This window comes from Neobacillus niacini (assembly GCF_000759675.1).
Taxonomy (GTDB): Bacteria; Bacillota; Bacilli; order Bacillales; family Cytobacillaceae; genus Neobacillus; species Neobacillus niacini_A.
Map to the genome: position 1 here is coordinate 136,725 of NZ_BAWM01000045.1, position 57,671 is coordinate 194,395.

Below are 57,671 nucleotides of genomic sequence, written 5' to 3' on the forward strand. Positions count from 1 at the left end.
CTTAAAAATTCAATTGCAGCCTCTCGATCCATTTTTGAAGTTGTTCCAACAACGATAAAAGGAATTTCCTCTTCATATGAAGTAGAACCTGTCCCCTAAAATAAATGTCATATAACATAGGTAATTCTTCTTTCATTTGTAATTCCATAATAACAAATCGGCTCAATTCAACCACTCCTTTTACCTTTATTATGAGGCTAGTAAATTAAGGTGGCTGGGAAAGTTATGAACTTAATATGAATTATCTGCATCTGCTGTATTTTCGAGAAGGGATTCCATTTATCCCCTAATTTAAAAATGGATGGGTTCTGATTCATTTATTCTTTTTAAAAAAGGCTTATACCCGAAACTATCCCGATATTACCACCCAGTGTCGTGCTGCTATGCATGTTACAATATTTCAACATTTTTATTAATTTTACTACTTGAACAGCAAAAAACTGCCATATCGTAAGGTGTTCTGTTTGAAGTACAAAACTTGCTGAGGAAATAACAAATTAAATCCTACACAAAAAGGCACCTTAATTAAGGATCCCTTGTTTTCATTTTACTTTCAATTGAACATCAATTTCGGACCATCCGGAAACTTGGTCTTCTTCGAACGTGACCCTAGACAGCCCATATCCCCACCTATTGCCGGTAATGGAAGTTGGAGTCCCCATCACATTGACGACATCCTGCTTTCTGTCGCCGATTCTAAAAGCAGAAGCATTCTCATCTGTTTTGGGGATTACCACCTTTAATTTGGTATCAATCTCACTCCATCCAGATACCAATCCGTCGGTAAACGTAATTCTGGAGAGACCGTATCCCCATCTGTCCCCGCTGATTGAAGTGGGGACACCTTGAATCAGCTTAACATCTTCTTCGGAAGAACCCAGTGTAAAAAATCCGGTAGACACTTGAACCGGGGTTGACTCCGTTTCTTGCGAATAAGGATTGATTGTGACCTGCTGATTGGAGTAGTTGGCTAATTCCTCGTTACCAGTGTCACTCATAAAAGTGACATATATCTCTTTGCCTGGCGTATATAGTGTGCTTTCTGTTACGGCTACCTCCAATCCTCTTCCGATTTGAGAGACCATAGAATTCTTCGTTGATTCATCTACAAGTTGCCATCCGTCTTTGGGAACTTTAACATTGACTTCTATCGTGTCGCCTTGCTGGGCATAGCTGATGTCAAGAACACCGCCGTTTGAGTCATGAATGACCTTGTCGAATAAGTTTTGAAGTTCTGTCAGACTGAATTTCGTTTGGTGTGAGACGGGTTTCTCTTTCTCTTTTACATCTGATGCCGTGAGTGCTGCTTGTTTCACTTCTTTTTTTTCATCATTCGGCATGTTTTGAATGATGTTTGCAGTTGAGGCTATGACCGCTAGGAACACCGAAACAATCATAATTACTAATCTTTTTGACTTGATCTTTTTGCTGATTAGATAACCAATCAATACAAACACAACGAGATTAACCATGCAGTCTATTAACAATCCTAAAACTTCCACTCCCATATAAACCCCACCTTCTACCCATTTTCTAAATTATAGCAGAAATGGAAGAATTGCTTTCCATTTCTATAGAAAAGGGCATATAAAAACATTTAAGGAGCTACCTTACTTTACGCAATTAAAACTTTTATGTAAAATACCTGCCCTTTCTTTAACAGCTTCTTGAACAAGTCGAGTAGAAGGGAGCCTTTCTACCTTCTTTCGTTCAAGCACTCGTTCAATTTTGTCCATTCAGTTTATTTATCCTTCTTCAGTTAAGAACAAACCCGTAGAATTGTTTTAGTAATATCATCAAAAATCATTTAGAGTCTCACTTCTCATTTTTAATTCCATGTACAAAGAATAAATAACAAATTAATCAACAATAATAACGTTGTTGTTAGTTTTAATCTAAAATCGTGGAGGTCATTTTAATGAGGGTAAGGATTAGAATAGATAGCTTTGATATTCAAGATACTAGATCCCGCCATGAGGATACGGATTTTGTCCAAATTTATGGATACCCATTCGGTGGTGAACCGATAAAGTCAGAAATAAAACCAATGGGAGACTTAAATAACGGTCATTATGACATTGATCGTCTCTTTATTGACATGGAGGTTCCAGAAGGACAAAATCTAGTCTTTAGTTATGCAATAGTAAATAGTGGCAATCATAAACCTAATGAAAAACTGGAACCCTTTTTTACCAGATTGAAGGAAGAAGCTGAAAAAAGAGATTCCATGGGAGAAGATCATCATGAAGGACGAGGATTAGGTGATCTAGCTTGGGGTGCATTATTATTGGGTTTAGGTGAATTATATGATTGGGCAACTAGAGACTGTGACGGTCCTGTTGCTGGAGACTATATCATTGTAAATCCTAATACACTCAAAGAATGGATGAACGCTGGTCAACATAGTGAAAGTAAACATTTCTTTACAAAAACACAATGTAATGACTCTAATTATGATGTTAAATGGACCGTTCAAAAAATATAGCTAATCATAAAAACATAAATTAATGTGCAAAACATGTATTTTCTCAAAAATGGTCTTACTAAGTAATTTAGATATTGGCAAATTGAGGTCCTACCAACTGAACGGGGAAAATATTCTATTGAATGAAGAAAGCCGATTTTTTTCCTCCGTTAAGAAACAATCGGCTTTTTATTGGATAAGTGGACGGAGCAAATGTAAACTTGATACCTTCTTCTTTCTTTTCGGAAGTTGCTAAACTTTGGTCTTTCTAACTTAGTTCCAGTAAATTTTTCCTCGATTATATTATCGCAGCCTTCTACTTTTAATCTTTCAATTTGTACTTCCAAATCCTGACCTAAAGTACTAACGCGGCAGTATCCATATTTCATTTTACATAACCTCACTCATGAATATTAGTTATGACACTGTTTGATGTATTGATGTTATTACATCTATTTTCCAATGTCACATCTTTTAAGTTATGATACCGTTTGTTTAATCCAAATAAAAAAGCCTATTCCATATAATTAGTCGGCGTTACATTTTATTCAACTATAGTTAATTGTTTTTTCTTTTTTCCTTAGCCTGCTACATAGCGCATATCAGCATGTTTAACCAAGGTGTATGAAAACTTTTTAGCATTTTTAGAATATGCAATTCCGAAATGTTGTGTTTAAAAAAAACAGCCACTTTGAAAGGAAACAAAGTGACTTTACAACAATACATAATACTTCGATTTAAATTAATTTAAATAAACTCTGGATTAATGATTAATCTCTAAAATTCAGTGCTATCTTAAATTCAAGTCTTAATAATTTTCTAGTTCCTCTTCTAAGTCTGATAATAATCTATCAGGATCTATTACAACTGAATCGTTATTATACCAAAAAACCGCTATTTTTATACCATCATTTTTTATTCCAGGAATCCATTTATTTATAAAATCGTCCAAGTCAATTTTTTTTGGTTTATAACCCCTCCAATATTCTTCAGTACATAAATCTGCAAATTCACTTTTAGGCCAAAACGGGACTAATTTGTTTCCTTCGGAATCTTCTGTCATTGCCCAACCACCATCAAATAATCCCCATATTTCTTCAAAGTCTGCAACCTTTTTTATAAAGTATCCATACCTTTTTGGTGCAGGGAGTTTAATTACTGCATTAATTTCATTATTCATATGATTTCTACCCCTTCTTAGTATCCATGATATTTATGTTGAACTCTATGGCTTCTAATAGTTTGTAAATCAGTATATTTATAACTATATCCCTTCTTTGCTTCATAGCCATATCTATGTCTCAAATGATATCCCTTAGGTACTCTAATGTTTTTTCTTTTGTTTCGCTTTATTTCATTTATATCTCGTTTTATTTCACCCCTAAGGCTTCTTGATACCTTAGGATCATTAGCTAGCTCCCTCAGTCTAGCTTGCTTACCCGATCTACCCGTATTTTTTTTGACTTTTTTAGCAACTTTATAGACTTTATAAACTTTTTTATACCCTTTATATAATTTATATCCTCTATAAGCAGCAATTCCACCATAAATTACTAAGTGTGCGAAGTTACCATCTGCATCAACAAACATAACCGGATTATTATCAGCATAAGCATAGCCATTTTGGGTGATTGGATTTTCTTTATCTCCTAAAACACGATCTAAAGTGAGGAATCTTCCGATTTCCGGGTTGTAGTAACGCTGTTGCAGATAATAAAGCTTAGTCTCCAGGTCATAACGATAACCTGCATAACGAAACGGAACGTTGGATGCAAATGTACCTGTTTCTTTTACAATATTCCCCCATGAATCATATTCAAATCTTGCTACAACTATCCCAGCCTCATCGGTTACAGAAGTAATATCTCCTCTTACATTCACATGAAACGTATACGTCTTGCCGTCTTTTGTCATCGTTAATGGACGATTAGCATTATCATATACATAAGATGCAATGATCGTTCCAGCATGGTCCGTCTCTAATACAACATTATCATTTTCGTCGTATGTATAGTAGACTGTTGTAGTTCCTGTTGTTTTGCTGACGCGAAGACCTTCAGAGTTATATTGGTATTTTCCTAATGAAGTCGTTCCTTCCTTTACTTCAATCAAACGGTCATCGGCATCATAGATGAAGGTTCTCTTTCCATCACTGGTCATGTTACCAGATTTATCATGTGTCACAGCCATGCCGTTTATTGACGATAGCTGATTAGCGGCATCATACGTATATGTGTCTGTAGTGACTGTGGTCCCTTTTGTAACTTTCTTTGTTAAGCGATTTCCTACAGCATCATACGTAAATTCTAAAATATCCCCGTTTGGACGTACTTCCTTTGTCAGCTGTTCACTTTTATCAAAGATGAATTGAGCTGTTCCACTGCTCGTTTTTTCCGAAACCCGATTCCCTTTAGCATCGTACGTGTAATCAAAGGATTCGATTGAAGTCCCCTGTTTATCGGTTGTCAGTAGACGGGTAATCTGTCCGGCTCCATCATAATTATAAAGTGAGAAGATGCCATTTTTATTCTTAATACCAGCAACCTGGTCACTTTCTGTAAACGTAAAAGTAATCTCCGTGTTCCCACTTGTAATGCTAGTAGTCTGGTTGTTTTTATCCACAGACCGGTTAACAGCAATATTGGATGTACCCGATGAAAACGTACTCGTAAGAAGATTTCCATTTTTGTCATATGTGTATAAATTCTTTTTGCCTGTTGAATCGCTCTTCACCGTCAATTTATCATCGGCATCGTATACAAACGTCGTGGTAACTCCTGTAAGAAGGTCTTTTTCTGTCAACAGATTGCCGTTAGCATCATACGTAAACTCGAAACGCCTCACTCCGTTGTGTAAAGTGGCAGTTTTTCGGTCAACGTTGTTATAGGTATTTTCGATTACGCTTCCGTTTGGTGAAATGATTTTCGTTTCATTGCCGACCAGGTCGTACTCATATAAGATACTATGGCCAAGTGCGTCAGTAAATGAAGTTATATTATTTCTTTCATTATAAGTTGATACAGATTTTTTACCATTTGCATTAATGGTCTCTGTATGATTACCAGCCTTATCATATTCGTAAGTTGTTATTCTTCTATACTCATCCAGAACCTTAGTAAGATTGTCGTTTGAATCATACTCATAATTCCATGTATCTCCTTCAACCGTTTCTCCGGTTACATTTCCTAAAGTATCATAGGATTTCCATACTGTTTTTCCGTTTGGATCAGTACTATTGATTACATAGTTACCAAGAGAGTCATATTCTGATTTTGTCCTAATAGAACCAGCTTGCGCTTTAGCTGCGTCAAACCAAGCAGTTCCAGTCTGGTCTTTGTATTGATAGTAAACTGTCAATGACTTAAAGTCTTTCGTGGCTGCAAATCTAAGGGAAACATGCTGCCAGTCATGTGATTTACTCTTATCAAAATCACCGTTTACCCATTGAATGGTACCATCTGTGTGATTAATGGCAATATTCATCTGATAAGGACCGGCAGAAGTTGTCGGTGCGTCAACTTTTGAAAAGCCGGATACGGTAATTTCCTGCCCCGCTGTTCCATTGACTTTTAATTCCTGGCGGATAAATTTATCGACTCCACGTTGTCCTGTTAATTTAATAGATTTTCCGCCCGCATAAGCTGTTGTAGAATCAATCCCGTCGGAAGAAGTTAGGGTACCAGGTAAGTACCAGCCGTCAGGTACTCCATTACTATCAGCATCCAATTCAAAATTGCTGTTTTCGATTAAGTTAAAGGCCCCATAGTATTCTTCTTCAATTTGCAAACCGTCAAAGAAATAATCCCCTGTACCTGCATTCACGTACGCTTTTAGGGTCATAAATGTGGTGTCGCTTGGAAGGTCCCCCGGGTTGATGACAAAGTGCATTCTTTCTACACCCGTTGTCCCTTTCAACATGGCACTACTAATCGTTTGGGTCATCTGGCCGCTTGAATTGCCGCCTGTAATGACAAGCTTTGCATTCGAATTTGCATTAGTGGTTTTAATGTACCCACTTACTACATATTTCTTTTGTGGATTATAGGAAATCCGGTCACTTTCCACCGCAACTGCAGTTGACGGGTTAGAAATTTTGATCTGTTTTGAACCTAATTTGGCATTTTGTACAGCAGCACCACTTGTGTCATATGTGAAGGTGGCAGTACCAACCTTTTTCCAGTTATCTGGCCAATTATCGTTGTTCCCATCATTCTCAAAACTTCCGTTCAATAAGAAACTTTCTCCGATGCTAACGGAAGTCGTTTCTTCGGTTGCATTTCCGTTTGCATCATATTTCGTAGCAGAAGATTTGGTGGCTGCATCAGTAGATGTGACATTATTGTTTTTGGTGTCATACTCCTCGGTTGAAACGTTCCCTTTTGCATCTGTAAATTCAACCGGATTGTTGTTCTCATCATATTTTATTTTTTCTTGTTCATTTAATGTATTGGTAAAGCCTGTTACATTTCCGTTTTCATCATACGTATAGTTATACGCTGCAGTACTCCCGTTTTTTATCGTATTTTCATCTTTTTCTTGAATGAGGTTATTTTTATCATCATAGTTATAGGTCCTCGTATAATTTAAACCGCCAACATCCGATATAACCTTTGTTACATTCCCATAGGCATTATGGGTGTACTCCGTTTTTACTCCTCTAGCATCGGTCATTGTGGAAATGCCGGTTGAAGTATCATAGACCATCGTATAATAATCAGTTTGTAAAGTCCCCTGGACTGTAACTGGCTGTTCGTGTTTTACCAGACGTTTATCAGCATTGTAACTCATAAACATCTGTTTGCCTTTTTCATCTGTATACGAGGTCATTTGGTGTACGGTGTCATAACCATAAGCTGTACTTTGAGTTATTACCCTATTAGAATCAGTTTTCGAAAATCCCGTTAGGTTTTCATTTGCATCGTAAGTATATTTGTATTCACGATTTGCAAGATCCACAATAGAGTTTACTTTTCCGTTAGTTCCATAACCAATTGTTATTTTACGCCCTGAAGGATCAGTTACAGATGTAAGTTGACTTCCTGTATAGGTGTAGGTTGTTTTGTTATTGTTTGAATCCGTTTCCGAAACTAATTTACCAGTGGTATCAAATGTTACATAAGATTGGTCTTTATCAATTAATTTGAACGTACCATTTGCATTTTTCTCGAGCTGAAGATAGACACCGCCCGGAGAATCATATCCACCTGAAGAATTCTTTGAGAAATAGTGCTGGGTGCCATCTTCATCTCTGTATAAAACTAGATCATCAGATGCAAAAGTCAACTTCTGATCAAGGTTGGAACTCCAACCATAGCCGAACATGCCTGATTCTGTTGACCGACTGTTGTATGTCCTGTTGACTGTTAATGGCAATCCGCGACCGTCAATGGTAAAATCGATTTCCTGATTAAAAAAATTACCATTATATGTATTAACATTTGACTCAGCTGAAGTCCAAAAACTTTCAACTCCAATCGGTTCAATCGTATAATTAACGGTTAATTTGGGCTTTTTTAACGGGTCTGCGGAATAGTCACTTGACCAGAACATTTTCCGGTTTATATTTTCATCGGTGTTTTTCAGCATAAAACCGTAGTTGGCTTTTTTCCCTATGTACCAGTCCTTTACAAGGTTGGTGATGAAAAACGTATAGTCCCCATCTGTTGTTACATTCAGACTTGAGACTTGGGCATCAATCGTTGGCTGATTGTTCCACATAACGGTAGTCGTATCCCATGATTTTGAAATTGGGAAAACCCCTACCCCAGCGGTGTGATTGTATCCGTTGGTATTGGAATGGGAACTTAGCCTGAAATTGGCGGATGTAATTTTTGCTCCGCTTAACAAGTTCTTTAAATTAAATCTCATCAATGTCCGGGTTGTACCATAATACACTTGTTTTCCCGTATATATGGATGGGTCAAGCCAGTAATTACTGTTTGGATAGGTAGAGGAAATCATGTTATCCTCGGTTGTTGCATCGTGAATGATCACACTTGGGTCAACAATCACCGGGAACTTCCGATCAGGAGAGTTGATCCATTCTTGAGCGAAGGTTACATCGATATACGTTTTCCCTTTCTCGACGCGAAGTTTCATGGTCATGTCGTGAGATACACTTTCAACGGAGTCATACATGAAAGGTTTCGTTAACGTGTAAAACGTATCCCCTTCATTATCCTGAAAAAGAATTTCACCGTTTTGTCCTTCTTTAGCTTCAAGTCCTTTCATATTGACTTCATACGTAAATTGATTTTGTTCCGGTTTACTATGAAGGACGAGCTCTTCTTTTACTGCGTTATTGTCAACAAAAAAACGCAAATCGATATTTGGAAAAACTCCTGGATAAGTCACACTGTTTTTCTCGACTTCTCCAGTTACCCGATTTGCACCGGCCAATCCAAATTCAAGCTGCTTTTCTTTCCACTTTAATCGGATTGTTCGATTGTCCTTATTTTTTTTCGCGAATTTCACACTATATTTATTTGCTTTGTTCTCAAGGGACAGATCGGCATCATCTGTTTCCGGCTTCCCGTTGACAACCGTGTTGTCAATGTTTTCCCATTTTTTATCCTTTTTATAGTGAATTGGTTCTGTGTATTCTTCCAGGACGTATTCCCGTGTTTTAGAATCGAGGTATGTTTTTGACTTCTCGGTTCTTAAACCGGTTAATTCTTTTAACTCATTTACATTCTTAACAGTCTCTTTCGTTTCTGCTGCTAATGTGTTTCCTTGTAATGGGGGTATGAGAGACAACAGCAGCATAAAAATGATTGACCAAACAATAGATTTATAGAGTTGATTTTTCTTTTTTCCCGGACTCATACATGTTCCTCCAATTAATTTAGGGTTAAAGTGCTTACTTTTCCGGCTTCGATGGTGACATTATAAGACTTGTTATTTACGCTTGGTTGGTCGAATTATAATATTGATAGAGACTGAGTTTAGCTGAATGAACAACCGCACCTTTTGGAAGTTCAGGCAACTTAAACTTCAGATAGGAACGTGTGGTACCAAATGTTTGATGCTTTCCAACAACAAGATACTGGCTAGTAGAATAGTTTGACACTGGATTTTGATTGCTGACAAATGTATCCTCTACATCACTTGAGGTACTTTCCCATGTTAAAAGATTTGAGGAAGTAGCTGCTTTACCTTGTAACGGATTAAAGAAAGAAAGTTCAAACATCGAAGCAAATAAAAATAAATAGCACATAAACCAAAAATACCCTTTTTTTCATACTTTTTCCCTCTTTTCTAAATTATTCTAGTAAACTTCGACAAGAACGATTATAAAATGCTGTCACAAAAAGTGGAATAGGTATAAGTTCCCGTAAAACTTGGTAAAATGAGTGGAAATATCCATTTTTTATTATTTTTTTAAAAAATTAGATTGATTAAAAGCGATACAATAGGATTAACTAAAAAATACTTAACTTCTAGTTTTTTAGAAGAGTAATAAGGTTATTTGTAATAAATAACTTGAGATTAACAAGAAGGGATTTGGGGATAATTTACTGATGAAAACCTTTAAGTTTATATTGGAACTCCACTACAATACGCAGAAATTTAATGAAAAAAGTAAATCCTTAATTCTGGAGAAATTCGGGGAATGCCATTAAGTATCAAATGAAGCCTTTACTTGGAAAATTTATATTGGCAGATCTGGATAAGACCACCTATAAACGCATGTACATTAATGAGCTTTTAAAAAAATACGAACCTAGTACGGTCCGCTTATTTCACCGGTTATTCAAAGTAGCTGTTAATGCTGCAGTGGATAGTGAAATTATCCCACGAAAAATTGATTTACAAAGATTACCATTCAAACTAATGAAGAGGTTAATAGTAATTTTCTTACGGCTGAGGAACTCTAAACATTTCTTGCAGCAGCCAAACAATTAGAGAATATTACAAATTACACCATTTCCTTGCTTCTAGCTTATACAGGTGTACTGAAAGGTGAGGCATTGTGATTAATGAGCAGTAATACCTTTATGGTATCAGCCATTTCAATTACAGTGGAACCAATTGTAATTGCTACAAAAAAATGGAGAGAAATACAATCATTATGACTGTACTCCTCTCTATGAATCACTATGATTAATTAAGCACTTGAAACAGATGGGTCTACAAAACCAAAGGTAATCTTATTGTTAAATCCACCCTGCAATTCCTTTTTCTCAACAAATGCTCCATTCGTTTTAGCGATGTATTCAGAGGCTTTTAATCGATCCTTCATGTCAGCATTTTCATCCCTCAAGAGTTCCGTCCAAAACCGCTTTGTTTCCGTAATATCCGCAATAACTTCCACTTCCAATTGTTCATTCCGCTCCTTAATATATTCCAGGACCTTAGCATTTCTTAGCAGGCGGCTGGCGTTTACTTCAGCAGCATTTCCTTCGGCTTCGTACCCTGCCTTCAAATAACTGGCCGTTGCATTTCCTGTTTCTATATAATAGTCAGCGAATTTCTTTTGCTTAATATTTAGTTGAATCAATTGAATCACCAACCTTTTTCGTATCAACGAACAGAACGTTTGTTCTATTTTAATTATAACAGATAATCAATCTTTTGATGCTAATTTTCGCCTTTTATATTTTAGGCGCCTGTTATAGGCATTTTCACAATGACTTCTATCCTTGTTTGGATAAGGTGGGCAATAATCCTGATTTCCATGAGTAACTGCAAAAATGTTGCCGCAACGGTCATTTTTACAGTGCTTATATTCCGTATCATTTAATAATGCTTCCCGCAGTTGCCACCATGCCAAATCGATTAAAGATGAAAAAAGTATTGACGGATAGCATTTACCATCCTTTATTTGGAGCCGATCTTGTTTAAAGGGTAATTCATCATTAACTATGTTCACAAGGTCAAGATATTCATGTTCTGTAATGTTTTCTTCAGCTAATTTATTAAGGTAATCCACTGCTATTTTCATTCTAAAAATTCCAGTTACCATATCTTGATTTATAAAATCCTTTTTAAAATCAGTCACCACAATATTTGTATGCCCTTTGGTGAAAGCATCTTCATTAAGCCTCTTAAAAAAATAAAGCCGCTCACTTACCCCTAAAAGTCCGAAGTGTTTAGAAAATTTCAAAAGGCTTTTTTTTGATTCAGAGGAACGTATTCGATGTAACAAAATTTCTTCAAACTCACCTTTTTCATTAGTAATTCTTCCAATTTCTTCATCTATTTTTATCTTTGCTATCTCTAAATATAAATGTTGAGGATATGTGTTGGGATTGAATATACGGTAATTTTCAGTTGTTGCCTTAATACTTACCTCTGGATTTCCCCAAATATCATCACTTCCTAAGATAATTTCATAGTTTTCATAAACAAAAAATTCATTAGAATAAAACGGCATTTGGTTCTTAAAGTCCGGTTTCGTTTTATAGTTTTCATCTTCTATTGATGGAATTACATTATTCACAAGCAGCGCCTCATTACTAAATTATTTTTGTACCACCTAATTCTATACATAATAAAATATACACTATTCACAAGAATTAATACAATAACCTTGTAAGTAATCTTACTACTATTACTAAAGATAAGGTGGTGAAGGAAAATGTTAAACAGAAATCAGGACATAAAAAAGGCAAAAATAAATGTTCCCGATTGGGCAGTAGCAGAAAAATTGGGGATCTCTGAAAATAGCTTTTACCGTTGGATTCGCAAGGAAATTCCAGATAAAAAGAAAGCAATGATTATGCAGGCAATCCGGGAAGTACAAAAAGAGATTGAAAGTGATATTAAATAAAAAAATTTGGAGGAAAATGTATGAAATTAATTATTAAAACTTTGGATGATAGGGAAACGGAAGTTGCTAAAAGCACAAGAGATTTCCTTCAGGAAATCAACTATAACACTATAATCCTTGTCCCAAACGGTGTGAAAAGAATCTTTATATTTGAAGAAAAAACTGGCAATTATAGCATCTGCTCTTGGAGTGACAACGAAGAGTTAGACGTAGCCCAAGGATTTTTACACCTGGATTACGCGAGAATGTATGCAACTGCGGTTATGAAAGAAGCGGGTTTAACTGAAAACGAGATTCAAATAACTTCCGAGAATATGTATAAATCGATGCTACAAAAGAAGTAAACCAAACTATTAATAAACTAAACTAAATAAAAATACCCAGGACCTCCTGGCGGCGATGTCTCCTGTCCGTTATCCAAGGAGGCACTCGACCATGCTGTGGGTGATCTTATAAGCACCTTAGACCAAGTGTTTGTGGTATGGAGTGAGGACGGGTTAGATGCCCATTTGAAATATTACTTCAACAGTAAGTGATTAAGCAGGGCTCAATAAAAAGTCAAAACGAATTTAATTTTAATTAAGGAGACGGTTATATGGTTATTAGATCATTGTCGGAAGTAACAACAGATTTGGCAAAGAGAGCAAGAGATTTACTAGAGGAAACAGGAGTTGGACCTGTAATTTTAGCCCCCTTTGGAGCTCAAAAGATTAATATTTTTGAAGATGAGGAAACAAACCTATTTACTGTCTGCACAATGGACGAAAATAAAAAAGAGTTAGATGTTGTTAAAGGAATCTACAAATTAGAATATTGCTGGATTTATGCAATAGCAATTGCTGATGCAGTTGGCTTGTCAGAAGAGGACATCGAATATACTCAAAAGATTGTCAAAAATGAGAATGGGGGATTTCGATAGCTAATGTAAGGGTGGAAATTGACCATAAAGGTTGCTATACGTAATTGTAAAAAAGAAAGTCATCCAATTTAATAGACCATGTTAGGACTTTCCTAACCGGCGATGTCTCCTGTCCGTTAGCCAAGGAGGCAGTCCACAGACATGTGGCAAATTGATTACTTGATTAAGGAGGGATATCTGTGATATTAAATCCTTAAATTTTTTAGACTCCAAAATAAGGAATTCACAATGAAGGCAATCAATGAGCCTTAAAAGTAAATGATTTAGGAAGTGACCATTATGACCTTTTCTACAAATGATAAAGACACTAGCTATTTAGTAGTCGAAGAAATAAAAAGACTACTAAAAATTGAAGATGTCCTGAATCAGTATGGGGGATTAAATTTAAAAATAAATCGGCGACTTAACGGTAAATCCTATGATATTAAGTGCCCCTTTCATTCCGATCGAAGCCCTTCATTTAGTATTTGGCCTAAGACGGAAACCTGGAAGTGTTGGGCAGGCTGCGGGAGTGGGAATGTAATAAATCTTGTAAGTAAATTTCTTTCCATTTCATACAAAGAAGCAAAACTCAAACTGCAAAAACAGCTAGGAATAAAAAATAAATGGACGGCAGTTGATTACAACCTATGGCAAAACGACAGAAAGCGCCTTCAAGGCTTTGAAGAAACAAAAAATCAGATTAGATTGGAACTACTACACTATAGGTATTTATTTAATCAAGCAATGAAACAGGTAGTTTCCTTCGAGGATTTGGATAAGCTCGTTGAGGTGTATCACTTCAAGCCTTTGATTGATAAATATCTGGAAGAAATAGATTCAAATGATTTCGAAATACAAGTTGCTACTGTAAAGCACCTGAAACCATTATTTCTTGAGGTGAATATTTAATGAATGATAATCGTGTTGAGATAATTAAGGAAGTTTTTTCAGAGGAAGAACTCTCGGAACTAAAAACAAAAGGGGAGCAGCAACCCCACATTACTGCTCTAACCAAATCATTGTATGAAACTATTATAACCCAATATCGTGAGAATTTAAAGAACACCAATTACACAGTTAATAATGGACACCTTTGTTTTAAGAAGTCTGCAGATGAGTATGTCCCTCTTTGCAACTTCATTCCTTTTATTACAAGGGAAACGGTCGAAGATGATGGTGTTGACCGAAAATTGATGTACCACGTCAGTGGTGTAATGGCCCAGCAAGAAAGCATATTCCCGGAAATTTACCTTCCCGCGGAAAATTTCCCCTCAATGAATTGGGTCCAATCATCATGGGGGCTAAGAGCAAATATTGAGCCAGGTTTCTCCGTAAAAGATAAAATTCGCCATGCAGCACAATCGATTTCTATTGATTGTTCAAGAGACAATATTTTTACTCACATAGGATGGAGAAAAGTGTACGGTGAATGGATTTATCTCCATGCTGGCGGAGCAATTGGGAAGGAAAACATAACCGTTAAATTAGAAAGTAATCAACTTGAAAAATATCAATTACCAGCTGATGAGGTAGTAGATTTAAAAAAGGCAGCACTTGCAAGTCTTGAACTATTAAAGACTGTTGAATTAGAGGTAACCCTACCCTTGATTGCAATGGTGGGCCTTGCCCCTCTCTGTGAGCCGCTTAGAAAAGCTGGGATTGAGCCTGCATTTGTTCTTTGGTTATCAGGGCCTAGCGGCTCGAAGAAATCCTCTTTGGCGGCGTGTTTTCAATCCCATTTTGGCGCATTCAGTAGTGGGAAAGACCTTCCCGCCAGTTTTAGGGATACAATGAATGCCATTGAAAAAAAGGCATTTTTGACTAAAGATACCCTTTTGGTGGTTGACGACTATCATCCTACCTATTCCTCACAGGAAAGTAAGAGGATGGAACAAATTGCGCAACAAATCCTTCGAGGTTATGGTGATCGTGTTGGTAGATCAAGGATGAAAGCAGATACATCTTTACACAAATCGTATCCTCCTCGTGGAATTTGTTTAATTACTGGGGAAGATACACCGAAGGCTGGAATAAGCACAACGGCAAGGTTTTTGGAAATTGAGCTTACGTCCGAATCTATTAATCTTGAAAGATTAAAGACATCTCAGGAAAAAAATAGCTATTACAGCTATGCTTTTAAAGGGTATATTCAGTGGTTATTACCTCAAATGGAACAATTACCAGCCATGCTAAAAGGAATATTCAATGAGCATAGAAGTCGTTTCTTAAATATAAATACACATGGCCGTGTCACAGAAACAATTTCCTGGTTATTAGTAGGATTAGAGATGTTACTTTCGTTTTATGTCCATGTCCAAGCTATTGATAAAGAGCAAAAGGAAAAAACTTTGGCACTTGCGCTTGAGAAATTAGGAAAAATAGCAAAAAAACATGCTCTAAATTTGAATTCCCATGACCCAGCTATGTTATTTACAGAAGGTCTTCGTGATTTGATTAATACAAAGTCTGTAACCATAATTGATATCAAGGATGACCCATATAGTGATGACAGGCATTTTATCGGATGGGAAGACCATGAATTTTACTACCTTGTTCTCGGAAATGTAATGAAGGAAATTAACCTATATTTTCAAGGTCAAGGGTTAAGGTTTCCTATTACAAAGTATATGCTCTCAAAGATGCTAGCTGAGCGGCAGATGATTGAGGTAGATCGCTCTGAAAATGAAGTTCGTAATATCGTTAGGGCCTATGTCGGCAAACGTCAAAAGCAAACAAGAGTCATGAAGCTAAAAAAATCTGCTCTTTTATAAATAATTTCAGGGTCATGTAGGTCACCAAGACCTATGTGACCTGAAAAAAATTATACAAACAAACATGAACAAAGTTTAGAGCAAAAAATTACAACCATTTATTGATTTCGAGTAAATGGACGAGTGAAACTGTATTTCCAAAGGAGGGTATTAGTTTGATTTCAGAACGCATATTTAATGATAAATTTTCAATTAAAGAAATTATAAATATGATCCTGGAGCAGCAAATTGACTTTTTATTACAGCAATTATATTCTGAAATTAAGGTGAACACTGCTACATCTTCGGACCTTGAAAAGGAGGATGTAGCATGAGATGTGCTATTTATACCCGTGTATCAACGGACAAAGAAGAACAAAAGGCCTCTTTGTCTAACCAGAAAGAACTGTTTTTCAACTACATTTCAAGTAAGGGGTGGTCCTTTTACGACATTTATGTGGATGTTGAAAGTGGAACCTCTGACAAACGGCCTGGCCTTCAAAAGTTAATCGAAGATGCTGAGAATCGTAAATTTGATGTGATACTTGCAAAAGAGCTTTCACGCCTCGCACGTAATGGCGGCTTATCCTATAAAATTCGTGACCTCGCAGATCGCAATGGCATTCATATTATTACATTGGACAATGCCATTAACTCATTTGAAGGAAATAGTGCCATGTTTGGTTTGTACGCATGGATATATGAGCAAGAATCTCAACGTACTGGTGAAAGAATAAAAGCCGCTCTGCAAACCCGTTCAAGAAAAGGACTGTTTCAAGGATCTATTCCTCCATATGGATACGAATTGAGTGATGGGAAGCTATTCTTGAGAAATGATGATACTCCTTCAATTGTTTGTCGTATATTTAAGGAATACTTGCAAGGAAAAGGGTTCGACCGAATTGCAAGAGGATTATATAATGGCGGATACCCTACCCCTGCGCAAATTGCTGGAAAAGCTACTGGCAGTGATAAGTGGCATGGGTCAACCATAAGAACAATCCTTACAAATCCCCATTATACAGGGGATCTGGTACAAGGACGACAAACAACTCGGAGTGTAACCAGTAAAGTAAGAGAGAATTTAACATCAGATCAATTTATTGTCATAGAAGGCACTCACGAGCCAATTATCAGTAAAGAGGACTTTAATGCTGTACAAGCTTTAATTGAAACCCGTAAACGAAAGAAGCCGTATGCCGAGATTCACCTCTTCACTAACACTTTAAGATGTGCTGATTGTGGCAGGGGCATGCATTATAAAAAGAACCGCCGCGGTTATGTTTGTGGTTCTTACAATAAACATGGCAGCAAGGCATGCTCGGACCATCATGTCATAGAAGATAATCTTGTCTCGTCCATCCTATCTGACATTGAAATAATATTGGCTGATGTTAAGGAAAAGAATTTATTTACAAAACTCGAAAAGAAAATGAATAAAGAGTTTGAGAAACTAAATAAACAGCTTTCAGCCATTAACCGCCAAATTGACGACATTGGCATACAGAAAACAAAGTTGATTCAATTACTTGCAAATGAAGTCATTTCACAACAGGATTACAGGGATGTCATTAAACAGAATGAACTTCATTTGAAACATCTAATCCAGACAAAATCGGAAATTGAAATCAAACTTTCAAATAAAAATGTTACCGAGCAAATAAAAAAAATCCAAAAAGACCTTTCAAAAATTAAAAAGGTTGATACTCTTACTCCAGATTTATTACATCGACTTATTGAACGTATTGAAATAAAAGCAGACGGCACAGCGAGAATCTTTTATAGATTTTCGTTACCATCTGCTATTATTTAACGTAATTTTAGCAACACGCAGCACTCCACATGTGTCGTCTGTGGGAACATATCTACCGGCTGGACTTCAACTGTTTTATATCCGCCATCTTCTAGAATTCGTAAATCCCGTGCAAGTGTGGCTGGGTTACAGGATACATAGACGACTTTTTTAGGTTTCATTTCTATAATGGTTTGCAAGAAAGTTTCATCACAGCCCTTACGCGGTGGGTCAACAACCAGCACCTCAGCTGAATTTCCCCCTTTATACCACTTGGGAATCACAACCTCTGCTTCTCCTGCAGCAAATTCTACATTCGTTATACCATTTAACTCTGCATTTCGTTTCGCATCTTCAATTGCCTCAGGGACGACTTCTACTCCGAAGACCTTTTTTGCCTTTTGTGCTAAAAATAAGGAAATCGTTCCAATCCCACAATAGGCATCAATCACTGATTCATCACCACTGAGCCCAGCATATTCCAGTGCTTTATCATAAAGAACCTTCGTTTGGACAGGATTCACTTGATAAAACGACAGTGGCGAAATGGCGAACCTGACATCACCAATAAAGTCGTAGATTACTTCACTTCCCCAAAGGACAGTTGTTTTTTCGCCGAGGATCACATTCGTGCGCTTGGAGTTTACGTTATGTACTATCGACTTTACCTTCGGCAGCCGTGCGATAATCTCCTCGACTAGTTTGTTTTTCTTTGGAATATCCTCAGTTCTTGTAACAAGCACAACCATAAGCTCGCCCGTCTGGTTTCCATAACGGGCCATGATGTGGCGAAGAGCACCTTTATGTGACTCTTCTTGATAAGCTGATATTCCTAAATCATTGCATATTTCTTTTACTGCTTGAACTGCTTCATTAATTTCCGGCAGCTGGATTAAACTCTCATCTGTATCAACGATCTCATGACTTCTAGGCTTAAAAAATCCAGCAATCAGCTTTCCATCTTTTTCACCAACCGGAACCTGTGCTTTGTTTCGATAATGCCATGGGTTGTTGTCCATCCCTAAAATCGGGTGTACGAGAACATTCTCTAATTTACCAATCCTAGTAAGCACTTGTCGTACTTGATTCTCCTTATATTTCAGCTGCCCTTCATAGCTGATGTGCTCAAGCTGGCAGCCTCCGTACTTGTGTATCTCACTGCTAAGAACATCTACACGGTATGGGCTTTTTTCATAAATTTCAATCAAACGTCCGAAGCCGTAGCCTTTGTTCACTTTTATTACTTTAACCTGCGCCTTTTCGCCGGGCAGCCCGTTTGGTATGAACAATGGAAAGCCTTCAACCTTTGCAACTCCAGCTCCATCATGTGTTAAATCCTCAAACACCACATCTATATAATCATTTTTTTTTACCGGTATCGTTTTTGTCATGTTTTACTTCCTTTACTCCGAATTGACTAGCAAGATTGTATCATAAACCCAGTCTAATTGCGAAATCAGCCATAAATTGATTGTATACCATTTACTATCGCGTAAAATGTCGGAGCATTTTAATTTAACATTATAACAAAAGTGTTTATAATTATAACAATCCCGGAAGGAGGTGGTTACGATAAAGAAGGTAAATTTTCTTCCCATCGCATTGCTGCTTGCCTTCATATTCTTTTCCGTTCTTCATACTTCCAACTTATTCATTCAATCACATCATTCTAATAAAGCTGTGTTAATGATAGATGATTGGAGTATGAGTTCACAAACCGACGATGAAGAAAAACATTTATTTCATCTTGATTTTGTCAAAGTACTTTGCCTAATCTCATTGGTCGTAGTCACCCTTCACAGAATCTTTTCTAATAACCACACCAGAAACTTCATCTTTCTCGTTCCGGTTTTTCATCAATCGAATTATGTAATCTCCTCTCCCCGCTTGTAAACTTAGAACTTACAATAAGGGAGGAAAAAACAATGTGGATTCGCTATTTGATGATTGGTGTATTTTCATTAACAGCAGCAGGAATGCTTACGTATCAAGGCATAGAAATTTACCATGCTTTCATGGATTTTTTTAAACAAAAATAATTTAGAATCCCGCGGGTTTTAGTAATAATCCCGCGGGATTTTATATTTATTCCGCCTGAATTTGGATTAATCCCGCGAGTTTTAGAGACATTCTCGCCAGTTTCCACAATAATCCCGCGAACCCATTATTGCAAACAAAAAGACACCTTCTAACAGGTGCCTCTCTCCAATCTATTCCGCCTTCATTTGTGCAACTTTCTCTTTTACTTCTTCAATATTCCTCATTTTGTTATCCCAGCATTTTTGGCTAAGGTCAACCGGATATTCCTCTGGATTCATGGTCCGCTTATATTCGTCCCAGAGAGCGTCAAGGTTTTGCTTCAAATAAGCACGAGACTCTTCTAGACATGGGATTGCATAAACAAGTTCACCTTTAGAATAAATAACTTCATGGAGCTCTTTTGCCGTAAAGTTTGTTATGATCTTGTTCATATATGTATGCGTTGGGTGGAACATTCTTAGACGCTTCTCAGGCAGTTTTTCGTCCGCAAGTGTAATATAGTCCCCTTCTGCATGGTTGTTATTATTGTTGATGATTCGATAAATTTTCTTGATACCAGGAGTCGTGACTTTTACTGGATTGGAAGAAATTTTAATCGTATCCCCCATTTTGCCGTTCTCGTCTTCAATTGAAACAATTTTGTAGACAGCACCAAGTGCCGCTTGGTCAAAAGCCGTAATCAATTTAGTCCCAATTCCCCAACTATCAATTTTCGCGCCCTGGGCTTTCAAGTTTAGTATCGTATACTCATCCAAATCACTCGAAGCAAAGATTTTTGCATCCTTAAATCCTGCCTCATCGAGCATTTTACGTGCTTCCTTTGAAAGATAGGCAAGGTCACCGCTATCTAAGCGAATCCCTACAAAATTAATAGAATCACCCATCTCCTTAGCCACCTTAATGGCATTGGGAACACCCAATCGTAGGGTATCATACGTATCAACTAAAAAGACACAATCCTTATGGGTTTCAGCATATTTACGGAAAGCCACATATTCATCTTTATATGCTTGTACCATTGAATGAGCATGAGTACCGGATACTGGAACTTGAAACAATTTACCAGCCCGAACATTACTTGTTCCTTCAAAACCAGCTAGGTATGCTGCTCTCGTACCCCAAATAGCTGCGTCCATTTCCTGCGCACGACGTGTACCGAATTCCATCGCTATTTCGCTTCCAAGAACCTGCTTAATGCGAGAGGCCTTTGTCGCAATCAATGTTTGATAATTAATGATATTTAAAAGTGCTGTTTCAATCAACTGAGCTTCAGCAAGCGGGGCATCTACGCTTAAAATGGGCTCGTTTCCAAAAACAAGTTCCCCTTCTTTCATACAGCAAATGGTCCCTGTAAATCGCAAGCCCTTTAAATAGTCTAAAAAGTCGTCCTGGTAGCCAACTTCATTTTTCAAATACTCCAGATCATCTTCTGAAAAGTGGAAGCCCTGGATATACTGAATAACTTTTTCTAAACCAGCAAATACCGCATAGCCATTCCCAAACGGCAGCTTACGGAAAAACAATTCGAACACTGCGCGTTTATTATGTATACCGTCTCTCCAATACGTTTCTACCATATTAATCTGGTATAGATCAGTATGCAGAGTTAAGCTATCATCCTGATAAATGTTTTTCATCATAACCCTCCGAAAAACTACTTTTTCAACATATTCAATCATTTTACCATTATAAAACCTATTTAACCAGCGCTCCAAGTGATTGTTCTAAGTGCCCTAATGCCCATTCATGTCCCTTTTGATTAAATGAAGCGACAGCTTCTTTATAGACAACGATTTTAAAGCCCTTATTGTAGGCGTCTACCGCCGTATGAAGAACACATATATCTGTACAAACTCCAACAAGGTGAAGCTCTGTTATCCCCTGTTCCCTAAGCTTGATTTCAAGGTCAGTACCAGCGAAAGCGGAGTACCGTGTTTTATCCATGAAATAAACATTCTCTTGCTCTTTATTCTCTTCATACAGAGTTTGCAGTCCACCAAACAAATCTCTCCCTGCAGTTCCACGAATATTATGCGGCGGAAATAGTTTTGTTTCTGGATGAAAGGAATCCCCTTTATCATGTACATCAATAGCAAAAACGATATAATCACCATTATCGATAAATTCACGTGTCAATTGAACAATCTTCTTTTCAATTGCCTGCCCCGGCTGACCGCAGGTTAACGCCCCTGCATCTGCTACAAAATCGTATGTATAATCAATATTAATCAATGCCTTTTTTTCCATTTCAAAACCTCCCCATTCTTTCTTTGTCCTATAAATATTCTGTACCGAGATCATCTTTTCCTCTAAACTTAAAAAGCCCGCTCCACAATGGAGCGCGCCTTTTTCAGCTATATCTCATTCCCGGTTCCCAATCGCTTGGTTTATCGAGTGGACGAATATCATCAAGTGGTACAAACACCTCTAAATGTCGGTACAAGTTGGCAAACTCAGCGGGAAGTAATCCACCAAATTCACCATCCAGATTCAATTGTACCTTTTCACTAGAATGTACTTTAATCCGGCTCGCTTTCGCATAAATGACATTAGGGTCATTAACATGCTCACCACGAATAGCTAAAGTAGCGACACGAATAAACTCCGCTAAATTAATTTTTTTCAAAATGAGCAATGAAAATAGCCCATCGTTGATAGATGAATCTGGTGCAATCTTTTCAAAGCCGCCAATTGAATTCGTCAGCCCCACAAGGAATAACATGGCTTCCCCTTCAAAAAGCTTGCCATCATACTCAATACTTATATCTGATGCTTTAATGGAAGGGAGCATTTCCATCCCTTTTAAATAGTAAGCAAGCTGCCCAAGCATCGTCTTTAGTTTACTTGGAACTTCGTATGTAAGCTCCGTGATTCTGCCGCCACCAGCAATATTAATGAAATAACGGTCATTGATTCGACCAATATCCACTGGAATTCGCTCACCTTTAGTGATAATATCAACCGCCGCACCAATATCTCTTGGTATATGGAGAGCTCTTGCAAAATCATTTGTTGTACCTGATGGAATAATTCCCAATTTCGGTCTGAACTCCTGCTCCGCAAGGCCATTGACCACTTCATTTATGGTACCGTCACCACCAGCGGCAATAACAACATCATACTGTCGTTCAACTGCTATCCTAGCAGCAGCTGTTGCATCACCAGCACCCGTTGTCGCATGGCAAGATGCCTCATATCCAGCAACTTCAAGTTTCTCCAGAATCTCCGCTAGATGGCGCTTTAGAATTTCCCGTCCTGAAGTAGGATTATATATCAATCGTGCTCGTTTCATTATTCATCATCCTATTTTTATGAAATCAATAAATGGCATATGATGGGTATCTTCTATATTCTACCAATTTGCTCCTTGGCTTACAATTATTAACCCAAGACACAAATATTATTCTATCCATATCTCTGCCGTCTACTATCATACCCTTTTTTTATTTTTTTGCAAAAAATAATATGTGAATTAATTCGTATTTAAACTAACATAATGAGTATTGGTGATATTAATATGATACTTACCCTCCCCAGACTGGTAAACAGAATTTCTTTCTACGCCTTCCATACCACTCGGATCCCCTTTTTCCGTTACCTGCCAGGCTCCATCTTTACCATTTACTTCACCTACACCAACGGCTTCAATATTTAAATTGCTTGTTTCCGCAACCTTTACATCTATCGATCCTGCTCCATTTATACTCCAGTCATTTTCAAGTGACCGTGGGTTTAACATAATTTCATTTCCGTTACCTATTACCTCAAGTTGCACACCCTTTGGGATTAGAATAGTTGAAGCAATTTCTTCATGGCTATCAAATGGTCCCAATTCATTAGGAAGTGTCTTCACATTTATATATAGTGTATCTCCCTTTTTATTCGCATACACATAGTCATTTGCACTTGTTATAAGCTTTTCCTTTTTAGCTGTCTGTATCCGGTAGGTTCCAAACATGGACACTTCTTTTTCATCCGTTGCTTCAATTGTTGTTTGGTAACCTACGGTTCTAAGGACAACACGCTTGATACTATCATCCATCTGATAGGAAAAGTCAGGCAGCTCAAACGACCGCTCCTCCCTAGCGACCACTTCCTCCACTTTTCCCATAATCCCCGTTGCACTAAGTGTCGCAAACAATATTCCTACCATTCCTAGCAATCCAACAAAGATTATACTCACAAAATCATATTTTAAAAAGGGCTTCTCCTGCCTCGAAAAAAATAAGTAGAGGAGAATTTCAATCCCAAGAACGATTAACAAAATCGGCCACCATGCCGACATCACATGAACAAGATCAAATCCTAGAAAACGTGAGAGAAAAAGGAAGAGACCAAGAAAAACAAGCGAAGCCCCCATTGAAAGCGTACCAACACGCCAAGTTCTCATTCCTGCCCCTCCTTCCCTTTTCTAAAAAGGAACCCAATTCCTGCTCCGATTAAGATTACCCCTGTTAGTGTGTTTTTCCACCTTCTCATGATTTTTTCTCCTCCCTTTTTTGCTTGCTGCCGGATAATAGCTTAATGCCTCCGCCAATTAACAGCACACAGACAATCCCCGTTTGAAAATATCTTTGTACCCAATACATTAAATCTATCTTGATCATATTAGACAGCATCGGGGCAAAGACAGGAATGATCACATTCATGATTAGGTAATAAAGCCCCATCACTACTAGACCAATTCCAACCCACTTTTGATGGTTAATAAAATAGGAAATAATCGGTACATCGTCGATTTCTTCCTCACCATATTTTGATACCTTTTGCATAGCATCAAAAAAGCTATAAAACCAGATAATCGGAATTAGGAACAAGAAGATCCCAAGACGTAAAATATCTAAAATATAGATAGAAAACAGGAACGATGCCATTAACTGAATCCCGCGTTTTTGTAACCCTAGGTAGAGGTGTCCTGCACCAGGGAAAATGGAAAGGAAGGTGGCAATGGACTTGCTCTTCTTTCCGTCTTCTCTCCGTGTTTCAAAGTCCTCAAAAATCGTCCGATCGATAAGCTCCTCACCGCGCTGCTTTTTATTTAACTGCTGGACAGCGTCAAAAAATCCATAAACCCAAATGATTGGCAGCCCAGCCATGAAAACCATAAACTCTCCGCGGTTGCTAAGTGCCGTTACAAATATCACCATTACAGCAAGGCCTAAAAATGCTGCTAGCAATGTTACACCACGGTTCATTAAACCGAGTTGAAAATGCCCCAATCCTGGTACAAACGATAACGCAATCGTATAAAATCTTTCTGACTCCTGAGTTACCAGAGAAGTAGGTACATCGGGGTTGGCTGCTTTTAGCGCTTTCTTTTGTTTTGAAATTTGCACCCCCATATCGATAAAACTTATTAAGTAGATGAAAATACCTGCCATGAAGGAAAGGATCGCTATCTCCACTGCATGCGACACTAATCCTATGACCGTAATAAATGCGCAGCCAACAACAGCTAGTAGGTAAAGCACCCCGCGAATCATGTTGCCGAAATAAATATGACCGAGGCCAGGAAAAAGCGATAATGTTAACGCCTTCGTTGAATTTTTCATTTTTTATTTGCCTCCTTTTTCTCCAAAGAATCCATCCATGCAAATGTCTTATCAATAACGCCTTCAGTCACTGAAAGCTTTTTTTCCTTCATGTCTTTAGGTGCTTCTACAGCACTTGCATACGTAGCAAGCGATTGAAACACTCCAGAAAAAGTAAGCAATAGTGTCGCAGCAGCAGCAATCAAATAGTGGAAAGCGGCCTGTTGATAGAATGGCTTTTTTGCTTTTACTGGTTGCTTTTTAGGAACGGGATTTTCATTGACCACTTTTTGTTTCGAAATTTCCTCCATTACTAGGTCTGTAAAGCTGGACTCGTTTGAAAGGACCGGAAGTGATGATTCATGTACGGATATAGCTTGTAAATAATTCTCTAGACATTGGTCACATGTATACAAATGACTTTCTAGTTCCTCGCGGGTCTTGTCACTGACTTCGTCTTTAACATAGCTCAACCACTCATCATAACTGTAATGCTTCATGAAAAATCGTCCTCCTTCCAATTCTTTTTCATCCAAACACGGGCCCGATAAAGCTTTGTTTCAATTGTTTTCACCTGTACATTTTGTTCTTCGGCCATTTGCTGATAACTTTTTTCAGCTATATAAAAACCGTAAATGACATCTCGATAATTCTCAGGAAGCTGGTCTAGTCTTTTTCTTACGAGCCTTTGCCTTTCATTAACAATCAGTTCTTTCTCAACACCATCCTTTGGAGTGCCAAGTGATTGATGTTCCAAATCCTCTACCATTTCTTCTTTCCTTCGTGCTTGTTTTCTCTTTATATCTATTGCATGATTAACAGCTATTCTGGTCATCCAAGTCTTAAATCCTTGATTTTCATATTGGGAGAGAGAGGTATATATTTTCACAAATACTTCCTGAGCGGCATCTTCCGCTTCCTTTTGGTCACGAAGAACAGCAAAGACGGTCCGGAACACATCATTGCGGTACTTCTCAACCAAAAGGCGAAAGGCATGATCACTGCCGACCAACACTTTTTGTATTAAAGCTAAATCACTAATCGCTCTCTCCCCCTTTCTATCTGACCTTCACCTTAATAGACGAAGTGATATTTACAAACCCCTACACTTCTTGTGAAAAATATTTTTCTTTTATCATCTATAAAATAGTAGCATAAAAAAGACTGAGGAATGCCAGACTTAGGTCATTGTCATTCGTTTGAGGGATTTTACCAACTATTAATCCACTTTAAAATGACTTTTTTAAGATTTACGTGCAGATTTTCAAGTTTACGTGCCAAATGGATTTCGGCACTTTCAAAAACAAAAAAAACGTGCGGCATAGTCGCACGTCTTAGGTATATATCTATCTATTCTTGCAGCATTAATACACAAACATTACAGTCGTGTGGAATTACGAAGGAATCTTCGTCTGATAAGGAATCTGATAAATCCTGAAGGGCCTTCTTCCTAACTCCTGCTTCCAATTCTGCCAGCCAGGAGACGGATTCCACTCTTTCTACCCATTCTTGCTTTGTAAAGGTAACGGAAAAGTTAAGTTTGTAAAAATCTCTTAGTTCAAACCCATTCCTTTGCCATTCATCGAACCACTCAACTGGAAAGCCATTAATCCTCTGCTTAGAATCCGCTTTAGTCCCTGCTGGCTTTAATCCACCATTCACGTATCTTGATAGGACTTCAAACGTCTTTTTCACCACGGATGGTCCTACAAGAAAACCAGAATCAATCACAAGTAGTGTCCCTTTTGCTTTTAATATTCGCTTCATTTCTGTAATTGCCTTTTCACGGTCAAACCAGTGCCAGGCACGCATAACCGTTACCATATCAAACTGAGAATCTTGTAAACCAGTATCCTCAGAAGTACCTTGCAGATAAGGTATTTTGTAATTTTTCAAACGATTTAAAGCAACTGCATATTGCAGTAATTCTTTTGATGGATCCACCCCGGTAACATCGGCTTTCCTCAACGCCATTTTTCTTGAAAAGGCACCTGTACCACAACCAATATCTGCAACTTTTTTCCCATCGAAAAAAATACCTCGGATATAAAGGCTATCCATTAAACTTACGGGAATATCTTCTCTTGCCTTGGCATAACTTTTAGCTACTTGACCAAAATCGATATGTTCCATGCCGGTCGCTCCTTTAATATTTCCTATTTCAGGAATTATTAAAATAATACCATTGAAGTATGGTAAAATGCTATTGTTAAAGAAGATACTCTGACAAAGGAATGATGATATGCTCTGGTTGTTACTCCTTTCCGCCTACTTGATAGGGAGTATTCCTACTGCGCTGATTGTGGGCAAGCTTATTTTTGGGGTTGATATTCGCGACCATGGAAGCAAAAATCCTGGTGCAACGAACACATTAAGGGTTCTTGGCAAAGGATCTGCCATTATCGTGGTACTCGTTGATATAGGTAAAGGTGCACTTGCTGCTTACCTTCCTTTATACTTCAACCTTGATGTTGACCCACTTTATTTTGGTCTGATTGCTGTGGTAGGACATTGCTTTCCTATATTTGCAGGCTTCCGTGGTGGAAAAGCTATCGCTACAACTGCCGGAGCCTTAGCAGTAGCGAATTTCCCTCTGGCTGTAATTGCTTATGTTACCTTCTTTTTGGTGATTTTTTTAACAAAGTATGTATTTTTCGGCTCCATCTCTGTAGGAATTAGCTTACTAATTTATTCTTATTTTTCGCCAGAAATAAAATTTGAACTTATTTTTTTATTTTTCACGTTATTTTTAATCTATCTTCACCGCTCTAATATTCGTAATCTTATACTTGGAATCGAACCAAAAATAAATGATAAAAATCTAATCAACGACCGCATTCCTCCCAAAAATAGCAATATAAAAATGTAAAAAGAATCCCTGGCTAAATACCAGGGATTCTTGTTTTTTATATAATGGCAGTCATAATACTGTTTGCAACAGTTTGCCAAATCGATGAATCAGTTTGATAGGTTTTCCCAAGACTCTTATAAAAATCCATCTGCTTTTCTTGAAAGTCTGGAGCATCCTTATCCGGAAGTTCCGCGCGGCCCTTTTCAACAAGTGCTTGCATTTCAGGTGCACGAGGTCCCCATACTCCTACTTCATTTCCTTCTTGATCAATGAAAATGAAAATAGGAATCGCTCGAGACGTTCCGTTTGTTAAGTATTGGTCCATGAGCTCTAGGTTTTGATCCCTTAGCACAAATCGAACTTCTATATTTGCTGCTTCAGCTAATCTTAACAATACTGGATTATTAAGCTTGGCATCACCGCACCAATCTTCTGTTAGAACAATGGCTCGTAACTTTTTCGATTGGAATGCTTCAAGTTTCTTTTTATCCTCTTCCTTCAACTCAAAGCGATCATAAATGGAAACCATGCCTTCTTTATTGACCTTCATTAAGTCAATGTATTCATCCTTCGTTAAACCTTTTTGAAACCAAGAATTTAATTCCAATCTAAAAACACTCCTTTCACTACTTTTATCATAAACCTTAAAAAACCCACTTTCAAACTTAGGGATTACACCTTTCCCTTCTAATATACTACAAGCACTTTTTCCTATTTTAATAAAACTATAAATTACCACTAGTAATAGTCATGTCTTGTTGATAGAATATTTTTTAAATAGAGAATATTATTTTACTTATATTTTACGATAACAAAGGGGGAAAATGTATGTCCAATGAAACTCTTCAGCTAGTATCAATTGGAATTTACCTAGCCATGATGCTTTTTATCGGTTGGTATTCCTATCGAAAAACTAGCAATCTAACGGATTATATGCTTGGGGGAAGGTCTTTAGGTCCTGCTGTAACCGCCTTAAGTGCGGGAGCTGCTGATATGAGCGGCTGGCTGTTAATGGGCTTACCTGGAGGAATTTATGTAACCGGTTTAGCGGATGCATGGATTGCCATTGGTTTAACAATTGGTGCTTATCTTAACTGGTTATTAGTTGCACCTCGTTTACGTTCGTATACACAGGTTGCTAACGATTCTATTACAATTCCAAGTTACTTAGAAAACCGTTTTAAAGATAATACAAAACTACTGCGTATAGTATCAGGTGTCGTTATTCTTATTTTCTTTACCTTCTATGTATCTTCGGGTCTAGTTTCTGGAGCGGTCTTCTTTGAAAGCTCCTTTGGTACAAGCTATCTTACGGGACTTCTCATTGTTGGAGGTGTAACCATTGCCTATACCTTATTTGGAGGATTCTTGGCAGTAAGCTATACAGACTTTATTCAAGGACTAATGATGTTGATTGCCCTGCTCCTTGTTCCTGCAATTGGAATTTTCACTGTTGGTGGTCCTGCAGAAACATTTGATACGATTCGAGCGATCGATCCTACTTACCTAGATTTTTTCAAAGGAACTACAACGCTTGGAATTATTTCAGCGATGGCCTGGGGGCTTGGTTATTTTGGCCAGCCGCATATCATCGTACGTTTTATGGCTATCACCACTATTAAAGAAACAAAAAGCGCCCGACGCATTGGTATGGGCTGGATGATTTTCTCGCTTATAGGTACTGTCTTTACTGGATTCATTGGAATTGCTTACTTCCATAACAATCCACAACATGTATTAGAGAATCCAGAAGCAGTATTTATTGAACTAAGTCAGATTTTATTCCATCCCTTATTTGCTGGATTTGCTTTAGCAGCCATACTTGCTGCAATTATGAGTACAATTTCATCACAATTAATCGTTACATCCAGTGCACTAGTGGAAGATTTATATAAAGTGGTTATGAACAAAAAAGCTTCAGACAAACATCTTGTCTTCTTAGGAAGAATGGCTGTTCTTTTGGTAGCAGTTGTTGCTGCCATCCTTGCTCTCGACCAAAACAGCACCATACTAGACCTTGTCGCATATGCATGGGCAGGTTTCGGTGCAGCATTCGGTCCAACTATTTTACTAAGCCTATTTTGGAAAAAGATGACCAATTGGGGCGCTCTTTTCGGTATGATTGTAGGAGCTGTTACCGTTATCGTTTGGAAAAACGTTGGGCTTGGTGACACACTTTACGAAATCGTTCCAGGTTTTATCCTCAACTTTATAGTGGCTGTTCTTCTAAGCTTAATCACTTATAAGAAAAATGAGGCGATTGAAAAAGAGTTTGATGAAAGTGTCCGTTTATTAAAACAAGAATAGACGTAAATGCCCGGCATCTAATCCGGGCATTTTTTATTTATTTGTCCGGCAAATTACTACATTTTCCAGTTAACTAATCAATTGATTAAAAACCCTGCAATCCTTGATAAATGGGGGTTTTTCATTAAAAAACGGTAGAATCTTGTCATCTAACCAAACGTTTGATTAAATGTCGGGATTTCTCTTTACTCAAAGGCTTTTCACCCTAATTTCACAAAAAAAGATTGTCGATTCATCAACTAAAGTCTATGAGTCGACCATCCTTTTCTTGAAACCAGTTATCCTTCGACAAAAATCCTCAGCAGGGCTATTAATCAAACGATTGATTAGAATGCCGATAAGCCCTTTTACATAAAGGCTTTTCTACAAAAAATGGGTAGAAGCATGGCGACTAATCAAACGTTTGATTAGTTTTGCCAAAAGCCCCTGTATATAACTTTTTCCCGGGAAATCACAAAAAAAGATTGTCGATGCTTTTTCGACAAAAAAACTGGCAGACTGTAATCTGCCAGCTAGTTTTTATCTTTTGCTTAATTCCTGCTGTAATAATTGGTTGACCATTTGTGGGTTTGCCTGCCCCTTTGTTGCTTTCATTAGCTGCCCAACGAGGAAACCAACTGCCTTATTTTTACCATTTTTAAAATCTTCAATTGATTGTGGATTCGCATCCAGAACCTCAGAAATAATCTTAAGAAGTGTCCCCTCATCAGAAATTTGTACGAGCCCTTTGTCCTTAACGATTTTCTCAGCATCGCCGCCGTTTTCAATCAACTCTTTAAAAACAGTCTTGGCAATTTTCGATGAAATCGTTCCGTTCTCAATGAGCTTAATCATACTTGCTAAGCTTTCAGGTGTTAATGCAATTTGATGGAGTTCTTTCCCCTCAGAATTCAAGTAAGCAGAAACATCTCCCATTATCCAGTTGGAAGCCAATTTCGCCTCTGCACCTGCTGCTATTGTACCTTCAAAGAAATCAGCCATTTCTTTCGTTACTGTTAACACCTTAGCGTCATAAACTGGTAATCCTAGTTCTTCTACATAACGCTTTTGCCGCTGATCCGGAAGCTCTGGTATTTCAGCAGCAATCCGTGCCTTCCATTCCGCATCAATATAAATATCAAGTAGGTCTGGTTCCGGGAAGTAACGATAATCATCTGAACCTTCTTTTACACGCATGAGTAAGGTAGCACCTGTAGCTTCGTCAAAACGACGAGTTTCCTGATCAATTTCCCCACCGTTAGAGACAACTTCACGCTGCCTTTTCTCTTCATATTCCAGACCTTTTCGTACAAAATTAAAAGAGTTTAAGTTCTTTAATTCTGTCTTCGTTCCAAACTCTTCTTGTCCAACTGGACGAATGGAAATATTGGCGTCACAACGTAATGAGCCCTCTTCCATCTTACAGTCAGAAACACCTGTATATTGGATAATCGATTTTAATTTTTCAAGATAGGCATAAGCCTCATCAGGCGTACGAATATCTGGTTCAGAAACGATTTCCACAAGAGGAGTGCCCTGCCGGTTATAATCCACTAATGAATAGCCATTCCCGTGAGTAAGTTTTCCTGCATCCTCTTCTAAATGAATCCTTGTGATTCCAATCCGTTTTGTGTAGCCATTTACCTCAATATCAATCCACCCATGCTCCCCGATTGGCTTATCAAATTGGGAAATCTGATAGGCCTTCGGATTATCTGGGTAAAAATAGTTTTTTCGGTCAAATTTCGTATGAGTGGCTACCTGACAATTCAAGGCCATAGCTGCCTTCATTCCGAATTCAACCGCTTTTTTATTTAGGACCGGCAACACACCAGGATAACCAAGGTCAATTACACTTGTATTTGTATTTGGTTCAGCACCAAAATGGTTTGGGCTTGCCGAAAATATTTTCGAATCGGTTTTTAACTCAACATGAACTTCAAGACCAATCACTGTTTCAAATTCCATCTTCTTCACCCCCTATATTCCTGGCTTTTGTTTATGATAATCTGTTGCTTGTTCAAACGCATGTGCCACTCGATAAATGGTGGCTTCATCAAAATGCTTCCCAATAATTTGTAAGCCAAGCGGCAGACCATTATCAAATCCACATGGAACAGAGATTCCTGGTACTCCTGCTAGGTTCACGGGAATCGTCAAAATATCATTCACATACATCGTTAATGGGTCATCAATATTTTCACCGATTTTAAACGCTGGCGTTGGAGTTGTTGGACCAATGATGACATCATATTTTTCAAATACATCTTCAAAGTCCTTCTTAATTAAAGTACGGACTTGCTGTGCTTTTTTGTAATAGGCATCGTAATAACCAGAACTTAATGCAAAGGTACCGAGCATGATTCTGCGTTTTACCTCATCACCGAAGCCTTCTGATCTTGATTTCTTATATAAATCAAGTAAATTATCAGCATTCGATGTCCGATATCCATAGCGGACACCATCAAAACGGGCTAGATTTGCAGACGCTTCTGAAGAAGAAAGCAAATAATAGGCTGCTAATGCATATTTAGAATGAGGCAAGGAAACCTCTTCCCAAACTGCTCCTTGTTTTTCAAGTACTTTTAAAGCATCCAGCACGGACTGACGAACAGATTCTTTTACACCCTCACCAAGGTACTCTTTAGGTACAGCAATTTTCAACCCTTTTACATCACCTGTTAAAGCAGACACGAAATTAGGAACATTAACATTAGCTGACGTGGAGTCCATTGGATCTAATCCGGATACGGCTTGTAATAGATATGCATTATCTTCAACCGTTCTTGTAATAGGTCCAATTTGATCAAGGGAGGAAGCAAATGCAACGAGTCCGAAGCGGGACACACGTCCATATGTTGGTTTTAACCCTACTACCCCGCAAAAAGCTGCAGGCTGGCGGATAGATCCCCCTGTATCTGAACCTAATGAAAACATCACTTCACCCGCTGCAACCGAAGCAGCGGATCCACCTGATGAACCACCTGGTACTCTATCAAGATCCCAAGGATTGCGCGTCTTTTGGTAATGGGAATTTTCGTTTGAAGAGCCCATCGCAAACTCATCCATGTTTAACTTTCCTACTGTTACTGTTTGTTGCTGCTGAAGCTTCTGAACAACGGTAGCATCATAAATGGGGTTAAAGTTCTCTAGAATCTTACTCGCACAGGTTGTCCGAAGACCTTTCGTGACAATATTATCCTTTATGCCAATTGGCATCCCAAATAACAAACCTGTATTGGAATTGGTAGGAAACTCAGCATCAAGTGTTCTTGCTGTTTGCCTAGCCTTTTCTTCATCTAAGGTTAAAAAGGCCTGTACCTTGTCATCTACTTGAGCAATACGTTTATACGACTCATCAACAAGATCAGCAACTTTAATTTCTTTTTTATGTAAAAGTTCATGGAGATCTGAAACTTTATAATCAAATAAACTCACCTTATTCCTCCTTGTCTAGCTCCAGCGCCTAGGGGCTCGGGGTCATAAGCCAATCCGGGTAGAAGGTTAAAGAACAACCTTCTAACCGGCTCGTCTTATGCCTGTCGCCCCTAAGCAAGGCGCTTCTGCTTTTCTTATTACTCCCCAATTATTGCAGGAACTTTAATTTGTCCATCCTGGTGGTCTGGCGCATTTTTTAGTACTTCTTCACGTGGCAACCCTGTTTGCTTGATGTCTTCACGGAAGATATTTTTCATATCCAGCACATGGTAGGTCGGTTCAACATTCTCCGTATCTAATTCATTTAACTGCTCTGCAAATGTGATAATTGCATCCAACTGTTTCGTGAACTTTTCCGCTTCTTCTTCTGTTATCGCTAATCTAGCCAAGTTCGCAACATGCTTAACTTGTTCGTTTGAAATACGTGACATTTTTCAATACCTCCAATCCCTTTTGTCATAATCAATTTACTATTGATAATACCAAACTTTTCCGCATCACCGCAATGATTCCCTCATCAGTATTGGCATATTAAGTACTTTTTAGATTTATAACACAAAAAAAAGGAGCCTTCGCTCCCTTTTTTTGTTCAAGCCCTATCTATAATCCATATTCCTTATGTAGTGCAGCAGACTCCTGTGCCCATATTAATAATTGTGTTCTTTCAAAATACTGCTTTCCCTCAATTACAATATACGGAAGCATGGCTCCATCATAAGAACCTGTAGTATTTAATATTCTTTTTTCCTCAGCCATAATCTTCTTTAATTCCTCTTCTGATATCCCTAAAAGTACAGAAGTTTCTTTTAAATTTAGAAGTATGCTGACTTGTACCTCAGATTTGCTGGCAGAATCAATTACGGCTGGAGCTGGTTTTGAAGCGAGGAGATAACAGCCACTCATGATTCCTAAAGATAAAATCAATGATGAAATCAAATGTGTTTTATTTTCCAGCATATTCATCCCCCAGAAATTCCTTATGTACTAACTATTGTTGAATAACCTCGCCATTATCGTTTAAAGCCCTAACCTTTGGACGAAAGCCTAAACCAAAATAGTATCGTTTACTTCCTTTTTTTATCATTTTTGCTTTTTGGTATTCTTCACTATCCTGTTCGGCTATTTCAATGGCTGCGATATTCTCATTATTGATTTCTCCAAACACAACGTAAATATCTTTAAGTATCTTCCCTTTATCATCATACTTGGTGTAGTTCTCATGATAAGTGGAATAGGTTTCGGTTTCAGCATACTCCCAGCCATTCGGACCATCATTTTTCCATCCCTTTTCATCGTTCCCTTCAAAGAAAGAAACTCCCAGCACCGGTTCTTTTAAATGTTCAACTTCTTCCCCTTCTGCTTTCGTAGTGTATAGGACGATCGTCATTCCATCACTTTTAGTCTTGTATAAAACTTCTTGTACTTCAAATGGAATTGTTTCAGCAATGGCTTTTTCTAGAGTTGGATATTTGCAGCCTGTAAGTGTGAGCATTAGAACAATCACGATAAAAAGAACTTTACATCTTCTCATAATATTCTCCTCCTAGATTTTGGTCAGAGGTTAGTAATCTAGTAATCTCTAGTAAAAAGCACAAGGCATTATTTATGCCCACTTCCTACCTGACCATTTTTCTTTTCGTTCCCATTATGAGTTTACTACCCAGCTTTCTGTCCCCCTTATATAAATTGACTAATTGGTAATCTCCTTATAAATAATAATATTCTAACCTTTTATATAATTCCAGTTATATCCAAATATAGTTCGATATACCTCCTCCTAATTAACCTAGTTAATACAAAAAAGGCAGTCCATTTGACTGCTTTTTTGTTTGCTTATTATCGTTTAAATAGTTTCGCGAAAAGACCTTTGCTTTTTGCGGGTTCAGGCTGACTGATTTCTTTTTGAATGATATAAATTTCTTCCTTATCGATTGCATGATCCATCGCAAGCAGTAAGCCTACTTCTGCATCATGTTCCTTATTGGTTACAATGGTGTGCTCAATATTGTGCTTGGCAGCTAATTTTACATATTTGGATAAGAGCGTATAGTCCATATTTCCATTTAACAAAAGATTGGCCTGAGGATTTTTTTTCATTTCCCTCTCCACCTGAGGGTATATCGTTGCCTCTGCTACTTGGTTTTTCTTAAGAGCAAGAATAATGCGTTCCCGTAATGTTCCTAAAAATTTCCGCCTTTCATCAGGCTTTGTTTCCAAAGGACCATGTATTCCCTGTTGAAGAACTTCCTCAACGTTCTGCTTTTTCAATTAGATCAACTCCATTAAAAGGGCTATTATTATGTATGATAATAACCTAAAAAATGTTCATTTCCAAAAAATTCGTCGCTATCCGAGAGTATTTTCTGCTATCGGAGAGTGTTTGTTATCCGCCACTAACTCCTCCCCTCAAACCAAAAAATCTCCCTCTCCAAATGGAGAGGGGGATTAAATTACGATTATTTTGTAAACTGCTCTTCCTCTGTAGATCCTTTTAACGCAGTTGTAGAGGATGTTCCACCTGTAATAACCATCGAAACTTGGTCAAAGTAGCCTGTTCCTACTTCACGTTGGTGTCTTGTTGCTGTGTATCCATATTGCTCACTATCGAACTCAGCCTGTTGCAATTCGGAGTATGCAGCCATGCCGCGCTCTTTGTAGCCGCGAGCCAGTTCAAACATGCTGTGGTTCAAGGCATGGAAGCCAGCAAGTGTAACGAATTGGAACTTATAGCCCATTTTTCCAAGCTCTTGCTGGAATTTAGCAATCGTTTCTTGGTCGAGCTTCTTCTTCCAGTTAAAGGATGGTGAGCAGTTGTATGCAAGCATTTTACCTGGGAATTTTTCATGAATCGCTTCAGCAAAACGTCTCGCTTCCTCAATGTTCGGCTCAGAAGTTTCACACCAAATAAGATCAGCATATGGTGCATATGCTAAGCCGCGGGCAATCGCCTGATCAAGGCCAGCTTTTGTACGGAAAAAGCCTTCTGCCGTCCGCTCTCCAGTGATAAACGGTGCGTCATTCATATCAATATCACTCGTAATCAAATCGGCCGCATTTGCATCTGTCCGCGCAACCAATACAGTTGGAACACCCATAACATCAGCAGCCAAACGAGCCGCAATTAAGTTACGAACCGCTGTTTGTGTTGGCAATAAGACTTTTCCACCTAAGTGACCACACTTTTTCTCAGAAGAAAGCTGATCTTCAAAGTGTACACCCGCTGCTCCTGCTTCAATCATTCCCTTCATCAATTCAAAACAGTTTAACTGTCCGCCAAAACCAGCTTCTGCGTCAGCTACAATTGGAACAAACCAATCGATTGAATTGTCACCTTCTGAATGGGTGATTTGATCTGCACGCTGAAGTGCTTGGTTAATTCGTTTTACCACACTTGGTACGCTGTTTGCTGGATATAAGCTTTGGTCCGGGTACATATTTCCAGAAAGGTTTGCATCGGCTGCAACCTGCCAGCCGCTTAGGTAGATTGCTTTCAAACCTGCTTTTACCTGCTGAACAGCTTGATTTCCTGTTAGTGCCCCTAGTGCATTAACGTAATCTTCTTCATTTATCTGGTTCCAAAGCTTTTCTGCTCCACGTTTAGCCAATGTATGTTCGATGTCAATAGAACCACGAAGCTTGATAACATCCTCTGCCGTATATGGTCTAATAATTCCATTCCAACGTTTATCCATTTCCCAGCTTTCTTGTAACTCCATCGCTCTTGAATTAGTCATTTTAAATTCCTCCTATTAATCTATTAAAATTTTTTTATAAAAGCTTATATCCAGGTAATGTTAAAAACTCTTCAAATTCATCATTTAAGATCAATCGGTCAAATAGTTCAACCGCTTCAGTGAAACGTCCATTCTCATAAGCGTGAGATCCAATTTCATTTTTAATTTTTTCTAATTCCTCATCCTTAAATTGCTCATACATGGCTGCAGTTACTTTCCTGCCATCCGCGAGCACACCTTTAGGGTGTCGGATCCATTGCCATAACTGAGCCCTTGAGATTTCAGCAGTTGCCGCGTCCTCCATTAAGTTTTGAATAGGGGCAGCTCCTCTTCCAGATAACCAGGAAGCAATGTATTGAATTCCAACATTGATATTAACGCGGACACCTTCTTCGGTAATTTTACCTCCAGGTGTCTCGAGCAAATCACTGGCTGTTATCGTAATCTTTTGTTGTTTGGTTGTATGAATCTGGTTCGCTACCGGCATTTCTCTATCAAATACTTCTAGAGCTGCCGGTACAAGATCAGGGTGTGCTACCCATGTACCATCATGACCATCGTATGCTTCACGTTCTTTATCAGCACGGACCTTTGCAAATGCTTCTTCGTTAGCCTGTGGATTATCGCGGATTGGAATTTGTGCCGCCATTCCTCCAATCGCCGGTGCCTTCCGGCGGTGACAGGTTTGAATCGTAAGCAATGAATAAGAACGCATAAACGGTGCAGTCATGGTTACCTGGGATCTATCTGGCAGAATGATATTTTCATGGTTACGCAGTTTTTTTAAGTAACTAAAAATATAATCCCATCTGCCGCAGTTCAAGCCTGCTGAGTGTTCCTTTAATTCAAATAGAATTTCATTCATTTCAAATGCAGCCATAATGGTTTCAAGTAAGACAGTCGCTTTAATTGTTCCTTGTGCAATTCCAAGCTTGTTTTGAGCAAAAATAAAGACATCATTCCATAGCCGCGCTTCTAAATGGCTTTCTAGCTTTGGCAGGTAAAAATAAGGACCTGATCGTCGAGCCAGTAAATTTTTCACATTATGGAAAAAGTACATTCCAAAATCAAAAAAGCTCCCGGAAATAGGCTTGCCATTAAACAGCACATGTTTCTCTTCTAAATGAAGTCCGCGCGGTCTTACTAGCAGGACGGCTGTTTCCTCATTCAGCACATATCTTTTTCCATTTTGATTTTCATGGGAAATCGTCCGATTTACTGCGTCTCTTAGGTTGATTTGTCCCTCGACGATATTTTCCCAGGTTGGTGAAGTTGCATCTTCACAATCTGCCATAAAAACCTTTGCACCTGAATTCAGAGCATTAATGACCATTTTTCGATCTGTTGGTCCGGTAATCTCTACACGACGATCCTGAAGGTCTTTTGGCAATGGAGCAATTGTCCAGTCACCATTACGAATATGCTTTGTTTCTGAAAGGAAATCCGGAAGTTTTCCGTTATTCAAATCCTCTTGGCGTTTTCTCCTGTACTGTAACAGTTCAATTCGCCTTGCTCCAAATTTTCGCTCCAGCTCCTCGATAAATTTCAGCGCTTCTGTTGTTAAAATCTCATCGTAATGCGCTTTGAGGGCACCGATTACTTCAATACCTGATGTTTGCGTCGACATGAACTTATTCACCTCTTTGTTATAATACAGTGTATTTCCTTGTGTTGTATTATATAACACAATAAATTAAAATGGAACTACTTTTTCAGAAAATTTTCAAAAATAGGTACAAATTCCCTGTTGAAGTTTTTTTAAGTATTGTTTCCAATTTGATCAAGTCATTAAAAGGTGTTTTTTCCCAATAATATTTAGCAAATGGAAGGTCATGATATAGAGGTGATTCACAATTATTTTAAGGAGGAATTGTTATGCCACAAATTGATGTCAATCAATTAAATCAAGCGAAGGCTAATGTTACATTGACACAAACCCTGCTAAGTCAAGCAATTGAAAAAGCAAATTCAGACCCAACCCTAGCTCAGGAAGCAATGAAACAAGCTTCCAGTGAAATCTCTTCTGCTTTGTCTGCCGTTACGCAAGCACAAAATACAGTTAAATCTACTTCATCCGAATAAAAGTATTATCTAGAAAAAGGGCTGCCGATATAGTTATCGACAGCCCTCCTATTTATGAAATACGTTCATATCTTTCTTTTGCTAAGATATACATCGCACTACCCCATCCTAACGGGGTATTGGAATTATATTCTGTAGATTTGGCAAAGTATAGTTCGGGCAAACTGCCATCCGTGAGCATCACATTTTCTGTTTGTGCGACATACTGCTTAGCTTTTTTAAGATCACCTAATTCTAAATGGCATAGTGCCAGCCAGGGCAGACCAAATGTCCATTCAGCCTCGGTGCCATAGTAAAACGATAATTCGTGATGTCTTCCTTCATGTTCAATGGTGGAATAATAGGAATCTCCCTTGTAGCGAATTACCCCTCGCTCCCGTAAGAGGTTCATTTCAATGTGGTCAACAACCACTTTCGCTTCTTCCCCTGCCAAAATCCGATATGGGTAGATTAAACTCAATTGAGCCAAATCGAAGGGACGATCGCTGCTTTCATGTGGGTAAAGATTTGAAAGAGTTTGATAACCATTTGTAATCCATTCTCCTGGTACAAACACAATGTCTTTTACTGCCTGTAGACCTGCGACACATGCACCGACAGAGCTAGAATGAACCTCTCTCCATTCTTCCCACATTCCATTATCTGCGTCATCCCAGTACTCCACACAACCTAAATAGCCAACCAGCTTTTGAACAACTTCATGATCCTTTCCATCTCTGATTATTCTTTTTCCATTCTGTTGGCCCATGCCAATCCCCCATAGTATCGCCCCAATTGCATCATGCTGAGCATGTCCCCATGGGGAATCAATTTCCCTTACTTCGGAGGCAGAGTACCTTGAATGGATATATTCCCATTGCTCCCTCGGTCGTTGAACGGTATGAATATCCAACTTCCATTCGTATTCTCTAAATAAGTCTAGAATCCGATGGTAGGTCGTTTCATAAATGTGATTGTTTTGCTCCAAATACGGCAGTGACATATAAAAAGAGTCCCGTAACCATACATATTGATAGTCCTGTGACGAAGAGGCTAAATATAAACCATGCGGCAAGCGTAACTGATCTAGGATTTGATAACTATGGATTATTCTCTCGCTCATAATTCACCTCGGTACTTTTTGCTATCTTTTTCGCCAATTCATGAACTTTTTATACAAGAAAAAATATGTATAAACTATGAAAAAGTTGTCCATGATGAAACTATAAAAATAGATTAGGAGAGTGTGATAATTGAGTTGGTTGGATAATGGGAGAATGTGGATGACAATGACTTTTTTGATATTAGGGGTGAATATCGATGAGTGTAGAAGAATTAAATAAAATTATTGCTGTAAAAAAGATGGATTTAGAGGAATGTGAACAGGAGCTTAATACTCGCTACTATCCTTCTATCGTGAGAATAGCAATGATGAATTACATTTTAAATTTACAAGAGCAATTAGAAAAGTACGATAACGACCTTATTAATTTGTAAAATCTCAAAAAAGACGTGTGGGAATTCACACGTCCTTTTCAGTGTTGATTATTTCTAATTCTAAAAATCGTAAAAAGTCAGCTTCGCGATTTTGACTGTTTAAGAACTTTTCACTGGTGATCGCTGTTAATATTTTTCCTTTTGTAGAGGAATCCTTCACTTCATTCAATATTCGCTGCCTAGCTGAAAATAGGAATTCTAGATAATCTTCAAACCGTTCATCAAATTGGTGTTCTAGCTGTTCCCGTATTTTCCCTGCCAGTGTTGGACTAGCTCCTCCTGTTGATACCGCAATGCTCAATCGTCCTCGCTGAATATGTGAGGGAACATGAAAATCCGATCCTTCCGGGTCATCAGCAATGGTCACAAGCTGTTGTTCACTCGATGCCATTTTGATAGACTGATTCAACGCTTTGTCGTTCGTTGCTGCAAAAATTAAGAATGCACCTTCAATGTCTTGTTTTGAAAAAGATTTTTCAAGCCACTCTATCTTTCCACTACTAGCCAGCCCTCTAAGTTCATCTGTAGCATTGGGACTAATCACGATGATACACGAACCTGTACCAAGCAGTCCGGTAACTTTCCGCTCCGCAACCTTGCCACCGCCTACAACCACTACTTTTTTACCCTCGAGCCTTAATATAATCGGATAGTTCGAATTCAAGTACACCCCCTACCTTTCTTCGGATGCTGTACTAAGTATTCCACCAAAGCTTCTCTCGTTGCAGTTTCCGGCATTCCGTCCGCCACGAGTCCAGCACGTTCCACAGTAACCTTTGTCTGCTGACCCATGCAAACTACCTGTACATCTTTTAAAAGGTCAAAAACGTCAATGCCGCATTTCTTCAAGCCTTCGATAAATACTCCAACAGATGCTGCGCTTGGAAATACCATCGTATTCACGTCAGCTTCCTCCAGCATTCGTTGAAAAATTGGCAGGAACTGCTGGTCAAGCTCTTTTTTACTCGTGACTAAGAAATCAGCATTTCCAACCTCAAATTTACGATCCTCTCCAACAACCAGCAAGCTTCCTTCTTGTGGCATTTCTTCGATGAGTCTAGCAATAAATCCGCGCTCTTTTAGTGCATTAATAGATTTGCTGGAGCCGCCATAGAAATCAGCCTTTATTTTCCGAATATCAATCCCCTTTTCAATGATCGGATTAAAAAATTCGCCGACACTTTCCGGAGAGGAGAACAAAATTTTATCATATTCCGTTACATTACCTAGCTCAACAGGTAAATTCGTCTTTTTCCATTTTGGAAATTCGATGACATCTGCACCCTTTTCCACCAATTCCTTTGCCAACCCACTTAAACTCTCACTCGTCCGAGCAAGTAATATTTGACGTCCGTACAATGGCATTTTTTCAAACCAGCTGATTTTTTCACGAAGAGCAATCACATCACCAACCAAAATAATCGACGGGTTGCTAAACTTAGCCTCTAGAACCTTTTGGGAGATATCACTTAAAGTTCCTTGAAGGGTTTTCTGGCGGCCAAATGTACCCCACTGAATTAAAATTACTGGGGTGGTAGAAGGTTTTCCATGAGCGATAAGATTTTCACAGATAAACGGCAGATTTCCAACACCCATGTAAAAAGCAATGGTATCGACACCGCGGACAAGCCCTTCCCAATCAAGCATTGGCCTGCCATCGGTTGATTTATCATGGGCAGTGACGACTGCAAACGATTCTGCATGCTCACGATGGGTAACAGGAATTCCTGCATAAAGGGGGGCTGCAATCCCCGATGAAATGCCAGGAACAATTTCAAATGGAATTTGAAAGTGGGCAATGGCTGCCGCTTCTTCGCCAACGCGGCCAAAAACACCAGGGTCTCCGCCTTTTAATCGAACGACAATTTTACCTTCCAGTGCCTTTTCTACTAAAAGATCGTTTATATTCTCTTGGCGTAATATGTGGCGGTCAGGTAATTTGCCACAATAAATCAGCTCACAATCATCCGGAGCAAACTCCAATAGCTTGGGATTGGCAAGCCTGTCATATAAAATGACTTCGGCCTGCTTAATTGCCTCCAATCCCTTTACGGTGATTAATCGAACGTCCCCGGGCCCTGCTCCTACTAAAAATACTTTTCCTGTTTTCATCCTGCAGCCACCCTTCCAAACTCTTTAAATAATAATATAAACGTTATCTTCTTCAACTTCCACCTGATAGGTTTTTACTTGTCCTTCATCTGGTGCTTGAACTTTTCCGTCTGCTAACGAGATTTTCCAATCATAAACCGGGCAAAAAACATATTCACCGCTGATGAGACCTTCGGTTAACACGCCGCCTTTTGGGTGCGGACTGCGATTTTCGACCGCAAATACCTTACCATTAGTTACTTTAAATAATGCGATTTCCTTATCATCAATTTTTACAGAATATCCAGACCCTTCAGGGAGGTTATTATAATTAGCAACTAGAGTCCGAGTTTTTGTTAAAATCATTTCGTATCACTCTCCTGCCTTGACAGTGTGTACTGCATAATATTTATCTTTGATTTTTTCACTTTCGATTGCCTCATTCCAAGGCTCAATGTATTTCTTCAACGTTTGGTCCATACGCTCATTTAATGCTTTTCTTGTTTCTTCATTTGCTAAGATTTCTTTTACATGCTCTAAGCCCACACGTTCTACCCACTTAGAGGTGCGTTCTAGGTAATTAGCTGTTTCGCGGTAGTATTGTAGGTACGCAGCAGTCATTTCCATTACCTCTGCTTCTGTTTTCACTGTAGCTAATAGGTCACCAGCACGGAGATCGACACCGCCGTTCCCAGCAACATAGATTTCCCAGCCGCCATCGATTCCAACAAAGCCAATATCCTTGATTCCCGCCTCTGAACAGTTTCTTGGGCAGGCAGACACGCCCATTTTTACTTTATGTGGAGTATCAAGACGTTCAAATTTCTTCTCAAGTTCAATTCCAAGTGCCATTGAATCCTGTGTTCCATAGCGGCAGAACTGGGCTCCCACACAGGTTTTAACTGTACGTAGTGTTTTTCCATATGCATAACCGGATGGCATATCTAGTTCTTCCCACATGCTTGGCAGGTCTTCCTTTTTGACTCCGAACAAGCCAATTCGCTGTCCGCCAGTTAGTTTTACAAGTGGAACATCATACTTTTCAGCAACCTCTGCGATTTTTTTTAAATCAGCAGCCGTTGTCACACCGCCATACATTCTTGGTACAACTGAGTAAGTTCCATCCTTCTGGATATTCGCATGCATTTTCTCGTTTACTAGGCGTGAGTCACGGTCATCCTTGTATTCATCCATGTGGATCATACCGAGATAGTAGTTGATGGCAGGACGACATTTTGTACATCCTTCTTCATTATTCCACTCTAGGACATTCATTACTTCTTTTACACTTGTTAAACCCTTTTCTTTAATTTCAGCAATTAACTCTTCACGGCTGATTGTCGTACAACCGCAAATACTCGTTTTCTGTGCCGCGGCTGCATCAAATTGATCTCCAAGTGTATAAGCAAGAATATCATTGACCATCGGTTTACAGCGTCCACAAGAACGTCCGGCATTTGTACAATGGCTTACTTGATCAAGTGTTGTCAGACCTTGCGTTTTAATCGCTTCAACAATCGCACCTTTTGTTACACCGTTACAGCCGCACACCAATTCATCATTCGGCATGGAGGCTATATCGCCGCTTCCCCCTTCTGCTGAACACTGTAATTCAAAAATGGATACCCCCGTGATATCTTCCTTTTTAGAAAGCATACGGAACAGTCTTGTACTATCTTTTGTGTCGCCATAGAGCACAATCCCAACAATCCTGTTATTCCGGACTAAAACCCTTTTATAAATACCTTCATATTCGTTATAAACCATAATCGATTTGGTTGTACCATCTTCAAAAATCTCACCTGCAGAGAATAGATCAACGCCAGCGACTTTTAACTGAGTTCCTGTTACTGAACCTTCATATGTTGTTGTTTCGTTTCCACAAATACGGTCAGCAAGAACCTTTCCTTGTTCGTACAATGGTGCAACCAATCCGTAAACAATCTCTCTGTGCTCGGCACATTCACCAACGGCGTACACATTCGGTGCACTAGTTTCCATAAAATCATTTACGACAATTCCACGATTTACGTAGATCCCGCTGTTCTTTGCAACACTTGTATTCGACTTAATCCCGATGGCCATGACAACAAGGTCTGCTTGAACGAAGGATCCATCTTTAAAACGAAGACCAGCAACTCGCTCATCACCTATAATTTCAACCGTTTCCTTTTCCATTAAAAATTTCATGCCTTGTGATTCGAGCTCTGCTTTTAGGAGGCTTGAAGCAATTGGATCTAACTGACGTTCCATTAAACTTGGCATTAGATGGACAACATCCACCTTCATTCCTAAATTTAATAACCCTCTGGCTGCTTCAAGTCCAAGTAGACCGCCTCCGATTACCACTGCCTTTTTATATTGATCCGCTGACTTGATCATCATTTCACAATCTTTTATATCACGAAAACCAGTCACACCTAATTTGTCCGCACCTGGAATTGGCAGAATAAAAGAATTGGAACCCGTTGCAATAATTAATTCATCATACTGTACTTCACGGCCCTGGTCAGATTGTACAAGTTTTCTTTCAATATCAATCTTGGTTACTGTTTCACCTGTATATAAATGAATATTATTTTCTTTATACCAGTCAAATGGATTAATAATGATATCTTCAAAGTTGGTATCTCCTTGAAGAATATTTGATAATTTTATGCGATTGTAGTTTGGATGTGGCTCTTGTCCAAAAATAGTAATTTCAAATTGTTCAGGAGAAAGTTTAAGAATTTCCTCAATCGTTCTAACTCCCGCCATCCCGTTCCCTATCATTACTAGTTTTTTCATCTTGGATCGCTCCTTATTTATGGATAATCTACGAATTTACATTTGATATGTTTATCTCTATAGATACATTGTAAATGCTGAGACGTCGAAAATTTGTGAAGTACATCACAAATAGGTGTTCATTTGTGAAACATTTCACACATTTGTCAAAAAGAAGTTATGATTCATGAATGGAATGACCCAGACACCTTTAAAATTACAATTTAGGTCACTGCAACCTACCCGGAGTGACCCAAACATCTTTTCATTTTCGATTTCAGTCACTCCAGTCGTCCTGGAGTTACCCAAACTCCTTTTCATTTTCGTTTTCGGTCACTCCAGACCTCCTGGAGTTACCCAAACTCCTTTTCATTTTCGTTTTCGGTAACTCCAGACGTCCTGGAGTTACCCAATCATCTTTTCATTTTCCATTTCGGGCACTCCAGACCCCCTGGAGTTACCCTTTCATCTTTTCATTTTCGATTTCGGTCACTCCAGACCCCTGGAGTTACCCAAACTCCTTTTCATTTTCGATTTCGGTCACTCCAGAGGTCCTGGAGTTACCCAATCATCTTTTCATTTTCCATTTCGGTCACTCCAGACCTCCTGGAGTTACCCAATCATCTTTTCATTTTCGATTTCGGTCACTCCAGACCTCCTGGAGTTATACCCAATCATCTTTTCATTTTCCATTTCGGTCACTCCATGGTGACCTCCTATTCCTTAAAATCAGAAAAAAGCCCAATTCATACGAATTGGACTTAATAATTTTTATATTAGTACATTTCAGATGTAGTTTTTGCTTGCATATGAAGCAATAGGTAGTCAGGACCGCCTGCTTTGGAGTCTGTTCCGGACATGTTGAATCCGCCGAATGGCTGATAACCAACAATCGCGCCAGTACATGAACGATTGAAGTATAGGTTACCAACATGGAAGTCTTCACGAGCTTGCTCGAGGTGTTCACGATTAGTCGTGATAACGGCTCCTGTTAAGCCATACTCTGTATTGTTAGCAATTTCGATTGCTTCTGTGAAATCTTTTGCTTTCGTGAAACCAACCACTGGGCCAAAGATTTCTTCCTGCATGATACGTGCATCTGGAGCAAGGTCTGCAATAATTGTCGGATGGATGAAGTAGCCTTTTGAATTGTCTCCTTCGCCACCAGCCATTAGCTTACCTTCTTGCTTGCCGATTTCAACGTACTCCATGATTTTCTTGAAAGCATTGTTATCATTAACAGGGCCCATAAACGTTCCTTGCTCTGTTGGGTCACCAACAGTTAATTGGCTTGTTAATTCAACAACACGGTTTAATACAGTATCATATACATCCTCAACGATTACCGCACGGGAGCATGCAGAACATTTCTGACCAGAGAAGCCAAATGCTCCAGCTACGATGGATTGTGCAGCAAGCTCAAGGTCAGCTTCTGAGTCAACCACAATCGTATCTTTACCGCCCATTTCAGCAATCAAGCGCTTCATCCAAACTTGACCTGGATTCACTTTAGAAGAACGTTCGAAAATACGAAGCCCAACATCACGTGAACCGGTGAAGCTAATAAAACGAGTATCTTTATGGTCTACTAAGTAGTCACCAACTTCTGCACCGCTTCCTGGTACAAAGTTTAATACGCCTTTAGGAAGACCTGCTTCTTCCATAACCTCAACGAATTTCGCTGCGACAACCGGAGTTGTAGAAGCTGGTTTTAAAAGAACAGTGTTACCAGCAACAATCGCTGCCACTGTTGTACCAGCCATAATTGCTAACGGGAAGTTCCAAGGTGAGATGATAATCCCAACACCCAGTGGAACATAGTTATATCGGTTGTATTCGTTTGGACGGCTATTTACTGGTACGCCATCTTTAAGTGCCAACATTTGGCGGCCATAATATTCAAGGAAGTCAATTGCTTCCGCTGTATCTGCATCTGCTTCTCTCCATGGTTTACCTGCTTCTTTTGTTAAAAGGGCAGAAAACTCATGCTTACGGCGGCGAATAATGGTTGCAGCTTTAAATAGTACATCTGCACGTACTTCAGCTTTCACTTTTTTCCAAGTTTTAAATGCTTCAACCGCTGACTGCATTGCTTGTTCAGCAAGGTCTCTGCTAGCTTTTGATACAGAGCCAATGACTTCATCATGATTTGATGGATTATAGGAAACAATTTTATCTTCTGTTGTAATTCTTTCCCCGCCGATTACTAGAGGGTAGTCTTTACCTAAATAACTCTCAACTGTTTTCAATCCGTTTAGATAGGCTTGACGATTTTCTTCATTTGTAAAATCTGTGAATGGTTCATGCTTATAAGGTTGTACCATGTCTTAAAACCTCCTATGTAGTAAAAACATTACATCCTTGTACATTCTAACATGTTTCATTTACTGCTATCAACGGTTAGCCTTGAAGGGTATATTTTGGCAAAAAAAGAACCTGACGTTAAGCCAGGTTAATAAATATGCACAAATGGTTCAGCTTCATTTGCCTTGCGGACGATTAGTGCTTCTGGTCCGTCAACAGAAGAAACACTTACCGAGACGGAAATGTAATTTGGAAAATGCTCGAGAACAAGACCCGTTACATACTGAGTAAACCCTATGGCCTCTGATTTTCCATAGAACTGTATCGGAATCGTAATATCTAAATCAGTAAATTGATCTCCAATATAGAAGGCTCGACCAATGACACCATTAAAGTTTGGAAAATATTCCTCAACATCCTGCTTAAAGTTTAAAAAAGCCGTTACATCATCACGGTGTGCCTCTTGAGCCTCAGTTGATGGAAATAGGAAATACTTCTCAGCAACCGGCTCCCATGTATTAATCGTTGAGCTTCCTTTATCAACATTTGCATAGGTGAAAAAGGTGCCAGGGACAACAGAAGACCTGCTTTGCTGCTCGAATAGTGCAATTGTAATCGGAACATCCTTCAAATTTTTCGTTGCCCGGAGACGTTTAAGGACTTCTTCGGCTATCTTCTTCCCTTCCCGTTCCATTTCGGCAAATTCAATCTCCCTCTCAAAGTAAGGTTCACCTACTGCAGTACGATAATAATGGACGGAATTTAGTGCTAATCCAATCACGACACCGCCCAATTTTACGGTATCATTTTCTCCTTTGATTAGGTAATCATGCTCTAAAATATGGGCTAAGTAGATAGGACTATTACTATTCCCTTCCTTAAAATCTGCACCGTCTGCCATTAGCGGGTTTAAGCCAATATTATCTTCTTCCTTTAATCCCTCTTCCTTTAGTTGGGCCTCTGTAAATTTACGATTCAACCATAATTTAACAGTATTACGTTTTAACTCCTGTCCTTCTCGGAACAAATAGGTTTTTGGGTCGAATTGATGTTGTGCAATTCTCATCAAGCCTGTTTCAAATTCATTAATGTCATATCTAGTATTAATATTTCCAACAATTAAACCACGCGCTTCCCCAGGTTCGAACGGTAAAATCGTCCGATAATAGTTGTCTGAAATATTATATTTTGGAATAATTGCTTTCTCTTCCGCCTCTTCTTTTGTTTGAACTACATTCTCCTGCTTTTGAAAGTTTGGTGCACATCCACTAAGCAGGATCACAAAGGAAAGAGCGAGCAATGAAAGTTTTTTCACTTTTTTACACCTCTTATCTATTTAATTCTACCAAGAGCTTCTCCTCGTCCCACACTTCAATTCCCAGCTCCTGCGCCTTAGTAAGCTTTGAACCAGCATCTTCACCAGCTATTACAAGATGCGTTTTCTTGCTGACACTTCCCGATACGTTTCCTCCAAGGGCTTCAATCTTCTCCTTGGCTTCATTCCTAGAGAGCTGTTCAAGTTTCCCTGTCAAAACAACCGTCTTCCCAGCAAAAATACTATCTGATTCTTCCGCAGAAATCGGTTTAGCTCCTTTATATTCCATATTAACTCCTGCTGCCACTAGCTCCTTCAACAGTTCTTCTGCCTCTTCCTGTTCAAAGAACGCAACAATGGAATCTGCCATTTTATCACCAATTTCATTGATCGCAATCAAGTCTTCCTTTGTTGCAACAGCTAGTTTATCCATCGTATCAAAGCTTTGCGCAAGTGTTTTTGCTGCTTTTGCGCCAACATGGCGAATCCCCAGGCCGAATAAAAGTTTTTCTAACGAATTAGCTTTAGATGCTTCAATCGCTTTTAACAGATTTGTAACTGATTTTTCACCCATTCTTTCTAAGGCTATTAACTGTTCATAGGTTAGTTTATAAATATCTGCAACATCACTTATTAATTTTTCCGCAAAAAGCTGGCTGATTACTTTTTCACCAAGACCATCGATGTTCATCGCATCTCGTGATACAAAATGAATCAATCCTTCACGAATTTGCGCAGGACATTTCGGATTAATACAACGTAAAGCAACTTCTCCTTCAAAACGGACAAGCTCGCTTTCACATTCTGGACAATGCGTTGGCATTTGGAAGTCACGTTCTTCACCTGTTCGATGATCTGCCAGCACATTAACCACTTCGGGAATAATATCTCCAGCTTTTTTAACAACCACCTGGTCGCCAATCTTAATATCTTTTTCACGAATTAAGTCTTCATTATGCAAGGAAGCACGCTGAACCGTTGTACCAGCTACCTTAACCGGCTTTAGAATAGCAGTTGGAGTGACAACACCAGTTCTTCCTACGCTTAATTCAATGTCTATCAGAGTTGTAACGACTTCTTCAGCAGGGAATTTATAGGCAATCGCCCAGCGTGGACTTTTTGCCGTTGTTCCAAGCTTGCTCTGGTGTTCATAGGAATCTACCTTAATAACAATTCCATCTATTTCATATGGTAAATTCGGGCGCTTATCAACCCAGCTATTTACATATTCAATTACCTCGTTAATAGTAGGGCATTTTCGTCGCTCTTTATTCGTTTTAAAGCCAAGACGATCTAAATAATCAAGTCCTTCACTATGAGAAGCAGCGTCTATTTCATTACTGCCGCTAATTCCATATAAAAAGACATCAAGGTTCCGAGAAGCTGCGATTTTCGGATCAAGCTGTCTTAATGAACCTGCTGCCGCATTTCGTGGGTTTGCAGCTAACTCTTCTCCGCGTTCTTCTTTCGCTTTATTTAAAGCTTCGAATGACCTCTTCGGCATGTAAGCCTCACCGCGAACTTCTAATGTTGCATTTTCTCGCATTCGGAGAGGAATGGATTTAATTGTCTTTAGGTTTGCTGTAATATCCTCACCAATGGTTCCGTCTCCTCTTGTTGCTCCTTGGATAAACAAGCCATTTTCATAGCGTAATGATACGGCAAGACCATCAATCTTTAATTCACAAACAAAGGAGAAATCATCTCCGACAGCCTGACGAATACGGCGGTCAAAATCTTTTAAGTCCTGTTCGTTAAAGGCGTTACCCAAGCTTAGCATTGGTGTTCGGTGCTCTACTTTTTCAAATAAGTCTAGTACCTTACCGCCAACACGAACAGATGGTGAATCTGGTGTTTTTAATTCTGGAAAGTTTGCCTCTATCTCTAGCAGTTCCTGCATTAATCGATCATATTCTGCATCAGGTACTGAAGGTTGATCCAGCACATAATATTCATAGCCATATTGATTTAATAGGCTTCTTAGTTCATTGACTTTCAGTTCCGCTGTTTGAAGGTCCATAAATCCAGCCCTTTCATTGTAAAATTATACGAGAATAGCCCCATAATAGGGGCAATTCTTTTTTTATACTTTGGTCGTGTTGATTTCCGCTCCAGGCACTTCGTTTTTTCGCGGGCGGTACGGGGAGCCTCCCTCAAGACATTGAATAAGCTTCATTGAAAAAGCCCCCGCACGAAGGAAATGCCATAGCAATTTCGAGAATCTCGTGCCTTCTGCTCCAATCAACCATGAGCTATATAACCTATACTTTTTTAATGGGTGCGAATTTTGCAAGCAGGCGTTTAATACCTGTTGGGCTTGGGAAAGCAATATCCAGCTCTGTTCCTTCGCCTTCTCCTTTAACACTTACCACTGTTCCAATGCCCCATTTGCCATGTTCAGCTTTATCGCCGACTCTCCAGCCGATGGTATCCCCGCCAGTAGAAGAAGCTACAGGTCTCATGACTGGTTTTCTAGTTGCCGGTGTACCAAAGGAGGTTCCTGTTGTACTAGAAGTACTCCTTCCAAAAGAAGTCCCTCTTGATCCAAACGATGTATTCTTCCGTTCGTCTTTTTCCACACCTTCTAAAAGGTCTTCAGGGATTTCACGGATAAACCGGGAAGCAGGATTCATGCTTGTACGCCCAAACAACGTTCTCATTTGAGCATTTGTGATGAAAAGAGTTTGCTCTGCCCGAGTAATCCCTACGTATGCCAAGCGGCGCTCTTCTTCCATTTCTGCTTCTTCCATTAATGAACGACTGTGAGGGAAAACTCCCTCTTCCAATCCAATTAAAAAGACGACTGGAAATTCTAATCCTTTTGCAGAGTGCAAGGTCATAAGGGTAATCGAATCTGTTTTTTCACCGTCTTCATCTAGCGAATCAATATCTGCGACAAGTGCTAAATCCGTTAAGAAAGCAACTAAACTTCTATCTTCACTCACTTCTTCAAAGTTCTTTGTTACAGATAATAATTCGTCAAGGTTCTCAAGTCTGCTTTGGGCTTCGATTGATTTCTCTGCCTTCAGCATTTCACGATAACCAGACTTATCTAAAATATCCTCAACCAATTCGGTTACAGATAGAAATTCCTGCATTTGAGTATAGTTTTTAATTAAATCTCTAAATTCTCTGGCACCCTTGGTGATTTTTGGACTTAACCCTAGTAACTCAACTGAGTCGAGCGCCTGAAAAATAGAGATATCATGCATGGCAGCAAAGTCAGCCATTTTATCTACTGAACTTGACCCAATTCCACGCTTCGGTACGTTAATAATACGCTGTAAGCTGATGTCATCATCAGGATTAGAAATGAGCCTCAAATATGCAAGCATGTCCTTGATTTCTTTTCTGTCATAGAACTTCGTTCCGCCTACAATGCTGTATTCAATATTTGATTTTAACAGCACTTCCTCCATTACACGGGACTGAGCGTTTGTCCGGTAAAGGATGGCAACGTCGGAAAGCTTGTACTTGCCATCGCGCATTAATTCTTTAATTTTCCCCGCAACAAACTGTGCTTCACCTTGCTCACTATCTGCACGATAGTAAACAAGTTTGTTTCCCTCTGGGTTTTCCGTCCAAAGATTCTTTGCCTTACGGGTTACATTATTTTCGATTACCTTATTTGCTGCTAGTAGAATTCTTTTTGTGGAACGATAGTTTTGCTCTAGGAGAATAACAGTAGCATTCGGATAATCTTTTTCAAACGAGAGAATATTGGCAATGTCTGCTCCACGCCAGCGATAAATCGACTGGTCGGAGTCCCCAACAACACATAGATTCTTAAAACGGTTCGCAAGAAATTTTACCAGCATATACTGTGCTCGGTTTGTATCCTGATATTCATCGACATGAATGTACTGGAATTTCCGTTGATAATATTCAAGCACTTCAGGTACACGTTGAAACAATTGAATCGTCATCATAATCAAGTCATCAAAATCGAGTGCTTGATTTTTCCGTAACCGTTTCTGATATTCTGTATATACATCGCTAACCGTTTGTTCAAAATAGCCGCCAGCGGTTTTTGCGTACTCTTCCGGATCAATTAATTCATTTTTTGCTGAGCTGATAGCCCCTAAAATTGCCCGCGGATCATATTTTTTGGGATCAAGGTTCTTATCTTTAAGAATTCCTTTAACCACTGATTGCTGATCGCCTGTATCTAAAATTGTAAAGTTGCGGTTAAAGCCCATCCTGTCGATGTCCCTGCGCAGTATTCTTACACACATGGAGTGAAAAGTGGAGATCCAAATTTCTTCCGCTGCTCCGCCCATCATTTTCCCGATACGCTCTCTCATTTCGCGAGCTGCTTTATTTGTAAAGGTAATCGCTAAAATGTTATAAGGATTTACACGTTTTTCAACAATTAAATAGGCTATACGGTGCGTTAGTACTCTCGTTTTTCCACTTCCTGCACCGGCCATTAGTAAAAGCGGACCGTCCGTTGCTTTTACTGCATTTTGTTGTTCTGGGTTTAAACCATTTAAAAGCTTTTCTGATAAATATTGCAATTCCTTCACCACCATACCAAACATTTGTTCTTATTTTAACTCTTTCTATCCAATTAAGCAAATTTCATCGTACGCTTTTTACTGTTGCCAAGGCTTGGTCAAAATGATCATAAATGGCGTTTCCAACCACAATAACATCGGCATACTTAGCCATTTCAGAGGCTTGATCAACTGTTGAAATTCCTCCGCCATAGAATAGGACCGTTTTCTCCAAAACCTTCTTAACTTCAGCTACTACTTGAACATCCCCATATCGACCACTATATTCAAGATAAAAGATTGGCAAATGAAACATTTTCTCTGCCATCATCGCATAAGCCTTTACTTCTTCGGTCGAAGCATCTGCAATGGCAGAAGTCAGTTTAGCTGCTTTGCATTCTTCATTCAATATGCAATAGCCTTCCATGACGATTTCTTCCCAATCCATAATTTCACCAAATTCTTTAACTGCGCGATGGTGAAGTCCAGTTATCCACTTTGTATCATTGCTATTTAAAATTGTCGGAATAAAATAAAGGTCAAATCCAGGGGTAACGATATCAATACTTGAAACTTCGAGGACACAAGGAACGGTATAGCGGCGAATTCGAGCCATAAGATCCAGAACCTTTTCCAGGGTTACCCCATCTGTTCCTCCAACCATTACTGCGTCTGTTCCGGATCCGCATATTTTCTCTAGCTTATCATCCGATATCTCTTTATTTGGATCGAGTTTAAACACATGGCGCCACTCGCGAAAATCATACATCCCAAGATCCTCCCATTCAATCTTACATTACACCATTATAGCATTAGCTCATTCGATTAAAAAAGAAAACACTAAATTCGCTAATAGAAATTCTAACCATATAAAAAGCGGAAGCGCCTTCGGAACAAGCACAGCTTGTTCCTGCGAAGATTATTCGAAGGAGCTTCCCTTTGTGCTCAGGGGCGACAGGCATAAGACGAGCCGGCGAGAAGGTTGCTCTTTAACCTTCTTGACGGATTGTCGGAAATGTGGAGGCGACTGCCCTGGGACGAAGGCATAAGACGAAACCTGCAAGAAGGCGCTCTTTGCCTTCTTCAGGGGGCGGCTTATGACTCGAGTCCCAAGGAGCCGAAACTAGACAAGCTTATGACCCCGAGCCCCTAGGCGCTGGAGCTGGATTAAAAAAGAAAAACCGAAGAGTGGTCTCTTCGGTTCGGATTATTTTTCTTCTGTTATATTTTCCGTCTTAATCCGCTCTAATACCATTTCATAGGTGTCATTACCAAAATTTAAGCAACGCTTCACACGTGAAATGGTTGCTGTGCTTGCACCCGTTTCAGTCTCAATTTTATGATAGGTATTACCATCACGTAGCATTCTTGCTACATCTAAACGTTGTGCTAATGATTGAATTTCATTAATGGTACATAGATCATCAAAGAATCGATAGCATTCCTCAAGGTCCTTCAATGAGAGTACAGCTTGAAATAACTGATCAAGCTCTTTTCCACGTAACTTATTAATTTGCATATATTTAACCCCTTTAATTAGTTAAGAATTATTTTACATTAAACGAAACACTTGTTTGAAGACCCGGATTCGTCGGAACCACATTGACCCATGTCTTTCCTTGAACAAACGGTACAACTTCGCCATTACTCACTGGAACGATTACACCGTTATCATTTTTCCATTCCACTTGGATTACCTTACCCTTTTGCAGTAAGTAGCCAGATCCCCCTGATTCTAAATCAATTTCCTTATGAGCCGCCTCATCAATAACTTGATGGGTAGTCTCAATTATAAACAGATTATCAATCAGAATGGGTTCTTTCGATTCATGATCAATGGTTTGATCCCCATTAGAGTAGCGCTTGTATTTTCCAACTGAAGCATCATATTCGTAAATCGAATCGAAAATCCCACTAGCAGAATATGAAATCATTACAGATTTCGCTTCATCCCCCGTTACCGATTTACTTTCATCCTCAGTTAAAAATTTAAACTCTGGCGGAGACTGATCCATCGAGTATTTCTTTTCCTTTGCACCTTTTAAAACATTTTCATACGTAATATAGGAATTATGGGGTGCGTCTCGGAAACTTGCTCTTTTAAACAGTGTTCCATCATAGACCATACCATTTAAATTATCAACATAGCCGCGTTCAAGCAATTCTCTTGCCTCTTCACTATAGCCGTGGGCTATAAAAAGCGCATCCAGACCTTTTGCCAGATCAACGTAATAGTCCCTTGCACTTCGAACGGGACCCATATTGTCTGGTTTTTCACTTTGGAAAACAGCAAGGAACCGAGTAACATCGCCTTCTGCTAGAATTTCATAAACAATATCCGCTTTGTGTAAACCAGATTGAGGTCTCGCCTTTGGATGATTATTAATCATAACCGCCACTGCTCTTCCATCTGTCTTAGTCTCTGAACCTACCCCAGTTAATGGGTAGTGATACGGGATTTCATTTTCTACCTCATCTTGTATCACTTCTTCAACTTCTTTTACCGGCTCTTTTGGTCCATTAGCCTTTTGTTTATCGGTGCAGCCAGAGAGTAGTAAAAGAATTGCTGTTGCTGCAACAGCCAATTTCTTCATACTTTAAAACACTCCTATCTCTTTTCTCGGAAGTAAGAAATACTGACGTTTTTTAACCAATTAATTACTTTTATAGTTTAACGCATTATCGACGGAAAGAGAACAGTTTTGTTCATTACATCGTACATACCCTGTTGGGTGATTCGAATATAGGGTAAATGAGTAGCTGAAAAGAATAACAAGCTGTATACAGGATCTGAGAAGGAATATCCACGGTCCCTCAATTCAACAAGCAGCTTCTTTTCTTCGTTTATTAATTCCTTAATTGAAAGATTTGACATAATTCCGTTAAGCCTTAACGGTATCTCACATACAACATGATCTTCCTCAACCATGACAATTCCGCCGCCTAACTCCTTCATCCTATCGAAAGCTGCAAGCATATCACGTTTATTTTTTCCAATTAAGATAATGTCACCCGTATTGGAAAATGAACTAGCCAGTGCAGAAAGATTTGTGGCAAATCCTTTTAACAATGTATTAATCCTCCACTTGCCATTCCTGTCTAGCAGAGAGAAGAAACATTCATCATGGTCGGTTGACAACTCATCATAAGAGGCATCAATCGCAATGGAATACGGCTTGGTTATAACCGAATTCTCCATCTTAATGCCAAATGGCATTGAAAATTGTAAATCGTCAAGGCTTAGATTCCATTCCAGTTCCATTGGCTTCAGACCATAATCGTCCCAATTAATGGAGTGATAAGCGTCAATCAATTGTCCGTCACGTTTTACCCATTTACCTTTTGCCAGTACAGAATGAGGTGTAGGGTCTTCAATACTGGATAGGAAGTTGATATTTGCGACACGGCCAGTTGCAATATTACCATGTAGATGGTCAATGTTGTAATAACGGGCAATATTCACTGTTGCCATATTATAAGCATCAATCACTGGTACACCTTTTTCAATGGCAATCCGAATCATCGTATCGGTGATACCTTGCTCATAAAACGTGGATGTTGCACCATCTGTGTTAAACATTA

General features: G+C 38.9%; 50 protein-coding genes and 1 pseudogene (1 of these 51 only partly in view). 13 read left to right on the forward strand and 38 right to left on the reverse strand.

All coding sequences use genetic code 11. From position 1 onward, the window contains the following. Positions 1-542: 542 nt before the first annotated feature. Positions 543-1,508, reverse strand: a complete 966-nt coding sequence (locus tag TR08_RS17535) for a hypothetical protein (RefSeq protein WP_045520313.1) — start codon at positions 1,506-1,508, stop codon at positions 543-545. 410 nt (positions 1,509-1,918) lie between these two features. On the opposite strand from TR08_RS17535, the gene TR08_RS17540 reads away from it, so the two are divergent. Then, complete coding sequence (locus TR08_RS17540) at positions 1,919-2,485, forward strand: hypothetical protein (protein WP_045520315.1); 567 nt, start codon at positions 1,919-1,921, stop codon at positions 2,483-2,485. A 215-nt stretch (positions 2,486-2,700) separates the two neighbouring features. On the opposite strand, the pseudogene TR08_RS33640 reads toward TR08_RS17540, so the two are convergent. The 4 genes and pseudogenes from TR08_RS33640 to TR08_RS17560 form a co-directional block, all read right to left on the reverse strand. Further along, positions 2,701-2,853: pseudogene (locus TR08_RS33640) on the reverse strand (recombinase family protein); the annotation flags it as partial. 419 nt (positions 2,854-3,272) lie between these two features. Continuing rightward, complete coding sequence (locus tag TR08_RS17550; protein WP_045520319.1) at positions 3,273-3,644, reverse strand: DUF2750 domain-containing protein; 372 nt, start codon at positions 3,642-3,644, stop codon at positions 3,273-3,275. Positions 3,645-3,661: 17 nt separating this feature from the next. Further along, complete coding sequence (locus tag TR08_RS17555; protein WP_045520320.1) at positions 3,662-9,289, reverse strand: DNRLRE domain-containing protein; 5,628 nt, start codon at positions 9,287-9,289, stop codon at positions 3,662-3,664. Between the two features lie 76 nt (positions 9,290-9,365). Beyond that, positions 9,366-9,680, reverse strand: a complete 315-nt coding sequence (locus tag TR08_RS17560; protein WP_045520322.1) for a DNRLRE domain-containing protein — start codon at positions 9,678-9,680, stop codon at positions 9,366-9,368. A 440-nt stretch (positions 9,681-10,120) separates the two neighbouring features. On the opposite strand from TR08_RS17560, the gene TR08_RS17565 reads away from it, so the two are divergent. Beyond that, positions 10,121-10,369, forward strand: coding sequence for a hypothetical protein (locus tag TR08_RS17565; protein ID WP_370576341.1), 249 nt, complete (start codon positions 10,121-10,123; stop codon positions 10,367-10,369). 202 nt (positions 10,370-10,571) lie between these two features. Here the strand turns inward: TR08_RS17565 and TR08_RS17570 are convergent, their stop codons facing one another. Beyond that, on the reverse strand, positions 10,572-10,964 hold the full coding sequence (locus TR08_RS17570; RefSeq protein WP_052427502.1) for a terminase small subunit: 393 nt from the start codon (positions 10,962-10,964) through the stop codon (positions 10,572-10,574). Between the two features lie 66 nt (positions 10,965-11,030). Beyond that, on the reverse strand, positions 11,031-11,906 hold the full coding sequence (locus TR08_RS17575; protein ID WP_045520326.1) for a hypothetical protein: 876 nt from the start codon (positions 11,904-11,906) through the stop codon (positions 11,031-11,033). Positions 11,907-12,044: 138 nt separating this feature from the next. On the opposite strand from TR08_RS17575, the gene TR08_RS17580 reads away from it, so the two are divergent. The 7 genes from TR08_RS17580 to TR08_RS17605 all read left to right on the forward strand — a co-directional run bounded on the left by TR08_RS17580 (position 12,045) and on the right by TR08_RS17605 (position 17,700). Next, positions 12,045-12,236 (forward strand): hypothetical protein, encoded by a 192-nt coding sequence (locus TR08_RS17580; RefSeq protein WP_045520327.1) that lies wholly within the window; start codon positions 12,045-12,047, stop codon positions 12,234-12,236. 20 nt (positions 12,237-12,256) lie between these two features. Continuing rightward, entirely contained in the window at positions 12,257-12,580 is a 324-nt protein-coding gene (locus tag TR08_RS17585; RefSeq protein WP_045520330.1) for a hypothetical protein, read from the forward strand. Between the two features lie 251 nt (positions 12,581-12,831). After that, positions 12,832-13,155 carry a hypothetical protein gene (locus TR08_RS17590; RefSeq protein ID WP_045520333.1) on the forward strand — a complete coding sequence of 108 codons (324 nt, stop codon included), beginning with the start codon at positions 12,832-12,834 and terminating at the stop codon, positions 13,153-13,155. A 279-nt stretch (positions 13,156-13,434) separates the two neighbouring features. Next, positions 13,435-14,046 (forward strand): CHC2 zinc finger domain-containing protein, encoded by a 612-nt coding sequence (locus TR08_RS17595; protein ID WP_045520335.1) that lies wholly within the window; start codon positions 13,435-13,437, stop codon positions 14,044-14,046. Next, positions 14,046-15,908, forward strand: a complete 1,863-nt coding sequence (locus tag TR08_RS17600) for a hypothetical protein (RefSeq protein ID WP_045520337.1) — start codon at positions 14,046-14,048, stop codon at positions 15,906-15,908. The genes TR08_RS17595 and TR08_RS17600 overlap by 1 nt, the downstream gene beginning before the upstream one ends. Positions 15,909-16,063: 155 nt before the next feature. Further along, positions 16,064-16,222, forward strand: a complete 159-nt coding sequence (locus TR08_RS32640; protein ID WP_193747777.1) for a hypothetical protein — start codon at positions 16,064-16,066, stop codon at positions 16,220-16,222. After that, positions 16,219-17,700 carry a recombinase family protein gene (locus TR08_RS17605; RefSeq protein ID WP_045520339.1) on the forward strand — a complete coding sequence of 494 codons (1,482 nt, stop codon included), beginning with the start codon at positions 16,219-16,221 and terminating at the stop codon, positions 17,698-17,700. The genes TR08_RS32640 and TR08_RS17605 overlap by 4 nt, the downstream gene beginning before the upstream one ends. On the opposite strand, the gene rlmD is transcribed toward TR08_RS17605, so the two are convergent. The 9 genes from rlmD to TR08_RS17650 form a co-directional block, all read right to left on the reverse strand. Beyond that, positions 17,697-19,070: a 23S rRNA (uracil(1939)-C(5))-methyltransferase RlmD gene (gene rlmD, locus TR08_RS17610; RefSeq protein ID WP_045520341.1), complete on the reverse strand. Its 1,374-nt coding sequence runs from the start codon at positions 19,068-19,070 to the stop codon at positions 17,697-17,699. The genes TR08_RS17605 and rlmD overlap by 4 nt on opposite strands. Positions 19,071-19,889: 819 nt before the next feature. Continuing rightward, positions 19,890-21,356 (reverse strand): nicotinate phosphoribosyltransferase, encoded by a 1,467-nt coding sequence (locus TR08_RS17615; protein ID WP_045520344.1) that lies wholly within the window; start codon positions 21,354-21,356, stop codon positions 19,890-19,892. 58 nt (positions 21,357-21,414) lie between these two features. Next, positions 21,415-21,966 carry a cysteine hydrolase family protein gene (locus TR08_RS17620; protein ID WP_081954537.1) on the reverse strand — a complete coding sequence of 184 codons (552 nt, stop codon included), beginning with the start codon at positions 21,964-21,966 and terminating at the stop codon, positions 21,415-21,417. 103 nt (positions 21,967-22,069) lie between these two features. Then, positions 22,070-23,011 (reverse strand): diacylglycerol kinase, encoded by a 942-nt coding sequence (locus TR08_RS17625; protein WP_045520346.1) that lies wholly within the window; start codon positions 23,009-23,011, stop codon positions 22,070-22,072. 180 nt (positions 23,012-23,191) lie between these two features. Further along, entirely contained in the window at positions 23,192-24,109 is a 918-nt protein-coding gene (locus tag TR08_RS17630; protein ID WP_045520348.1) for a hypothetical protein, read from the reverse strand. An 85-nt stretch (positions 24,110-24,194) separates the two neighbouring features. Beyond that, a complete protein-coding gene (locus tag TR08_RS17635; protein WP_045520350.1) occupies positions 24,195-25,271 on the reverse strand; it encodes a hypothetical protein in 1,077 nt (358 codons plus the stop codon). After that, positions 25,268-25,750 carry an anti-sigma factor family protein gene (locus TR08_RS17640; protein WP_045520351.1) on the reverse strand — a complete coding sequence of 161 codons (483 nt, stop codon included), beginning with the start codon at positions 25,748-25,750 and terminating at the stop codon, positions 25,268-25,270. Before TR08_RS17640 ends, TR08_RS17635 begins: the two co-directional genes overlap by 4 nt. Continuing rightward, on the reverse strand, positions 25,747-26,292 hold the full coding sequence (locus TR08_RS17645) for an RNA polymerase sigma factor (RefSeq protein ID WP_045520352.1): 546 nt from the start codon (positions 26,290-26,292) through the stop codon (positions 25,747-25,749). Before TR08_RS17645 ends, TR08_RS17640 begins: the two co-directional genes overlap by 4 nt. 308 nt (positions 26,293-26,600) lie before the next feature. Further along, positions 26,601-27,383 (reverse strand): class I SAM-dependent methyltransferase, encoded by a 783-nt coding sequence (locus TR08_RS17650; RefSeq protein WP_045520354.1) that lies wholly within the window; start codon positions 27,381-27,383, stop codon positions 26,601-26,603. A gap of 109 nt (positions 27,384-27,492) precedes the next feature. Here TR08_RS17650 and plsY point away from each other — a divergent pair, with 109 nt between their 5' ends. Beyond that, positions 27,493-28,119 carry a glycerol-3-phosphate 1-O-acyltransferase PlsY gene (gene plsY / locus TR08_RS17655; RefSeq protein ID WP_045520355.1) on the forward strand — a complete coding sequence of 209 codons (627 nt, stop codon included), beginning with the start codon at positions 27,493-27,495 and terminating at the stop codon, positions 28,117-28,119. 37 nt (positions 28,120-28,156) lie between these two features. Here plsY and TR08_RS17660 read toward each other — a convergent pair whose 3' ends face one another. After that, positions 28,157-28,708: a thioredoxin family protein gene (locus TR08_RS17660; RefSeq protein WP_045520356.1), complete on the reverse strand. Its 552-nt coding sequence runs from the start codon at positions 28,706-28,708 to the stop codon at positions 28,157-28,159. 221 nt (positions 28,709-28,929) lie between these two features. Between TR08_RS17660 and putP the strand changes: the two genes are divergently transcribed. Next, positions 28,930-30,408: a sodium/proline symporter PutP gene (putP, locus tag TR08_RS17665; RefSeq protein ID WP_045520358.1), complete on the forward strand. Its 1,479-nt coding sequence runs from the start codon at positions 28,930-28,932 to the stop codon at positions 30,406-30,408. A 519-nt stretch (positions 30,409-30,927) separates the two neighbouring features. Here the strand turns inward: putP and gatB are convergent. From gatB to aceB, 8 genes are all read right to left on the reverse strand, one after another. Then, positions 30,928-32,355, reverse strand: a complete 1,428-nt coding sequence (gene gatB / locus TR08_RS17670; protein ID WP_045520359.1) for an Asp-tRNA(Asn)/Glu-tRNA(Gln) amidotransferase subunit GatB — start codon at positions 32,353-32,355, stop codon at positions 30,928-30,930. 12 nt (positions 32,356-32,367) lie between these two features. Continuing rightward, positions 32,368-33,825 carry an Asp-tRNA(Asn)/Glu-tRNA(Gln) amidotransferase subunit GatA gene (gene gatA / locus TR08_RS17675; protein ID WP_045520361.1) on the reverse strand — a complete coding sequence of 486 codons (1,458 nt, stop codon included), beginning with the start codon at positions 33,823-33,825 and terminating at the stop codon, positions 32,368-32,370. Positions 33,826-33,962: 137 nt separating this feature from the next. Next, positions 33,963-34,256 (reverse strand): Asp-tRNA(Asn)/Glu-tRNA(Gln) amidotransferase subunit GatC, encoded by a 294-nt coding sequence (gatC, locus tag TR08_RS17680; RefSeq protein ID WP_045520364.1) that lies wholly within the window; start codon positions 34,254-34,256, stop codon positions 33,963-33,965. A gap of 169 nt (positions 34,257-34,425) precedes the next feature. Beyond that, positions 34,426-34,782, reverse strand: coding sequence for a hypothetical protein (locus tag TR08_RS17685; RefSeq protein WP_045520366.1), 357 nt, complete (start codon positions 34,780-34,782; stop codon positions 34,426-34,428). 31 nt (positions 34,783-34,813) lie between these two features. After that, positions 34,814-35,356, reverse strand: coding sequence for a hypothetical protein (locus tag TR08_RS17690; RefSeq protein ID WP_045520368.1), 543 nt, complete (start codon positions 35,354-35,356; stop codon positions 34,814-34,816). A gap of 305 nt (positions 35,357-35,661) precedes the next feature. Further along, on the reverse strand, positions 35,662-36,093 hold the full coding sequence (locus TR08_RS17695) for a YueI family protein (RefSeq protein ID WP_045520370.1): 432 nt from the start codon (positions 36,091-36,093) through the stop codon (positions 35,662-35,664). 188 nt (positions 36,094-36,281) lie between these two features. After that, on the reverse strand, positions 36,282-37,559 hold the full coding sequence (gene aceA / locus TR08_RS17700; protein WP_045520372.1) for an isocitrate lyase: 1,278 nt from the start codon (positions 37,557-37,559) through the stop codon (positions 36,282-36,284). Positions 37,560-37,593: 34 nt separating this feature from the next. Next, entirely contained in the window at positions 37,594-39,186 is a 1,593-nt protein-coding gene (gene aceB / locus TR08_RS17705; protein WP_045520373.1) for a malate synthase A, read from the reverse strand. 248 nt (positions 39,187-39,434) lie between these two features. Between aceB and TR08_RS17710 the strand changes: the two genes are divergently transcribed. Continuing rightward, a complete protein-coding gene (locus TR08_RS17710; protein ID WP_045520375.1) occupies positions 39,435-39,641 on the forward strand; it encodes a hypothetical protein in 207 nt (68 codons plus the stop codon). Between the two features lie 52 nt (positions 39,642-39,693). Here TR08_RS17710 and TR08_RS17715 read toward each other — a convergent pair whose 3' ends face one another. Further along, entirely contained in the window at positions 39,694-40,743 is a 1,050-nt protein-coding gene (locus TR08_RS17715; RefSeq protein ID WP_045520382.1) for a glycoside hydrolase family 15 protein, read from the reverse strand. Between the two features lie 197 nt (positions 40,744-40,940). Here TR08_RS17715 and TR08_RS32645 point away from each other — a divergent pair, with 197 nt between their 5' ends. Further along, on the forward strand, positions 40,941-41,117 hold the full coding sequence (locus tag TR08_RS32645; protein ID WP_193747778.1) for a hypothetical protein: 177 nt from the start codon (positions 40,941-40,943) through the stop codon (positions 41,115-41,117). A 25-nt stretch (positions 41,118-41,142) separates the two neighbouring features. Here the strand turns inward: TR08_RS32645 and TR08_RS17720 are convergent, their stop codons facing one another. From TR08_RS17720 to TR08_RS17775, 12 genes are all read right to left on the reverse strand, one after another. Beyond that, positions 41,143-41,781: an NAD(P)-binding protein gene (locus TR08_RS17720; protein ID WP_045520384.1), complete on the reverse strand. Its 639-nt coding sequence runs from the start codon at positions 41,779-41,781 to the stop codon at positions 41,143-41,145. Further along, the gene (gene cobA, locus TR08_RS17725; RefSeq protein WP_045520386.1) at positions 41,778-43,229 is read right to left on the reverse strand and encodes a uroporphyrinogen-III C-methyltransferase; all 1,452 of its coding nucleotides are present in this window, start codon (positions 43,227-43,229) and stop codon (positions 41,778-41,780) included. The genes TR08_RS17720 and cobA overlap by 4 nt, the downstream gene beginning before the upstream one ends. Positions 43,230-43,253: 24 nt before the next feature. Continuing rightward, on the reverse strand, positions 43,254-43,574 hold the full coding sequence (gene nirD / locus TR08_RS17730) for a nitrite reductase small subunit NirD (RefSeq protein ID WP_081954538.1): 321 nt from the start codon (positions 43,572-43,574) through the stop codon (positions 43,254-43,256). A gap of 6 nt (positions 43,575-43,580) precedes the next feature. Continuing rightward, entirely contained in the window at positions 43,581-45,995 is a 2,415-nt protein-coding gene (gene nirB / locus TR08_RS17735) for a nitrite reductase large subunit NirB (RefSeq protein WP_045520388.1), read from the reverse strand. Positions 45,996-46,750: 755 nt separating this feature from the next. Then, positions 46,751-48,298: an L-glutamate gamma-semialdehyde dehydrogenase gene (pruA, locus tag TR08_RS17740; RefSeq protein ID WP_045520390.1), complete on the reverse strand. Its 1,548-nt coding sequence runs from the start codon at positions 48,296-48,298 to the stop codon at positions 46,751-46,753. Positions 48,299-48,426: 128 nt separating this feature from the next. Further along, a complete protein-coding gene (locus TR08_RS17745; RefSeq protein WP_045520391.1) occupies positions 48,427-49,593 on the reverse strand; it encodes a CamS family sex pheromone protein in 1,167 nt (388 codons plus the stop codon). Positions 49,594-49,606: 13 nt separating this feature from the next. Beyond that, positions 49,607-51,613 (reverse strand): NAD-dependent DNA ligase LigA, encoded by a 2,007-nt coding sequence (gene ligA, locus TR08_RS17750; RefSeq protein ID WP_045520393.1) that lies wholly within the window; start codon positions 51,611-51,613, stop codon positions 49,607-49,609. Positions 51,614-51,854: 241 nt separating this feature from the next. Then, entirely contained in the window at positions 51,855-54,110 is a 2,256-nt protein-coding gene (gene pcrA, locus TR08_RS17755; RefSeq protein WP_045520395.1) for a DNA helicase PcrA, read from the reverse strand. Positions 54,111-54,174: 64 nt separating this feature from the next. Beyond that, the gene (locus TR08_RS17760) at positions 54,175-54,858 is read right to left on the reverse strand and encodes a heptaprenylglyceryl phosphate synthase (protein ID WP_045520397.1); all 684 of its coding nucleotides are present in this window, start codon (positions 54,856-54,858) and stop codon (positions 54,175-54,177) included. Positions 54,859-55,296: 438 nt separating this feature from the next. Next, positions 55,297-55,608, reverse strand: a complete 312-nt coding sequence (locus tag TR08_RS17765; RefSeq protein WP_045520399.1) for a YerC/YecD family TrpR-related protein — start codon at positions 55,606-55,608, stop codon at positions 55,297-55,299. A gap of 28 nt (positions 55,609-55,636) precedes the next feature. After that, positions 55,637-56,683: a DUF3048 domain-containing protein gene (locus tag TR08_RS17770; protein WP_045520400.1), complete on the reverse strand. Its 1,047-nt coding sequence runs from the start codon at positions 56,681-56,683 to the stop codon at positions 55,637-55,639. Between the two features lie 77 nt (positions 56,684-56,760). Next, positions 56,761-57,671, reverse strand: partial view of an adenine deaminase C-terminal domain-containing protein gene (locus tag TR08_RS17775; RefSeq protein WP_045520402.1) — the 3' portion only. The gene runs 832 nt beyond the window's last position; the window shows 911 of its 1,743 coding nt (coding positions 833-1,743); the start codon falls outside the window, past its right edge; its stop codon occupies positions 56,761-56,763.

What these genes read in the sequence shown, in the direction of transcription:
- TR08_RS17540 (WP_045520315.1), top strand. Translation starts at nt 1,919, where the DNA reads ATGAGGGTAAGGATTAGAATAGATAGCTTTGATATTCAAGATACTAGA.
- TR08_RS17615 (WP_045520344.1), bottom strand. Translation starts at nt 21,356, where the DNA reads ATGAAAAACATTTATCAGGATGATAGCTTAACTCTGCATACTGATCTA.
- TR08_RS17600 (WP_045520337.1), top strand. Translation starts at nt 14,046, where the DNA reads ATGAATGATAATCGTGTTGAGATAATTAAGGAAGTTTTTTCAGAGGAA.
- TR08_RS17550 (WP_045520319.1), bottom strand. Translation starts at nt 3,644, where the DNA reads ATGAATAATGAAATTAATGCAGTAATTAAACTCCCTGCACCAAAAAGG.
- pruA (WP_045520390.1), bottom strand. Translation starts at nt 48,298, where the DNA reads ATGGTACAACCTTATAAGCATGAACCATTCACAGATTTTACAAATGAA.
- putP (WP_045520358.1), top strand. Translation starts at nt 28,930, where the DNA reads ATGTCCAATGAAACTCTTCAGCTAGTATCAATTGGAATTTACCTAGCC.
- TR08_RS17605 (WP_045520339.1), top strand. Translation starts at nt 16,219, where the DNA reads ATGAGATGTGCTATTTATACCCGTGTATCAACGGACAAAGAAGAACAA.
- plsY (WP_045520355.1), top strand. Translation starts at nt 27,493, where the DNA reads ATGCTCTGGTTGTTACTCCTTTCCGCCTACTTGATAGGGAGTATTCCT.
- nirB (WP_045520388.1), bottom strand. Translation starts at nt 45,995, where the DNA reads ATGAAAAAACTAGTAATGATAGGGAACGGGATGGCGGGAGTTAGAACG.
- TR08_RS17685 (WP_045520366.1), bottom strand. Translation starts at nt 34,782, where the DNA reads ATGCTGGAAAATAAAACACATTTGATTTCATCATTGATTTTATCTTTA.
- gatC (WP_045520364.1), bottom strand. Translation starts at nt 34,256, where the DNA reads ATGTCACGTATTTCAAACGAACAAGTTAAGCATGTTGCGAACTTGGCT.
- TR08_RS17585 (WP_045520330.1), top strand. Translation starts at nt 12,257, where the DNA reads ATGAAATTAATTATTAAAACTTTGGATGATAGGGAAACGGAAGTTGCT.
- TR08_RS17590 (WP_045520333.1), top strand. Translation starts at nt 12,832, where the DNA reads ATGGTTATTAGATCATTGTCGGAAGTAACAACAGATTTGGCAAAGAGA.
- TR08_RS17560 (WP_045520322.1), bottom strand. Translation starts at nt 9,680, where the DNA reads ATGTGCTATTTATTTTTATTTGCTTCGATGTTTGAACTTTCTTTCTTT.
- TR08_RS17595 (WP_045520335.1), top strand. Translation starts at nt 13,435, where the DNA reads ATGACCTTTTCTACAAATGATAAAGACACTAGCTATTTAGTAGTCGAA.
- gatB (WP_045520359.1), bottom strand. Translation starts at nt 32,355, where the DNA reads ATGGAATTTGAAACAGTGATTGGTCTTGAAGTTCATGTTGAGTTAAAA.
- TR08_RS17690 (WP_045520368.1), bottom strand. Translation starts at nt 35,356, where the DNA reads ATGAGAAGATGTAAAGTTCTTTTTATCGTGATTGTTCTAATGCTCACA.
- TR08_RS17765 (WP_045520399.1), bottom strand. Translation starts at nt 55,608, where the DNA reads ATGCAAATTAATAAGTTACGTGGAAAAGAGCTTGATCAGTTATTTCAA.
- nirD (WP_081954538.1), bottom strand. Translation starts at nt 43,574, where the DNA reads ATGATTTTAACAAAAACTCGGACTCTAGTTGCTAATTATAATAACCTC.
- aceA (WP_045520372.1), bottom strand. Translation starts at nt 37,559, where the DNA reads ATGACTAATTCAAGAGCGATGGAGTTACAAGAAAGCTGGGAAATGGAT.
- TR08_RS17620 (WP_081954537.1), bottom strand. Translation starts at nt 21,966, where the DNA reads ATGGAAAAAAAGGCATTGATTAATATTGATTATACATACGATTTTGTA.
- cobA (WP_045520386.1), bottom strand. Translation starts at nt 43,229, where the DNA reads ATGAAAACAGGAAAAGTATTTTTAGTAGGAGCAGGGCCCGGGGACGTT.
- aceB (WP_045520373.1), bottom strand. Translation starts at nt 39,186, where the DNA reads ATGTCGACGCAAACATCAGGTATTGAAGTAATCGGTGCCCTCAAAGCG.
- ligA (WP_045520393.1), bottom strand. Translation starts at nt 51,613, where the DNA reads ATGGACCTTCAAACAGCGGAACTGAAAGTCAATGAACTAAGAAGCCTA.
- rlmD (WP_045520341.1), bottom strand. Translation starts at nt 19,070, where the DNA reads ATGACAAAAACGATACCGGTAAAAAAAAATGATTATATAGATGTGGTG.
- TR08_RS17715 (WP_045520382.1), bottom strand. Translation starts at nt 40,743, where the DNA reads ATGAGCGAGAGAATAATCCATAGTTATCAAATCCTAGATCAGTTACGC.
- TR08_RS17555 (WP_045520320.1), bottom strand. Translation starts at nt 9,289, where the DNA reads ATGAGTCCGGGAAAAAAGAAAAATCAACTCTATAAATCTATTGTTTGG.
- TR08_RS17535 (WP_045520313.1), bottom strand. Translation starts at nt 1,508, where the DNA reads ATGGGAGTGGAAGTTTTAGGATTGTTAATAGACTGCATGGTTAATCTC.
- TR08_RS17625 (WP_045520346.1), bottom strand. Translation starts at nt 23,011, where the DNA reads ATGAAACGAGCACGATTGATATATAATCCTACTTCAGGACGGGAAATT.
- TR08_RS17710 (WP_045520375.1), top strand. Translation starts at nt 39,435, where the DNA reads ATGCCACAAATTGATGTCAATCAATTAAATCAAGCGAAGGCTAATGTT.
- TR08_RS32645 (WP_193747778.1), top strand. Translation starts at nt 40,941, where the DNA reads ATGAGTGTAGAAGAATTAAATAAAATTATTGCTGTAAAAAAGATGGAT.
- TR08_RS17635 (WP_045520350.1), bottom strand. Translation starts at nt 25,271, where the DNA reads ATGAAAAATTCAACGAAGGCGTTAACATTATCGCTTTTTCCTGGCCTC.
- TR08_RS17640 (WP_045520351.1), bottom strand. Translation starts at nt 25,750, where the DNA reads ATGAAGCATTACAGTTATGATGAGTGGTTGAGCTATGTTAAAGACGAA.
- TR08_RS17580 (WP_045520327.1), top strand. Translation starts at nt 12,045, where the DNA reads ATGTTAAACAGAAATCAGGACATAAAAAAGGCAAAAATAAATGTTCCC.
- TR08_RS17760 (WP_045520397.1), bottom strand. Translation starts at nt 54,858, where the DNA reads ATGTATGATTTTCGCGAGTGGCGCCATGTGTTTAAACTCGATCCAAAT.
- TR08_RS17770 (WP_045520400.1), bottom strand. Translation starts at nt 56,683, where the DNA reads ATGAAGAAATTGGCTGTTGCAGCAACAGCAATTCTTTTACTACTCTCT.
- TR08_RS17630 (WP_045520348.1), bottom strand. Translation starts at nt 24,109, where the DNA reads ATGAGAACTTGGCGTGTTGGTACGCTTTCAATGGGGGCTTCGCTTGTT.
- TR08_RS17650 (WP_045520354.1), bottom strand. Translation starts at nt 27,383, where the DNA reads ATGGAACATATCGATTTTGGTCAAGTAGCTAAAAGTTATGCCAAGGCA.